57 protein-coding genes (1 of these 57 running past the window's edge) are annotated in these 55,830 nt (G+C 69.2%); 32 read left to right on the forward strand and 25 right to left on the reverse strand.

Features of this window, described 5'->3' with window-relative positions:
* Positions 1 to 1,006, forward strand: partial view of a non-ribosomal peptide synthetase gene (locus KLK06_RS47500; RefSeq protein ID WP_214642352.1) — the final stretch only. 1,970 nt of this gene lie to the left of the window's left edge; the window shows 1,006 of its 2,976 coding nt (coding positions 1,971-2,976); its start codon lies off the left edge, out of view; the stop codon is at positions 1,004 to 1,006.
* Entirely contained in the window at positions 1,003 to 2,595 is a 1,593-nt protein-coding gene (locus tag KLK06_RS47505; RefSeq protein ID WP_214642353.1) for a tetratricopeptide repeat protein, read from the forward strand. Before KLK06_RS47500 ends, KLK06_RS47505 begins: the two co-directional genes overlap by 4 nt.
* 2 nt (positions 2,596 to 2,597) lie before the next feature.
* Here the strand turns inward: KLK06_RS47505 and KLK06_RS47510 are convergent, their stop codons facing one another.
* The gene (locus KLK06_RS47510) at positions 2,598 to 3,038 is read right to left on the reverse strand and encodes a LysR substrate-binding domain-containing protein (RefSeq protein ID WP_214642354.1); all 441 of its coding nucleotides are present in this window, start codon (positions 3,036 to 3,038) and stop codon (positions 2,598 to 2,600) included.
* Between the two features lie 30 nt (positions 3,039 to 3,068).
* Between KLK06_RS47510 and KLK06_RS47515 the strand changes: the two genes are divergently transcribed.
* The 6 genes from KLK06_RS47515 to KLK06_RS47540 all read left to right on the forward strand — a co-directional run bounded on the left by KLK06_RS47515 (position 3,069) and on the right by KLK06_RS47540 (position 9,944).
* The gene (locus tag KLK06_RS47515; protein WP_214642355.1) at positions 3,069 to 3,227 is read left to right on the forward strand and encodes a hypothetical protein; all 159 of its coding nucleotides are present in this window, start codon (positions 3,069 to 3,071) and stop codon (positions 3,225 to 3,227) included.
* Positions 3,228 to 3,651: 424 nt separating this feature from the next.
* A complete protein-coding gene (gene iolC / locus KLK06_RS47520; RefSeq protein ID WP_214642356.1) occupies positions 3,652 to 4,713 on the forward strand; it encodes a 5-dehydro-2-deoxygluconokinase in 1,062 nt (353 codons plus the stop codon).
* On the forward strand, positions 4,710 to 5,612 hold the full coding sequence (locus KLK06_RS47525) for a deoxyribose-phosphate aldolase (RefSeq protein WP_214642357.1): 903 nt from the start codon (positions 4,710 to 4,712) through the stop codon (positions 5,610 to 5,612). Before iolC ends, KLK06_RS47525 begins: the two co-directional genes overlap by 4 nt.
* Positions 5,609 to 6,505 carry a 5-deoxy-glucuronate isomerase gene (iolB, locus tag KLK06_RS47530; protein WP_214642358.1) on the forward strand — a complete coding sequence of 299 codons (897 nt, stop codon included), beginning with the start codon at positions 5,609 to 5,611 and terminating at the stop codon, positions 6,503 to 6,505. Before KLK06_RS47525 ends, iolB begins: the two co-directional genes overlap by 4 nt.
* A complete protein-coding gene (gene iolD / locus KLK06_RS47535; protein ID WP_214642359.1) occupies positions 6,502 to 8,454 on the forward strand; it encodes a 3D-(3,5/4)-trihydroxycyclohexane-1,2-dione acylhydrolase (decyclizing) in 1,953 nt (650 codons plus the stop codon). The genes iolB and iolD overlap by 4 nt, the downstream gene beginning before the upstream one ends.
* Positions 8,451 to 9,944 (forward strand): CoA-acylating methylmalonate-semialdehyde dehydrogenase, encoded by a 1,494-nt coding sequence (locus KLK06_RS47540; protein WP_214642360.1) that lies wholly within the window; start codon positions 8,451 to 8,453, stop codon positions 9,942 to 9,944. Before iolD ends, KLK06_RS47540 begins: the two co-directional genes overlap by 4 nt.
* A 66-nt stretch (positions 9,945 to 10,010) precedes the next feature.
* On the opposite strand, the gene KLK06_RS47545 is transcribed toward KLK06_RS47540, so the two are convergent.
* Positions 10,011 to 11,039 carry a LacI family DNA-binding transcriptional regulator gene (locus tag KLK06_RS47545; protein WP_214642361.1) on the reverse strand — a complete coding sequence of 343 codons (1,029 nt, stop codon included), beginning with the start codon at positions 11,037 to 11,039 and terminating at the stop codon, positions 10,011 to 10,013.
* 169 nt (positions 11,040 to 11,208) lie between these two features.
* Between KLK06_RS47545 and KLK06_RS47550 the strand changes: the two genes are divergently transcribed.
* The 6 genes from KLK06_RS47550 to KLK06_RS47575 all read left to right on the forward strand — a co-directional run bounded on the left by KLK06_RS47550 (position 11,209) and on the right by KLK06_RS47575 (position 17,569).
* Positions 11,209 to 12,402 carry a Gfo/Idh/MocA family protein gene (locus KLK06_RS47550; RefSeq protein WP_214642362.1) on the forward strand — a complete coding sequence of 398 codons (1,194 nt, stop codon included), beginning with the start codon at positions 11,209 to 11,211 and terminating at the stop codon, positions 12,400 to 12,402.
* 34 nt (positions 12,403 to 12,436) lie between these two features.
* Positions 12,437 to 13,429, forward strand: coding sequence for a sugar phosphate isomerase/epimerase (locus tag KLK06_RS47555; protein WP_214642363.1), 993 nt, complete (start codon positions 12,437 to 12,439; stop codon positions 13,427 to 13,429).
* A gap of 224 nt (positions 13,430 to 13,653) precedes the next feature.
* A complete protein-coding gene (locus KLK06_RS47560; protein ID WP_214642364.1) occupies positions 13,654 to 14,742 on the forward strand; it encodes a sugar ABC transporter substrate-binding protein in 1,089 nt (362 codons plus the stop codon).
* A 67-nt stretch (positions 14,743 to 14,809) separates the two neighbouring features.
* Positions 14,810 to 15,862 carry an ABC transporter permease gene (locus tag KLK06_RS47565; RefSeq protein ID WP_214642365.1) on the forward strand — a complete coding sequence of 351 codons (1,053 nt, stop codon included), beginning with the start codon at positions 14,810 to 14,812 and terminating at the stop codon, positions 15,860 to 15,862.
* Positions 15,863 to 15,864: 2 nt separating this feature from the next.
* The gene (locus tag KLK06_RS47570) at positions 15,865 to 16,674 is read left to right on the forward strand and encodes an ATP-binding cassette domain-containing protein (RefSeq protein WP_214642366.1); all 810 of its coding nucleotides are present in this window, start codon (positions 15,865 to 15,867) and stop codon (positions 16,672 to 16,674) included.
* A gap of 1 nt (position 16,675) precedes the next feature.
* Positions 16,676 to 17,569 (forward strand): sugar phosphate isomerase/epimerase family protein, encoded by an 894-nt coding sequence (locus tag KLK06_RS47575; RefSeq protein ID WP_214642367.1) that lies wholly within the window; start codon positions 16,676 to 16,678, stop codon positions 17,567 to 17,569.
* On the opposite strand, the gene KLK06_RS47580 is transcribed toward KLK06_RS47575, so the two are convergent.
* The gene (locus tag KLK06_RS47580; RefSeq protein WP_214642368.1) at positions 17,551 to 17,691 is read right to left on the reverse strand and encodes a hypothetical protein; all 141 of its coding nucleotides are present in this window, start codon (positions 17,689 to 17,691) and stop codon (positions 17,551 to 17,553) included. The genes KLK06_RS47575 and KLK06_RS47580 overlap by 19 nt on opposite strands.
* A gap of 56 nt (positions 17,692 to 17,747) precedes the next feature.
* On the opposite strand from KLK06_RS47580, the gene KLK06_RS47585 reads away from it, so the two are divergent.
* On the forward strand, positions 17,748 to 17,924 hold the full coding sequence (locus KLK06_RS47585) for a LuxR C-terminal-related transcriptional regulator (protein WP_308168765.1): 177 nt from the start codon (positions 17,748 to 17,750) through the stop codon (positions 17,922 to 17,924).
* 13 nt (positions 17,925 to 17,937) lie between these two features.
* On the opposite strand, the gene KLK06_RS47590 is transcribed toward KLK06_RS47585, so the two are convergent.
* Positions 17,938 to 18,357 carry a hypothetical protein gene (locus KLK06_RS47590; protein WP_214642369.1) on the reverse strand — a complete coding sequence of 140 codons (420 nt, stop codon included), beginning with the start codon at positions 18,355 to 18,357 and terminating at the stop codon, positions 17,938 to 17,940.
* 256 nt (positions 18,358 to 18,613) lie between these two features.
* On the opposite strand from KLK06_RS47590, the gene KLK06_RS47595 reads away from it, so the two are divergent.
* The 3 genes from KLK06_RS47595 to KLK06_RS47605 all read left to right on the forward strand — a co-directional run bounded on the left by KLK06_RS47595 (position 18,614) and on the right by KLK06_RS47605 (position 23,104).
* Positions 18,614 to 19,510, forward strand: coding sequence for an alpha/beta hydrolase (locus tag KLK06_RS47595; RefSeq protein ID WP_214642370.1), 897 nt, complete (start codon positions 18,614 to 18,616; stop codon positions 19,508 to 19,510).
* Positions 19,511 to 19,634: 124 nt separating this feature from the next.
* Positions 19,635 to 21,395, forward strand: a complete 1,761-nt coding sequence (locus KLK06_RS47600; RefSeq protein WP_250907134.1) for an ABC transporter ATP-binding protein — start codon at positions 19,635 to 19,637, stop codon at positions 21,393 to 21,395.
* Positions 21,392 to 23,104 (forward strand): ABC transporter ATP-binding protein, encoded by a 1,713-nt coding sequence (locus KLK06_RS47605; RefSeq protein WP_214642372.1) that lies wholly within the window; start codon positions 21,392 to 21,394, stop codon positions 23,102 to 23,104. The genes KLK06_RS47600 and KLK06_RS47605 overlap by 4 nt, the downstream gene beginning before the upstream one ends.
* Before the next feature lie 14 nt (positions 23,105 to 23,118).
* Here the strand turns inward: KLK06_RS47605 and KLK06_RS47610 are convergent, their stop codons facing one another.
* Positions 23,119 to 24,048, reverse strand: a complete 930-nt coding sequence (locus KLK06_RS47610) for an RNA polymerase sigma-70 factor (protein ID WP_374197197.1) — start codon at positions 24,046 to 24,048, stop codon at positions 23,119 to 23,121.
* Between the two features lie 201 nt (positions 24,049 to 24,249).
* Here KLK06_RS47610 and KLK06_RS47615 point away from each other — a divergent pair, with 201 nt between their 5' ends.
* Together KLK06_RS47615 and KLK06_RS47620 are read left to right on the forward strand one after the other, a co-directional pair.
* A complete protein-coding gene (locus tag KLK06_RS47615) occupies positions 24,250 to 24,726 on the forward strand; it encodes a carboxymuconolactone decarboxylase family protein (RefSeq protein WP_214642373.1) in 477 nt (158 codons plus the stop codon).
* Positions 24,727 to 24,739: 13 nt separating this feature from the next.
* Positions 24,740 to 26,080 carry an FAD-binding oxidoreductase gene (locus KLK06_RS47620; RefSeq protein ID WP_214642374.1) on the forward strand — a complete coding sequence of 447 codons (1,341 nt, stop codon included), beginning with the start codon at positions 24,740 to 24,742 and terminating at the stop codon, positions 26,078 to 26,080.
* Between the two features lie 39 nt (positions 26,081 to 26,119).
* On the opposite strand, the gene KLK06_RS47625 is transcribed toward KLK06_RS47620, so the two are convergent.
* The 6 genes from KLK06_RS47625 to KLK06_RS47650 form a co-directional block, all read right to left on the reverse strand.
* Positions 26,120 to 26,605 (reverse strand): Ohr family peroxiredoxin, encoded by a 486-nt coding sequence (locus KLK06_RS47625; RefSeq protein ID WP_214642375.1) that lies wholly within the window; start codon positions 26,603 to 26,605, stop codon positions 26,120 to 26,122.
* Between the two features lie 37 nt (positions 26,606 to 26,642).
* Positions 26,643 to 27,482, reverse strand: coding sequence for a nuclear transport factor 2 family protein (locus tag KLK06_RS47630; RefSeq protein ID WP_214642376.1), 840 nt, complete (start codon positions 27,480 to 27,482; stop codon positions 26,643 to 26,645).
* Between the two features lie 137 nt (positions 27,483 to 27,619).
* Positions 27,620 to 28,666: an RNA polymerase sigma-70 factor gene (locus tag KLK06_RS47635; RefSeq protein WP_308168766.1), complete on the reverse strand. Its 1,047-nt coding sequence runs from the start codon at positions 28,664 to 28,666 to the stop codon at positions 27,620 to 27,622.
* The gene (locus KLK06_RS47640) at positions 28,663 to 28,896 is read right to left on the reverse strand and encodes a hypothetical protein (RefSeq protein WP_214642377.1); all 234 of its coding nucleotides are present in this window, start codon (positions 28,894 to 28,896) and stop codon (positions 28,663 to 28,665) included. The genes KLK06_RS47635 and KLK06_RS47640 overlap by 4 nt, the downstream gene beginning before the upstream one ends.
* An 87-nt stretch (positions 28,897 to 28,983) precedes the next feature.
* Positions 28,984 to 29,412, reverse strand: coding sequence for a cupin domain-containing protein (locus KLK06_RS47645; RefSeq protein WP_214642378.1), 429 nt, complete (start codon positions 29,410 to 29,412; stop codon positions 28,984 to 28,986).
* 24 nt (positions 29,413 to 29,436) lie between these two features.
* Positions 29,437 to 30,192 (reverse strand): SDR family oxidoreductase, encoded by a 756-nt coding sequence (locus KLK06_RS47650; protein WP_214642379.1) that lies wholly within the window; start codon positions 30,190 to 30,192, stop codon positions 29,437 to 29,439.
* A gap of 230 nt (positions 30,193 to 30,422) precedes the next feature.
* On the opposite strand from KLK06_RS47650, the gene KLK06_RS47655 reads away from it, so the two are divergent.
* From KLK06_RS47655 to KLK06_RS63355, 3 genes are read left to right on the forward strand one after another with little or no spacing between them, the layout of a single operon-like run.
* Positions 30,423 to 30,731, forward strand: a complete 309-nt coding sequence (locus KLK06_RS47655; protein ID WP_214642380.1) for a hypothetical protein — start codon at positions 30,423 to 30,425, stop codon at positions 30,729 to 30,731.
* Entirely contained in the window at positions 30,719 to 31,552 is an 834-nt protein-coding gene (locus tag KLK06_RS47660) for a histidine kinase (protein WP_214642381.1), read from the forward strand. The genes KLK06_RS47655 and KLK06_RS47660 overlap by 13 nt, the downstream gene beginning before the upstream one ends.
* Complete coding sequence (locus KLK06_RS63355) at positions 31,549 to 31,749, forward strand: ankyrin repeat domain-containing protein (protein WP_214642382.1); 201 nt, start codon at positions 31,549 to 31,551, stop codon at positions 31,747 to 31,749. The genes KLK06_RS47660 and KLK06_RS63355 overlap by 4 nt, the downstream gene beginning before the upstream one ends.
* Before the next feature lie 201 nt (positions 31,750 to 31,950).
* On the opposite strand, the gene KLK06_RS61990 is transcribed toward KLK06_RS63355, so the two are convergent.
* Positions 31,951 to 32,451, reverse strand: coding sequence for an alpha/beta hydrolase (locus KLK06_RS61990; protein ID WP_308168767.1), 501 nt, complete (start codon positions 32,449 to 32,451; stop codon positions 31,951 to 31,953).
* A complete protein-coding gene (locus KLK06_RS60795; RefSeq protein ID WP_250907135.1) occupies positions 32,439 to 32,747 on the reverse strand; it encodes an alpha/beta fold hydrolase in 309 nt (102 codons plus the stop codon). Before KLK06_RS60795 ends, KLK06_RS61990 begins: the two co-directional genes overlap by 13 nt.
* A gap of 164 nt (positions 32,748 to 32,911) precedes the next feature.
* On the opposite strand from KLK06_RS60795, the gene KLK06_RS47675 reads away from it, so the two are divergent.
* Positions 32,912 to 33,496 carry a Chromate resistance protein ChrB gene (locus KLK06_RS47675; RefSeq protein WP_214642383.1) on the forward strand — a complete coding sequence of 195 codons (585 nt, stop codon included), beginning with the start codon at positions 32,912 to 32,914 and terminating at the stop codon, positions 33,494 to 33,496.
* Complete coding sequence (locus KLK06_RS47680; RefSeq protein WP_214642384.1) at positions 33,493 to 33,660, forward strand: hypothetical protein; 168 nt, start codon at positions 33,493 to 33,495, stop codon at positions 33,658 to 33,660. The genes KLK06_RS47675 and KLK06_RS47680 overlap by 4 nt, the downstream gene beginning before the upstream one ends.
* A 143-nt stretch (positions 33,661 to 33,803) precedes the next feature.
* On the opposite strand, the gene KLK06_RS47685 is transcribed toward KLK06_RS47680, so the two are convergent.
* The gene (locus KLK06_RS47685) at positions 33,804 to 34,997 is read right to left on the reverse strand and encodes a cell wall metabolism sensor histidine kinase WalK (protein ID WP_214642385.1); all 1,194 of its coding nucleotides are present in this window, start codon (positions 34,995 to 34,997) and stop codon (positions 33,804 to 33,806) included.
* Between the two features lie 27 nt (positions 34,998 to 35,024).
* On the reverse strand, positions 35,025 to 35,681 hold the full coding sequence (locus tag KLK06_RS47690) for a response regulator transcription factor (RefSeq protein ID WP_214642386.1): 657 nt from the start codon (positions 35,679 to 35,681) through the stop codon (positions 35,025 to 35,027).
* 245 nt (positions 35,682 to 35,926) lie between these two features.
* Between KLK06_RS47690 and KLK06_RS47695 the strand changes: the two genes are divergently transcribed.
* From KLK06_RS47695 to KLK06_RS47715, 5 genes are all read left to right on the forward strand, one after another.
* Positions 35,927 to 36,817, forward strand: coding sequence for an ABC transporter ATP-binding protein (locus KLK06_RS47695; protein WP_214642387.1), 891 nt, complete (start codon positions 35,927 to 35,929; stop codon positions 36,815 to 36,817).
* The gene (locus tag KLK06_RS47700) at positions 36,814 to 37,875 is read left to right on the forward strand and encodes an ABC transporter permease (protein ID WP_214642388.1); all 1,062 of its coding nucleotides are present in this window, start codon (positions 36,814 to 36,816) and stop codon (positions 37,873 to 37,875) included. Before KLK06_RS47695 ends, KLK06_RS47700 begins: the two co-directional genes overlap by 4 nt.
* Entirely contained in the window at positions 37,872 to 39,305 is a 1,434-nt protein-coding gene (locus KLK06_RS47705) for a S41 family peptidase (protein WP_214642389.1), read from the forward strand. Before KLK06_RS47700 ends, KLK06_RS47705 begins: the two co-directional genes overlap by 4 nt.
* Positions 39,306 to 39,317: 12 nt before the next feature.
* Positions 39,318 to 40,475 carry an alpha/beta hydrolase gene (locus KLK06_RS47710; protein ID WP_214642390.1) on the forward strand — a complete coding sequence of 386 codons (1,158 nt, stop codon included), beginning with the start codon at positions 39,318 to 39,320 and terminating at the stop codon, positions 40,473 to 40,475.
* Positions 40,476 to 41,074: 599 nt separating this feature from the next.
* On the forward strand, positions 41,075 to 41,437 hold the full coding sequence (locus KLK06_RS47715; RefSeq protein ID WP_214642391.1) for a hypothetical protein: 363 nt from the start codon (positions 41,075 to 41,077) through the stop codon (positions 41,435 to 41,437).
* A 424-nt stretch (positions 41,438 to 41,861) separates the two neighbouring features.
* Here the strand turns inward: KLK06_RS47715 and KLK06_RS47720 are convergent, their stop codons facing one another.
* Genes KLK06_RS47720 through KLK06_RS47730 form a run of 3 tightly spaced genes read right to left on the reverse strand, consistent with a single transcriptional unit; the run spans position 41,862 to position 44,407 of the window.
* A complete protein-coding gene (locus KLK06_RS47720; RefSeq protein ID WP_214642392.1) occupies positions 41,862 to 43,337 on the reverse strand; it encodes a hypothetical protein in 1,476 nt (491 codons plus the stop codon).
* 3 nt (positions 43,338 to 43,340) lie between these two features.
* Entirely contained in the window at positions 43,341 to 43,670 is a 330-nt protein-coding gene (locus tag KLK06_RS47725) for a helix-turn-helix transcriptional regulator (protein WP_214642393.1), read from the reverse strand.
* The gene (locus KLK06_RS47730; RefSeq protein ID WP_214642394.1) at positions 43,667 to 44,407 is read right to left on the reverse strand and encodes a tyrosine-type recombinase/integrase; all 741 of its coding nucleotides are present in this window, start codon (positions 44,405 to 44,407) and stop codon (positions 43,667 to 43,669) included. Before KLK06_RS47730 ends, KLK06_RS47725 begins: the two co-directional genes overlap by 4 nt.
* A gap of 191 nt (positions 44,408 to 44,598) precedes the next feature.
* On the opposite strand from KLK06_RS47730, the gene KLK06_RS47735 reads away from it, so the two are divergent.
* Positions 44,599 to 44,817: a hypothetical protein gene (locus KLK06_RS47735; RefSeq protein ID WP_214642395.1), complete on the forward strand. Its 219-nt coding sequence runs from the start codon at positions 44,599 to 44,601 to the stop codon at positions 44,815 to 44,817.
* Positions 44,818 to 45,143: 326 nt separating this feature from the next.
* Here the strand turns inward: KLK06_RS47735 and KLK06_RS47740 are convergent, their stop codons facing one another.
* The 4 genes from KLK06_RS47740 to KLK06_RS47755 all read right to left on the reverse strand — a co-directional run bounded on the left by KLK06_RS47740 (position 45,144) and on the right by KLK06_RS47755 (position 48,365).
* On the reverse strand, positions 45,144 to 45,881 hold the full coding sequence (locus KLK06_RS47740; protein WP_214642396.1) for a cyclopropane-fatty-acyl-phospholipid synthase family protein: 738 nt from the start codon (positions 45,879 to 45,881) through the stop codon (positions 45,144 to 45,146).
* 498 nt (positions 45,882 to 46,379) lie between these two features.
* Positions 46,380 to 46,877 (reverse strand): nuclear transport factor 2 family protein, encoded by a 498-nt coding sequence (locus tag KLK06_RS63360; RefSeq protein ID WP_214642397.1) that lies wholly within the window; start codon positions 46,875 to 46,877, stop codon positions 46,380 to 46,382.
* Positions 46,853 to 47,143 (reverse strand): hypothetical protein, encoded by a 291-nt coding sequence (locus KLK06_RS47750; protein ID WP_214642398.1) that lies wholly within the window; start codon positions 47,141 to 47,143, stop codon positions 46,853 to 46,855. The genes KLK06_RS63360 and KLK06_RS47750 overlap by 25 nt, the downstream gene beginning before the upstream one ends.
* 220 nt (positions 47,144 to 47,363) lie before the next feature.
* Positions 47,364 to 48,365, reverse strand: coding sequence for a winged helix-turn-helix domain-containing protein (locus tag KLK06_RS47755; protein WP_214642399.1), 1,002 nt, complete (start codon positions 48,363 to 48,365; stop codon positions 47,364 to 47,366).
* A gap of 486 nt (positions 48,366 to 48,851) precedes the next feature.
* On the opposite strand from KLK06_RS47755, the gene KLK06_RS47760 reads away from it, so the two are divergent.
* Positions 48,852 to 52,460 carry a WD40 repeat domain-containing protein gene (locus KLK06_RS47760; protein WP_214642400.1) on the forward strand — a complete coding sequence of 1,203 codons (3,609 nt, stop codon included), beginning with the start codon at positions 48,852 to 48,854 and terminating at the stop codon, positions 52,458 to 52,460.
* Between the two features lie 923 nt (positions 52,461 to 53,383).
* On the opposite strand, the gene KLK06_RS63365 is transcribed toward KLK06_RS47760, so the two are convergent.
* The 3 genes from KLK06_RS63365 to KLK06_RS47775 all read right to left on the reverse strand — a co-directional run bounded on the left by KLK06_RS63365 (position 53,384) and on the right by KLK06_RS47775 (position 55,675).
* A complete protein-coding gene (locus tag KLK06_RS63365; RefSeq protein ID WP_214642414.1) occupies positions 53,384 to 53,626 on the reverse strand; it encodes a DUF4158 domain-containing protein in 243 nt (80 codons plus the stop codon).
* 293 nt (positions 53,627 to 53,919) lie between these two features.
* Positions 53,920 to 54,183, reverse strand: coding sequence for a hypothetical protein (locus KLK06_RS47770; RefSeq protein ID WP_214642401.1), 264 nt, complete (start codon positions 54,181 to 54,183; stop codon positions 53,920 to 53,922).
* A 280-nt stretch (positions 54,184 to 54,463) separates the two neighbouring features.
* The gene (locus KLK06_RS47775) at positions 54,464 to 55,675 is read right to left on the reverse strand and encodes a low temperature requirement protein A (protein WP_214642402.1); all 1,212 of its coding nucleotides are present in this window, start codon (positions 55,673 to 55,675) and stop codon (positions 54,464 to 54,466) included.
* Positions 55,676 to 55,830 lie beyond the last annotated feature (155 nt).

The following is a 55,830-nucleotide window of genomic DNA, read 5'->3' on the forward strand; positions in this document are numbered from 1 at the left end:
CTTCGAGCCGTGTGACGACCTCCTGCTGGACGACACGACCAGCCAAGCCGTTCAGGCCGGCCTGGACGTGGAAAAGGGGCCGCTGTTGCGGGCGGGAATCGTCCAGGGACGCGCGCTTCTGGCGGTGCACCGCCTCGCGGTCGACATCGCGTCCTGGCCGGTCGTCATCGACGACCTGAACTCGGCGTACGTCGGCACGGCGATCCCCCGCCACACGGGAACCACTCTCGGAGAGTGGGCGCGCGCGATCGACGGCTACTCCCACAGCGGCGTCCCCTTGCGCCAGCGCGCCTTCTGGGAGGAGATCTGCCGTACGGCAAACGGCTCGCCGGCAGCCGCCACCGGCACCTTCCGGGATGCCGACTCACTGTCGTCGGAGATTCCGCCGCACGAGACGGAGCATTTCACCAAGCTGGTCGAAGCCCACGGCACTTCTCTCCAGGCGGCGGTCCTGGCGGTCGTGGGCGGAGCGCTGTGTGACTGGTCGGCCCGTCGTGACGTGCTGATCACGGTAGAGGACCACGGCCGCACGGCCGAGCCCTTCAACGACGTCGATCTGTCGCGGACCGTCGGCTGGCTGACGCTGCGGTACCCGGTGCGCCTGCCCCTCGGCGAGCGGCACTCGTGGGACGGGAAACTCCAGATGGTCCAGGACTGCCTCGCGAAGGTGGCCGATCGGGGACTCGGCTATCAGCTGCTGGGGCTGCCCCTTCCCATCGAGGTGGGTTTTGGGTATTTCGGACGGGCTTGGGACGCCCTAGGGAGCGAGGACCGCGGCGCGTCGAATCCGTTCCGCCCTGTTCCCGGGCCTACGGGTGAGCCGGTTGATCCACGGATCAACCGGCCTTATCAGCTCTACATCACGGCTCTGCTGACCGGCGGAAGTCTGGTGTTGACCGTCGAGTACGCCCGATCCCTCCACCGACGAGACGACATCGAGGGCCTGGGGGAGGCCATGCGGCAATCGTTCGAGGCGCTCCGGTCGTCTTTGGCGGCCGGCAGGTGAGCGCGGACGTCGCGATCATCGTTCAGGGACCCGACAGCGGCCGGAACGCCCAGTCGGCCCGGCGCCTCGCCGATCAGGTGAGCGACGGGGGCGGGCTCATGGCCGTCCAAGGCCGGACCAGCCCCGACGAGCTGCTGGCGTCCATGGCAAGCGCTCCAGACCGGTCAGCTGACGTCGCCGCCTTTCTTCGCAACATGCGCCACCCCTGGCAGCCGCGCTTGGCCGTCGCCGCGGCGGCCGGGTGCCCCGTTCTGCTGCTGACCGGCTTCGAACGCAACCTCAAACCGGCCGCCGGCCGCCGCCATGTGATAGCCGATCGGGAACTGGAGCAGTTCCTCGATCGCTGGCACGGCCCTGTCGTCATCGCCAGCCGCCATGCCTTCCGGCTGGCGGGAGCGCGGCTGCCGCAGCGGCGGGTGCGAGCCGCTGCCAAGGGCGGCCTCCGCGTCGTACCACCTCCCGAAGCGCATCTGGCCGTCGCCGAACGCTGGACGCGCGCGGCGCAAGCCGCCGACACGCCCTGGCATACCGTCGCCGCCCTGCTGGAGGCCCGGTACCAGTTCGCCCGCGCGGGGGATTCCGCGCGGGCGTATCAGGTGACGATGTCAGCGGTTCGGGTGCTGAACCGCCACGGTGCGCTGTCCTGGCGCGAGCACATCCTGCGCGAGGCGTACGACGACGTCGAGTGCGACAGCCGTGAGGCCGCTGACCTGCTCTGGGAGCTGGGGTTGAGCGCACAGCAGCGACAAGATCACGAATCCGCCCGGGCCCACTACCTCCAGGCCCAAGCGCTCTTCGACGAGTGGCAGGACGAAGCAGGACGTGCCGGCAGCCTGCACCAACTCGGCATGCTCGCCGAAGCCGAAGGCCGGCTGGACCACGCGAGAGCCTTGACGTTGGAGGCCATGGCCAGCTTCGAGAGTCTGGGCGAGCGAGGCCGAGTCGCCGCCGGCCGGCGAGAGCTGAGCCGGATCGCTTCCGCGAGCGGCGAATCCGCGCAGGCGGCAGATCTGGAGCGGCAGGCGCTCACAGACTTCGAACGCCTCGGCGACACGTTGAACGTGGCCCGCTGCCGACAGCAACTCGCCCAGCTGGCACATGCCGCTGGAGACTCCGGCGAAGCCACCGCCCAGCTGCGGACGGCGCTCAAGGACTTCGAACGTCTCGGCGACACTCTGAACCTGGCACGCTGCCGACAGCAGCTCGGTCAGCTGACTGATTCGACAACCCACCTCGACCTGGCGGCCAGGGAATTCCAGCAGGTCGGTGATGCGACGGCTGCGGCGGTCTGCCGCTACGAGATAGGCATGAGCGAATGGTTGCAGGGAAATCACACTCAAGCCATTGCCAGCACCCGGGCGGCGCTGGCCGCCTTCGACCGGATCGGCGACCTCGCCGGCATGGCCAACTGTCACCAGCAACTCGGGGGGCTCCTGACCACGAGCGCCCGTCCCCGCGAGGCCGTGCCCCACACCCTTCAAGCGCTGCTCCTGCACAGGAGACTTGGACTGCCCGTCGATGTTGACGAGGAGTGGTTGAGGCAGCAACGAAGCCAACTCGGCGCGGAATCCTTCACCGCGATCACTTGAAGTCACGAGTCGTGCGGTCTTGAGGCCTCCGCCGCCGAGATGCCGAGGGCGGACAGGAACGCCGCGGCGGCGGGGGAGGGAGGGAAGCGGCTCCAGATGAGGTGCTCCATGCGGGCGGGAGCGTCGCGTAGCTGGAGGACGGGCAGATCGGGCAGCTCGGACACGAAGGCGGCGGGCAGCATCCCGATGCCCAGGCCCTGCCGGATCAGGCGGGCCATGAAGTCCACGGTCGTCACTTCGAAGGCGACCTCGCGCCGGACCGCGGCCGCCAGGGGGTGACCGGGCGCGACCACGGCGACGAGGTCGCCGCGCGCCAGTTCGTGACCGTGGACGCCCTTGGGGCGGACGCCCACGGGCAGCCCCAGGAACGCGACGTCCAGGGTGCCCTGCCGTACCCCTTCGATCAGCTCTTCGCCGGCGCCCGAGCGGAGGCTGATGCGCACCTGCCGGTGCCGCAGACCGTCGCGCTCTGGGTGTCACGCACCATACTGATCACCGGAGTCACCGGAACCGTGTCCACCGCACTGATGAAGGCGCTGGACGGAGCCGATGTGGACCTCCTCGCTCTCGTCCGCGAAGAGTCCAGGTGCGAGCGGGGCGCCGAGGTCTTCGTCGGTGACCTCGATCGCTGAATCTGGCCTCGGCGCGGATCGGCATGATCGACGTCCGCGACATCGCCGAGTGCGCCGCCCGCGTGACCTCGCCGACTTCGCCCGCGACCACGCCGCAGCCTTCACGCCGAAACCGTGACCCGGGCCGTGTGGCCCCTCTCATCACTATGACGTTACGCTAAGATGTCAGGACAAAGTATTGACGCAGGCCGCATCGGCAAGGCAGGCTGCATACCATCGCCGACCACCTTGACCTGGGGCGGACCGCGGCGCGCTCGAGGCATTAGGCGTCGCGGAGCCGGGCGATCTGTCGAGGGCCCGTACCGCGTTCCGAGATCGAAGGGATCGAGTAGCCATGACCACTCCGTCCACCCCGCCGGTGGCCGCACTCCATCCGAGCGCCGGGCACCGGCTCGCCTCGGCGCGCGCGGCGGGGGCGTAAGCGATGGCGCAGTCATACGACCTGGTGTCCATCGGCCGGTGCGGGGTGGACATCTACCCGCTCGACCACGGCGTCGGCCTGGAGGACGTGGAACGGTTCGGCAAGTTCCTGGGCGGCAGCGCGACCAACGTCGCGGTGGCCGCGGCCCGGCACGGGCGCCGCGCGACGATCATCACGCGTACCGGGCGGGACCCGTTCGGCCGCTTCGTCCGTCGAGAGCTGCGCGGCTTCGGCGTGGACGACGTCTTCGCCGGTGAGGTCGACGGGCCGCCGACTCCGGTGACGTTCTGCGAGATCTTCCCCCCGGATGATTTCCCGCTGTACTTCTACCGCTATCCGATCGCGCCCGACCTGCTGATCGAGCCGGAGGAGGTGCCGCTCGACGCCGTGCGCGAGGCCGGGGTCTTCTGGGCCACCGTCACGGGGCTGTCGCAGGAGCCGTCGCGCTCGGCGCACTTCGCCGCCTGGCGGGCCCGCGGCCGTCGCGCGCATACCGTGCTCGATCTCGACTACCGGCCGATGTTCTGGCCGGACCCGGGTGAGGCGGGCGCGCAGGTGAGCGAGGCGCTGGAGCACGTCACGGTGGCGGTCGGCAACCGGGAGGAGTGCGAGGTCGCGGTCGGGGAGGCCGACCCGCGGCGGGCGGCGGACGCCCTGCTGGAGCGGGGCGTGGAGCTGGCGATCGTGAAGCAGGGGCCCAAGGGGGTGCTCGCCGCGACCGCGGACGAGCGCGTTGAGGTGCCGCCCTTCCCGGTGACGGTCGTCAACGGCCTCGGCGCCGGCGACGCCTTCGGCGGCGCGCTCGTCCACGGCCTGCTGTCCGGCTGGGACCTGACCCGCATCCTGCGCTTCGCGAACGTGGCGGGCGCCATCGTCGCCGGCCGGCTCGAATGCGCCGACGCCATGCCGACCGAGGCCGAAGTCGAGTCGGTACTGAAGAGCGCGGTACTGAAGAGCGCGGTACTGAAGAGCGCGGGGCTGAGCAGCGTGGGGCTGAGCAGCGAGACACCGGAGAGCGTGGGGCTGAAGAGCGCCATGCCGAACAGTGAAGAGGACGGACGATGACGATCCAGACGCCGAGTCGCCCCGGCATCGCCGATCTGACCGAGATCCGGGTACGCGAACCGCGCCGGATCGCCGAAGGCTGGGCCGCCCGCCGGCGGCGCGACCTGGTGGGCGCGGACGGCAGGCTGCTCATCGTGGCCGCCGACCACCCGGCCCGCGGCGCGCTCGGCGTGCGCGCGGACGCCAGGGCGATGGCCTCACGCAGCAACCTGCTGGAGCGCCTGACGACGGCGCTGTCGCGCCCCGGAGTGGACGGCGTGCTCGGCACCCCCGACATCCTGGACGACCTGCTGCTGCTGGGAGCGTTGGAGAACAAGGTCGCGATCGGCTCGATGAACCGGGGCGGGCTGCAGGGCGCGGTCTTCGAGCTGGACGATCGCTTCACCGCCTACACCGCGGCGGAGATCGTCGCCCGCGGCCTGGAGGGCGGCAAGATGCTCACCCGGATCTGCCTCGACGATCCCGGCACGGCCGCCACGCTGGAGGCCGGCGGCCGGGCGGTCACCGAGCTGGGCGCGCACGGCGTCATGGCGATGGTGGAGCCGTTCCTGTCGGTCCGCCGCGAGGGCAGGGTGCACAATCTGCTCGACCCCGACTCGACCATCACCTCCGTCCACATCGCCGCCGGGCTCGGCGCCACCAGCCAGCACACCTGGCTGAAGCTGCCCGTGGTCGAGGAGCTGGACCGGGTCATGGACGCCACGACCCTGCCCACCCTGCTGCTGGGCGGCGACCCCGGTGGTCACCCCGACGAGACCTACGCCAGGTGGGGGAGAGCCCTGCGGCTGCCCGCCGTGCGGGGACTGGTCGTGGGAAGGGCGCTGCTGTTCCCGCCCGACGGCGACGTGGCCGCGGCGGTGGACCTCGCCGCGGGGCTCGTACACGGAGACGGCTCATGAACGACAACGAACGCTGGGTCCGGCCGTACGGCACGGCCGCCGAAGGGCCCTTCCAGGTGTCGATCACCGACGCCGTGCCCGGGTGGGCCCGTACGAGCCTGCGCGTGGCCACGCTGGCGCCGTTCGCGCAGGTGGAGCTGGACACCGGGGACAGCGAGGTCATCGTGGTGCCCCTGCGGGGCGGCGCCGACGTCACGGCCGTCGACCACGCGGGAGAGCACCACAAGGCCCGGCTGGCCGGACGCGCGAGCGTGTTCGCCGGGCCCACCGACGTCGCCTACGTTCCCAGGGGCGCCGCTCTCACGGTGACCGCCGGCGAGCGTCCGGCGACGATCGCGCTCTGCGGAGCGAAGGCCGCCGAACGCACCGAGCCGCCGCCGTTCCGGCACCTGGCCGCGGCCGACGTCCCCGTCGAGCAGCGCGGCGCCGGCGCGGCCGCGCGCCAGGTGCGTAACTTCGGGATCCCGCAGGTGCTCGACGCCGACTCGATCATCGCCTGCGAGGTGATCACGCCCGCCGGCAACTGGAGCTCCTACCCGCCGCACAAGCACGACGAGGAGCGCGACGGCCTGGAGACCGAGCTGGAGGAGATCTACTACTTCGAGGTCGAGGCCCGGCCGGGCGCCCCAGACGGCGCGGACCCCGTCGGCTACCAGCGCGTGTACGGCACCGCCGAACGCCCCATCGACGTCCTCGCCGAGGTCCGCACCGGCGACGTCGTCCTCGTCCCGCACGGGTGGCACGGCCCCGCGATGGCCCCGCCCGGCTACGACCTGTACTACCTCAACGTGATGGCCGGCCCCGGCGCCACCCGGGCCTGGCTCATCTGCGACGACCCCGCCCACGCCTGGATCCGCCAGACCTGGGCCCAGCAGCCGGGAGGAACCCGATGACCGGCACGGTACGCCTGACCGTCAGCCAGGCCGTCGTGCGCTTCCTGGCCGTCCAGTGGAGCGAGCGCGACGGGCGGCGGCAGAAGCTGTTCGCCGGGTGCTTCGGCATCTTCGGCCACGGCAACGTCGCCGGGCTCGGTCAGGCGCTGCTGCAGGACGAGCTCGCCGACGACCACCCGGACCGCCTGCCGTACGTGCTGGCCCGCAACGAGCAGGCGATGGTGCACACGGCCGTGGCCTACGCCCGCCAGAAGGATCGCCTCCAGACCTGGGTCTGCACGGCGTCCGTCGGCCCCGGCTCGACCAACATGCTCACCGGGGCGGCGCTGGCCACCATCAACCGGCTGCCGGTGCTGTTGCTGCCGTCGGGCACGTTCGCGACGCGGGTGGCGGGGCCGGTGCTGCAGGAGCTGGAGGCGCCGTACGCGGCGGACGTCACCGTCAACGACGCCTTCCGCCCGCTGTCGCGCTTCTTCGACCGGGTCAACCGGCCCGAGCAACTGCCCTCGGCGCTGCTCGGCGCCATGCGGGTGCTGACCGACCCGGTGGAGACGGGGGCGGTGACGATCGTGCTGCCGCAGGACGTGCAGGCGGAGGCGTTCGACTGGCCGGTGGAGCTCTTCGCCCCGCGGGTCTGGCGGGTGGGCCGGCCCCTGCCGGAGACCGCCGACCTCGCCGAGGCCGCGGCGCTGATCTCGGCGGCCCGGCGGCCGTTCGTCGTGGCGGGCGGCGGGGTGCACTACTCCGGCGCCGAGGACGCCTTGCGCGCGTTCTGCGAGGCGACCGGCATCCCGGTGGGGGAGAGCCAGGCCGGCAAGGGCGCGCTGCCGCACGGCCACCCGCAGGCGATGGGCGCCGTCGGCTCGACGGGCACCACCGCCGCCAACGCGCTGGCCAGGGAGGCCGACCTGGTGATCGGGATCGGCACCCGCTACAGCGACTTCACCACCGCCTCGCGCACCGCCTTCCAGGATCCGGGCGTGCGCTTCGTCAACGTCAACGTCGCGCGCTTCGACGCCGGCAAGCTGGCGGGCCTGTCGGTCGTGGCCGACGCCCGCGAGGCCCTGACCGCGCTCACCCAGGCGCTGGACGGTCACCACGTGGACCCGGCCTATCGGGAACGGCAGGCCGGGCTGTGGCGCGAGTGGGACGCCAAGGTGGAGGCGGCGTACAACCCGCCCCCGGAGGTCACCGGCGCGCTCGCCGACGGCGTGCTCACCCAGGGCACCGTGCTCGGCCGTGTCAACGAGCTGTCCGACCCCGCGGACGTGGTGGTGTGCGCGGCCGGCTCCATGCCCGGCGACCTGCACAAGCTGTGGCGGGTGCGCGAGCGCAAGGCCTACCACGTCGAGTACGGCTACTCCTGCATGGGCTACGAGATCCCGGGCGGCATCGGCGTCCGGCTGGCGGACCCGGGCCGGGACGTCTTCGTCATGGTGGGCGACGGCTCGTACCTGATGATGCCGACCGAGCTGGTCACCGCCGTCCAGGAACGCATCAAGATCATCGTCGTTCTGGTCCAGAACCACGGCTTCCACTCCATCGGCTCGCTGTCGGAGGAGCTCGGTTCGCAGCGCTTCGGCACCAGCTACCGCTTCCGCGACGAAGCCACCGGCCGGCTGGCGGGCGACCGGCTGCCGGTCGACCTGGCCGCCAGCGCCCGCAGCTTCGGTGCCACCGTCATCGAGGTACGCGACCGGCAGGAGCTCGAACAGGCGATCAAGGACGCCAAGACCGCCCCGGCGGACGGCGGCCCCGTCGTCATCCACGTCGAGACCGACCCGATGGTGCACGCCCCGGACAGCGAATCCTGGTGGGACGTCCCGGTCAGCCAGGTCAGCGAGCTCGGCACCACCCGCCGCGCCTACGAGCGGTACACGACGCACAAAGCCTCGCAACGCCCCCACGTGGCCCCGACACCCCACGACCCGGAAGGACCAGTACGTTGACCACTCACATCACCCACCTCATCGGAGGCCGTTCCTGGGAGGGCGGCTCCGAGCGAACCGGCGTCGTGCACAACCCCGCGTCCGGCGCCGTCACCGGCCGCGTCGACTTCGCCTCGGCCGGTCTCGTCGGCGAGGCCGTCGCGACCGCCAAGGCGGCCTGGACGGGCTGGGCCGGCACCTCGCTGGCCAAGCGCGCCCAGGTGCTGTTCGCCTTCCGCGAGCTGCTGAACGCGCGCAAGCACGAGATCGCCGCGCTGATCACCGCCGAGCACGGCAAGGTCCTCGACGACGCGCTCGGCGAGGTCACCCGGGGGCTGGAGGTCGCCGAGTTCGCGTGCGGCATCCCGCACCTGCTCAAGGGCGGGTTCAGTGAGAACGCTTCCACCCGGGTCGACGTGTACTCCATCCGGCAGCCGCTCGGTGTCGTGGCGGTGATCTCGCCGTTCAACTTCCCGGCGATGGTGCCGCTGTGGTTCGTCCCGATCGCCATCGCCTGCGGCAACGCGGTGATACTCAAGCCCTCCGAGAAGGACCCCTCGGCGGCCGTCGCCATGGCCCGCCTGTGGACCGAGGCCGGCCTGCCCGACGGCGTCATGAACGTCGTGCACGGCGACAAGGAGGCCGTGGACGCCCTGCTCACCCATCCCGACGTGCGGGCCGTCTCGTTCGTCGGCTCCACCCCGATCGCCCGGTACGTCTACGAGACCGGCACCGCGCACGGCAAGCGGGTGCAGGCCCTCGGCGGCGCCAAGAACCACATGCTCGTCCTGCCCGACGCCGACCTCGATCTCACCGCCGACGCCGCCGTCAACGCCGGCTTCGGCTCAGCCGGCGAACGCTGCATGGCGATCTCCGCGCTCGTCGCGGTCGACACCATCGCCGACGAACTCGTCGAGAAGATCAAGGACCGGATGCGCAAGCTACGCACCGGTGACGGCACCCGGGGCTGCGACATGGGCCCGCTGGTCACCCGCCAGCACCGCGACAAGGTGGCCGGGTACGTCGGGGAAGGAAGCGCCGCGGGCGCGACGCTCGTCGTGGACGGCCGCGCGGGGGACTTCGACGGCGGCGAGGACGGCTTCTGGCTCGGGCCCACCCTGTTCGACGACGTCACCCCCGACATGTCCATCTACCGCGACGAGATCTTCGGCCCGGTGCTGTCCGTCGTCCGCGTGAAGTCCTACGACGAGGGCCTGGCCCTCATCAACGCCAACCCGTACGGCAACGGCACGGCCATCTTCACCAACGACGGCGGGGCGGCGCGGCGCTTCCAGAACGAGGTGGAGGTCGGCATGGTGGGCATCAACGTGCCGATCCCGGTGCCGGTGGCGTACTACTCCTTCGGCGGCTGGAAGAACAGCCTGTTCGGGGACACCCACGCGCACGGCACGGAGGGCGTGCACTTCTTCACCCGTGGCAAGGTCGTCACCTCCCGCTGGCTCGACCCTTCGCACGGCGGGCTCAATCTCGGTTTCCCGCAGAACGACTGACCGCCCCTCACGAAAGAAAGGACAAGCATCTATCGTCAAATGGTAAATCCGCATTCCCGGAAACCATTAGATCCGTGGAGAAAGGCCGGTGCTGCCACGGACGATCAGACGTGTGGGAAGCAGGATCTCGCGGCGTTCCTGATGTGCGCCGTCCAGCCGGTCTATGGCCGCCTGGACGGCGAGCCGGGCCTGCTCCAGCGGTAACTGGCTCACGGTCGTCAGGGCCATGCGGGGGTGCCGCGCCATGAGGCTGTCGTCGAAGCCGGCCACCGACATGTCGGCCGGCACGCTGAGGCCCCCGCTCTCCAGCGCCTCGATCGCCCCCAGCGCCGTGCGGTCGTTGAACGCGACGACGGCGGTGACGCCCGCGCCGGAGTCGAGCTGCCGCAGCGCCGCCACCCCGTGACGCTCGGTGAGCCCTCCGGGCAGGACGACGGCCTCGATTCCGTGGCGTAGCACGGCCGCCTGATAGGCGCGCCGCCGGACGGCGGAGATGTGCCCCGGTCCGCCGTCGACGTGCGCGATGCGCCGGTGGCCGAGCGCGACCAGGTGGTCGACCACGTCGGAGATGCCCTGCTCGTCGTCGGCGCGGACCACGTCCACGTTCGGCAGGTCGAGCGGGCGCCCCACGCAGACCGTCGGGATGTCCTCGATGAGGGCGGCCAGCTCGGCCTCGGGCATCGTCGGCCCCAGCAGCAGGAGCGCCTCGCACCGGAAGTCGATGAGCGTCTCGATGGCGCGCCGCTCGTCGTGGGTGGCGGTCATGGCCCCCAGTACGGTCTCGTAGCCCGCGGCGTCGACCGTCGACTGGATCTCCTCGGCCAGCTCCCCGTGGTAGACGTTGCTGGGAAGAATGGTCACGCCGATGAGTCGCGTCCGCCTTTTGGCGAGGAGCGTGGCGTTCCTGTCCTTGCGATATCCCAGGCGCTCGGCGACGGCCAGGACGCGCTTGGTCGTGGCCGCGCTCGGTCCCGCCGAGCCGCTGAGCACCTTCGAGACCAGGCCTTTGGACACGCCGGCGGCGGTGGCGACATCGAGAATCGTGGGCCGGCGGCGCCCTGGCCGGGGCGGTGTCGGAGCGGTGTGGTCGGCCATGCGGTCACCATAATGCCGAAGGCTTTGTCAGCACAAACCCTTGACATATGCCTGTAACAAGTCGCATGCTCGGCGCATTCACTTAAACCGGTTTCCAAACCGGCTGTGCGGGCGGTTTACGCGATGCGGACGCCCCCATTCAGTTACGCCCATGATCCAAGGAGCTGGCATGCCCAACGACCACATCGGCGTCGCCGTCATCGGTGCCGGGATGGCCGGCAGATCGCACGCCGCCGGCTATCGCAGCGCCACGACGACGTACGACTCGGGTCTGCCCGACGTGCGGCTGGTGGCGATCGCCGACGTGAACGAGCACTTCGCGCGGGAGACGGCGCGCCGGTTCGGCTACACGCGGGCGGAGACGTCCTGGCAGGCCGTCGCCGAAGCCCCCGACATCGACGTCGTGAGCGTGGTGGTCGCCAATCATCTGCACCGGGAAGTCGTCGAGGGGCTCCTGGCGGCGGGCAAGCACGTCCTGTGCGAGAAGCCTTTCGCGCCGACCCTCGAGGAGGCCGAGGCCATGGTCGCCGCGGCCCAGGCCAGGCCGGAGCTGCAGACGGGAGTCGGCTTCACCTTCCGCCGTTCGCCCGCGATCGCGGCGGTCAAGCGGCTGGTCGACGACGGGTCGATGGGGCGGCCGATCCACTTCAACGGCCACTACTGGTGTGACTACGGCGCCGACGCCTCGGGGCCGATGAGCTGGCGGTACAAGGGCGGCCCTGGCTCGGGCGCGCTCGCCGACATCGGCAGCCACCTCGTGGACCTCGCCGAGTTCCTCTGCGGCCCGATGCGGTCCGTCCGGGGGACGACGCTGTCGACGTTCATCACCGAGCGCGCGCTGCCGCTGGGCGCCGCGGTCGGGCACGCCGCGGCGACGCTGAGCGACGAGCGCGAGCCGGTCGAGAACGAGGACCTGGTCACCTTCACCGCGACCTTCGAATCAGGGGCCACGGCGACCATGTCCGCCTCCCGCGTCGCGCTCGGCCTGGCGAACTCCCTCGGCTTCGAACTGTTCGCCGAGAACGCCGCGGCGACCTTCGACCTGCTGCGGGCCGGCGAGTTCGGCTACATGGACCGCGCGGTGGACGGGCCCACCAAGGGCTACCGGCAGGTAGCCGTCGGCCCGGACCACCCCTACCTCACCGGCGGCCTGCCCATGGACTTCCCCGGGGTCGGATACGGCCAGAACGACTTGTTCGTCTTCCAGGCCCGGGCGTTCCTGGAGCAGGTGGCCGGGCTCGACCGGCTGCCCAGGGTGCCCTCGTTCGAGCACGGGCTGCACAACCTCCGGCTCCTCGCCGCGATCACCGAGTCGGCCCGCAACGGCGGCGCCGAGGTCAAGATCGCCTCACCCGCTCTCTGACCCACAAGCCACCTCAGCGAAGAAACGAGGACCCATGAAGCTCGGCGCCTACACCGCCTGCCTGCACGACAAACCGCTGCCCGAGGCCCTGGCCATTCTCAAGGGGATGGGTCTGGACAGCGCGGAGATCAACTCCGGCGGGTTCATCCCGGAGCCGCACCTCCCGATCGACGACCTGTTCGCCAGCGAACAGGCCCGCCAGGACTACCTCGGGCTCTTCGCCGAGCAGGGGATCACGCTCACCGCGCTCAACTGCAACGGCAACCCCCTGCACCCCAACCCCGTGGTGCGGGAGAAGCACTCGAACGACCTCCTGCGGTCCCTGGAGCTGGCCGCCCTCCTGGGCGTCAAACGCGTGGTCGCCATGTCGGGCACGCCCGCCGCCAGCGCCACCGGGACCAACCCGGCCTGGAACGTTCTGCCCTGGGACAGCGCCTACCTCGACGTACGGGACTACCAGTGGAACGAGGTCGCGATCCCGTTCTGGAAGGCGGTCCAGTGGCGGGCGGCCCACTTCGACGTCAAGGTGGCGATCGAAATGCACCCGCACAACGTCGTCTACAACCCGGCGACGCTGGAGCGGCTCGCCGAGGAGATCAACGCGACCCACGTCGGCGCCGAGATGGACCCCAGCCACCTGTTCTGGCAGGGCATCGACCCCGTGGACGCGACCGCCCACCTCGGCTCGCTGGTGTACAACGCCGCGGCCAAGGACACCAGGATCAACCCGGCGGCGCGGGTGAACGGCGTCCTCGACGACCGATTCGGCCGGGTCCACCCGGACGAGCCGGGCGCCGTCGGCCTCGGCGGGCCGTACACCCTGTCCCGCTGGCCGGAGAACTCCTCTTGGGACTTCGTCGCCGTCGGCCGCGGCCACGACGTCACCTGGTGGACCGCCTTCCTGCGCGAACTGGAGAAGGTGGACCCGGACATGGCCGTGAACATCGAGCACGAGGACCAGGAGCTCGACCAGCTCGAGGGCCTGGCCGCCGCGGCCAAGACCCTGCTCGAGGCCGCCGGTCGCTAGACCGCACGGTCGTCGTGGGAACGCCGAGCGACCCGCACCACCACCAGGGCCACCTCCCCGACCGCTTCGCGTGAATCGGCGCGACCCGCTGTGAACGCGTGAGCGCGCACTCAGGCCCGCGATCGGCCTCGCCGGTCGGCCATCCGACATACCCCCCGATATACCGCGCGCTCCGACCGAGACATCTGTCACGCCGGCGCATCACACGAAGGAGTACCGCAAAGATGGAAGGCACACGAACCCGGCGGCGTCCGCCCGGCCGCCCCAACCGCCTCCCGTTGACGGCGATCGGCCTGTTCGCCGCCCTTGCCCTGACCGCCTGCGCCAGCGGCAAGGCCACCACCGGCACCGCGAGCCAGCCCACCGCCGGCGCTGCAGGCGCCGCCGCGAACACCGCCGGACCCGGTGGCGGGAAGGTGTCCCTCTTCGTCATCGGCGGCAAGTCCGACGACCCGTTCTGGTCGGCGGTCAAGCGGGGGGTGGACGACGCCGCCACGGTCGTCAAGGCCAACGGCGGCAAGGTGACCTGGCTCGGCCCGCAGAACTATGACAACCTCGGCCCGGACGCCGCCAAGCTCATCCTCAGCGCGAAGAGCCAGGGCGCCACCGCCATCATCGGCGCCGACTGGGTCCCCGAGGCGCAGAACGACGCCTTCAAGACCGCCTCCAGCGGCGGCGTCCCGGTCTTCCTGTTCAACGCCGGCGGCACCGAGCAGGCGAAGAACGTCGGCGCGCTGACCTACACCGGCTCCGACGAGCAGCAGGCCGGCAAGGCCGGCGGCGAGTTCTTCGCCAAGAACGGCGCCAAGAACGTCCTGTGCGTCAACACCCTTCCCGGCGCCGTGAACACCGAGGCCCGGTGCAAGGGCGTCGCCGAGGGCATGAGCAGCGGCGGCGGCAAGTCCACCCAGCTACCGCTGCCCTCGTCCAACTTCGGCAACCCGACAGCCGTGACGCAGGCCATCAAGTCGGCCCTGCTCAAGGACGACTCCATCGACGGCGTGGTCACCATCAGCACCGGAGACGCCGACAGCTCGGCCGCCGCCATCGACCAGGCGGGCGCCGGAGCCAAGATCAAGCTTGGCACGTTCGACATGAACGAGGCCCAGCTCAACCGCATCAAGGCCGGTAAGCAGCTCTTCTGCATCGACCAGCAGCCCTACCTGCAGGGCTACCTCGCCGTGTCACAGGCCTACGCCTACAACGCCTACGGGCTTCTCGTCGCGCAGAACACGTTGATGACCGGGCCCGCCATCATCAACGCCGGCAACGTCAACGCCGCGATCGCCGGTGTCCAGGCCGGCGTCCGCTGATCCGCCGAAGGTGCCTCGCTCCCACGGATGACGACTTTATGGATGACCACTTTGAGGTGAAAGAGCAATGACCGTCCAGATCTCCGACACGGCCCGCCCGGCAGCGGCCGGGACGTCGTCGGGACGTTCCCTGCGCAATCTGACGTATCGTCCGGAGGCCGGCGCCCTCATCGGAACCTTGGGCGTCTTCGTCTTCTTCGCCATCTTCGGCGGCACCCACTTCCTCGCCTCCGCCGGCACCGCGGCCTGGCTGAACGTCGCCGCCGAACTCGGCATCATCGCCCTCCCGGTCGGCCTGCTCATGATCGCCGGCGAGCTCGACCTGTCGGTCGGCTCCGTGCTCGCGGCGAGTTCGATGACCATGGCGATCGTCTCGGGCTACTGGGGCGCCCCGATGATCCTCGGCATCGTGCTCGCCCTCGGCGTCGGCGTGACGGCGGGAGCGCTCAACGGGCTCATCGTGACGCGGACCAACGTGCCGTCGTTCGTCGTCACCCTGGCCACCCTGTTCGGGATGGCCGGGCTGACCCTCGGACTGTCCCGCGTGATCACCGGTACGACCAGCGTCGCCCTCAACCCGGACCCGGGGTCGAAGGCGGTCTTCGGCACCCTCATCGCGGGCCAGTTCGAGGTGGCGATCCTCTGGTGGATCGTGGTCGCGCTCGGCGTCGGCTGGATGCTCCAGATGACCAAGTACGGCAACTGGATCCTCGCCGTGGGCGGCGACAAGGAGAGCGCCCGCGCGGCCGGAATCCCGACCAACCGGCTCAAGATCGCGCTGTACACCGGGAGCGGATTCGGCGCCGCCCTGGTCGGCGTGATCCAGACCATCCTCTACAACGGCGCCCAGGTCGCCAACGGGCAGTCGTTCGTCTTCAACTCCATCATCGCGGTGGTCGTCGGGGGCGTCCTGCTGACCGGCGGCTACGGATCCGTCGTCGGGATCGTCTTCGGCACCCTCACCTTCGCGATCGTCAATCAGGGCATCTACTACACGGGGTGGAACTCTGACTGGGCGAGCTTCATCCTCGGCGTGCTCATCCTCGCCGCCGTCCTCATGAACAACACGTTCCGCCGGCTGGCGCTGTCGCACGCGCCGCGTTCCGGAAAGAAGGCCTGATCATGACCCAGCCACTCCTTCGCCTCACAGACGTGGGCAAGTCGTTCGTCGGCACGAACGCGTTGGAGGACATCTCCCTGGAGGTGCACGCGGGACAGGTGCTGTGCCTGCTCGGCGACAACGGCGCCGGGAAATCCACGCTGATCAAGATCCTTTCCGGCTTCCACGCCCCCACGAGCGGCACCATCGAGGTGGACGGGCAGCCCGTCGTCTTCAAGAGCCCGCGCGACGTGAGCGCGTACGGGATCGCCACGGTCCACCAGTTCGGCGGCACCTTCCAGCTCATGAGCGTCGGCCGGTCGTTCTTCGTGGGCGTCGAGCCCACCAAGGGCTGGGGACCCTTCAAGCGCTTCGACAAGGGTCTCGCCGGGGAGATCGCCGTCCGGGAGATGCAGTCCCTCGGCATCACCCGGGTGACCGACGGCAAACGGCTCGTCGGAAGCCTGTCCGGCGGCGAGCGCCAGGCCTTGGCCATCGCCCGGGCCGTCTACTTCGGAGCCAACATCCTCATCCTCGACGAGCCGACCGCCGCGCTCGGGGTCAAGGAGGCCACGCACGTCCTGCGGATCATCATGCAGGCCCGTGCGAAGGGCGTCGCGGTCATCTTCGTCACCCACAACGTCCTGCACGCCATGATGGTCGGCGACCACTTCGCGGTCCTGATCCACGGCCGGAAGGCGGACGACTTCCACAAGGGCGAACGGACTCGCGAACAGATCACGGATCTGATGGCGGGCGGCGAGGCCATGGCGGACCTGGAAGCGGAACTCGCCGCGCTGGAAGCGTCGGCGGGATCGACCGGAAGGAGCTGAGATGAAACTCGCCCTCGACCCCTACATGCTGCGGGCCGTCCCGCTGCTGGAGCTGCCCGGCGTCGTGGCCGACCTCGGCTACGAGTACATCGAGTTGTCGCCGCGGGAAGACTTCATGCCGTTCTTCCTGCATCCCCGGGCGGACGACGCGAGAGTCGGCGCCTTCAAGCGGGCCCTCGACGGCGCCGGCGTGCGGATCGCCTCGGTGCTGCCGCTCTACCGGTGGTCCGGCCCCGACGAGGACGAGCGCGAGGCCGCCGTCCGCTACTGGAAACGCGCCATCCAGATCTCCGTCGACCTGGGCTGCACCGTCATGAACAGCGAGTTCAACGGCCGCCCCGAGCAGGCGAGCCTGTCGGAGGCGAAGTTCTGGAGGTCGATGGACGAACTGCTGCCGATCTTCGAGCGCGAGGGGGTGCGGCTCCGCCTCGAACCGCACCCGGACGACTTCGTCGAGGACGGCAAGGTCGCCGCCGACATGGTCCGCGGCATCAACTCCTCGCTCGTGTCGTACCTGTACTGCGCCCCGCACACCTTCCACATGGGCGGTGACATCGCCGGGATCATGCGGTACGCCGGTGACAAGCTCACCCACCTGCATGTCGCCGACTCCTACGACCACACCGGCTCCAGCGGCCTGCGCTACATCACCAACCCGCCCGGCAACCCCGCCCGGGTCCACCAGCACCTCGACATCGGCCAGGGCGAGGTCGACTGGGACGAGTTCTTCGACACCCTCGGTGCCATGGACTTCGCCCGCACCCCCGACGCGATCATGACCGTCTGCGTCTTCGCCTGGGAGGAACGCGCCCGCGAGTCGAGCGTCTTCATGCGCGAGGAGATCGCCAAACGCACGGCCAACTGGTGGCCAGCCGCTCAGCGTCCTGCTGTGTAGCGCAGCAGGACGCTGTCCGAATCGTCGAACCGGCGGGTTTGCGCCAAGGACAGCCCGTTGACCGCCGAGGTGAAGACGGGGGTGCCGTCACCGAGCGCGTTCGCGCCGACGATCAGGTGCAACTCGTCGACCAGGCCGGCCGCGAGCAGCGCGAGGCCCGGTCCACCCCGAGCTGAACGTGGTCCGGCTCGTGGTGGAGGGCCTGAACAACCCCGAGATCGGCGCCCGGCTGTTCATGAGCCGCGGCACGGTGAAGATCCACCTGTCACACGTGTACGCCAAACTCGAGGTCGGCAACCGGACGGAGCTGGCCACGCTGGCCACGCTGGCCACCCCTCGGCTGGTCAGAGACTGACTCCCGCGGGGTGTTACCCGCAGTTGCCCCACTTCTGACGGCCACCACTGGCGACGGCCGGGTCGTGACCGAGCGGCTTGATCGTGCCCCAGAACTTCACGCACCTGCCCTCGGCCCAATACTTCACCGGGCCTGCGTAGGACTTGAAGTTGCCCTTGTCCCGGCGCACGGTCGGGTCCTGCTTCGTGTCCTTGATCGGCTTGGGCATGACCGTGAGCTCGGCGCTGACGGGCGTCTTCGTGCCGACGAAGCTCGACTTGATCGTGACCACGCAGTTGTAACCGTTGCTGCGGTTGTAGAGCAGGTAGACCGTGCCGTACCGGCGGCCGCTCGAGGTCTTGACCGGCTGTGTGCCGCCGGTGATGCGCGCGAAACCGGAGCCGCAGATGCTCTCCGGGCTCGCCGCCGCAGCGGCGTTCGCGGGGCTCGCCACGACACCGCTGAGACAGAGTGCCGCTGTGAGGAGGACTGCCTTTGCCGGCATTCGCACCTGATCGTCCTTTCGTAGCTTCTTGACCAAAGATCTCGACAAGCATGCCCGAAAATTGGTTATCGGTCCAGGCGTTAGGGACAAACGGCAGGTGATACGGGGCTTTCCGCGGTGATGCGCCGATCGGCGCGCTATTTCGACAGAACACACGACGGATGGCGGATGATCGCGAGGGGTCGCGACCGTGAGGATGGGCGCCATGGACGCCGAACTGGAAGCTTTCATCCCCTTGTTCCCCCCGGCCGACCTGACCGACCCGGTCACCGCGCGCAAGGACCTCGCCGCACTGGCCGGCGCGGCACCGGCGCCGGACATGGCGGGACTGGAGGTCGAGGACCGGATGGTGCCCGCCGATCCGGATGTGGCGGTGCGGATCTATCGCCCGCGCCAGGCACTGGGCGCCATCGTCTGGCTGCGCGGCGGCGGATTCGTCATGGGTGACCTGGACACCGAGCACCCGTGGGCGTCCCGGGCCGCGATCGGCTCCGGTGCGGTGGTGATCTCGGTGGGCTACCGCCGGGCTCCCGAGCATCGGTTCCCGGCCGCCCTGGACGACGCCTACGCCGTACTGACGTGGACGGCCGAGCACGCGGCCGAGCTCGGCATCGACCCGGCCCGCATCGCGGTCGGCGGTCACAGCGCGGGCGCGGGCATCGCGGCCGCGGTGGCGCTGCGGGCGCGCGATGAGCAGGGCCCGCCGATCCGCTTCCAGCTCCTCAACCAGCCCGAGCTCGACGACCGCCAGGTGACCTGGTCGGCCCGGAACTTCACCGACACGCCCTGGATGACCCGCGACAAGCTCGCCGCGACGTGGCGGCACTATCTGGGCACCGCGCCGGCCACGCAGTACGCCGCCGCGGCGCGGGCCACCGATCTGTCCGGCCTGCCGCCCGCCTACATCGCCACGGCGGAGTTCGACCCGCTCCGCGACGAGGGCATGGGCTACGCGATGCGCCTGCTGGAGGCGGGTGTGTCGGTCGAGCTGCACCAGTGGCCCGGCACCTTCCACGGGTCGCAGGCGATCCTGTCCGCCGAGGTGTCACAGCGGCAGCTCGCCGAACTCACCGGAGCCCTGCGCCGTGCCCTGGCCGAGTGAGGCGATCGAGGTTGGCCGAGAAGAGATCCGCGACGACGGGAAAGCGATGACAACCACTGACCTTGCCGACGCGAGGGGACAGTCCACACCATCGTCGGATGCCGATTCCACGGCGGGACAGAGCATGGCAGAGCTGCTGCGCCCTCATCTCGGGAGTTTCGCCGCCGTCATGATCCTCCAGGTCATCGGCGCTGTCGCGGGTCTGGCACCGCTGCTGGCAGTCGTCGAACTGGGGCGAGCCCTGTTGTCGCCCGGCCCGATCGATCACGGCCATGTCTGGTTCGTCGTGATCGCGGGGGCGGCCGGGTTGTTCGTCCGGCTGCTGTTCACGGCCGCGTCCTCCGGAATCGGGCATCTCCTCGACGGCCAGGTGCAACTGTCGTTTCGCCGGCAACTGGCCGCGCGGCTGGGGCGCGTACCGATCGGCTGGTTCTCCCGGCGCCGGACCGGCGAGCTGGCGAAGGTGGTGGGGGACGACGTGAGTGCCGTACATCCGTTCATCGCCCACACCCCCGGCGAGCTCGCCTCCGCGTTCGTGGTGCCGCTGGTGTCGCTGGTCTACTTGTTCGCCATCGACTGGCGGCTCACGCTGATCACACTGATACCGGTGGGGCTGGCAGTGGCGCTGGTCCCCCTGATGATGTTCCCGACCCGGCTGCGTGAGCAGGAGGAGTTCGACGCGGCCATGGGACGGATTTCGAGTTCCGTCGTCGAGTTCGTGCAGGGCATCGCGGTGGTCAAGGCGTTCGGCGGATCCGGGCGCGCCCATCGTAAGTTCCGCACGGCCGCGGACGATTTCGTCGACAGCTTCTACCGGTGGGTGCGCGGCATCTCCGGGATCGCCGCCGGGATGCAGCTGGTGCTGTCGCCGCCGTTCGTGCTGCTGGTCGTGCTGATCGGCGGTGCGACACTGATCACGGCCGGCGCCATGGCCCCGGCCGACCTGCTGCCCTTCCTGCTGCTGGGACTGGGCCTGACCGCTCCGGTGGCGGCCCTCGGTCACGGCTTCGACGACATGCAGGCCGCCCGGCGCGCGGTCGGACGGATCCGGGACGTGCTCGACGTACCACCGCTACCGGAGCCCGCCCATCCGGTCGCGCCACACGGACACCGGGTGGAGCTGCGTGACGTTCGATTCGGTTACGAACCCGATCACGAGGTGCTGCGCGGGATCGACCTGGTGCTCGAACCGGGGACGGTCACCGCGATCGTCGGACCGTCGGGAAGCGGGAAGTCCACGCTGGTTCAGCTGTTGCCGCGGTTCTTCGACCCGACCCATGGTTCGGTCGTCCTGGGCGGTGTCGATCTGCGCCAGATCGGCAGCCGGGAGCTCTATCGGCTGGTCTCCTTCATGTTCCAGGACGTTCGCCTGCTGCGCGCGTCGGTCGCGGACAACATCGCGCTGGCGGTACCGCATGCCGACTTCGATGACGTGGTTCGCGCCGCCAAGCTGGCGAATATTCATGACCGAATTCTCGAGCTGCCACGCGGATACGAGTCGGTGATCGGTGAGGACGCCGGACTGTCGGGTGGGGAGGCGCAGCGGATCTCGCTGGCCCGCGCACTGCTCGCCGCCACGCCCGTCCTGGTGCTCGACGAGGCGACCTCCTTCGCCGACCCGCAGACCGAACAGGCGGTGCGCCGGGCCCTGGCGACGCTGGGGAGCGATCAGACGATTCTGGTCATCGCCCATCGCCTGGAGACGGTCGCCGACGCCGACACCGTCGTGGTGCTGGAGAACGGGTCGATCGTCGAGCGAGGCAAGCCCGCCGAGCTGCTGGCACGGGACGGGAAGTTCGCCGCGTTCTGGCGATCCCACCGATCGGCGATCGCCGACGAGATCGAAACCCCTGATGGCGTAGTGCAAGGAGACGAGCCCCGATGATTCGAATGCTGCTGCGCGTGCTGGGACACGAGTACGCCCAGCCGGTGCGTCGCACCGTGGCCCTGATGACGACGACCGCGGTGGTCGAGGGTTTGTCCTACGCACTGCTGGTTCCCGTGCTGCGCGCGCTGTTCGGGAGCAGCCCAGGAGATGCGCGGTCGTGGCTGATCGCGTTCGGGGCCGCGGTCGCGGTCTACGCGGTGCTGCGCTATGTCAGTGATCTGTCTGGTTTCCGCGTCGGGACCACGCTGTTGCGCGGTATGTATCACCGGCTCGGCGATCATCTGGCCCGATTGCCGATCGGCTGGTACAGCGCCGGCCGCGTCGGAGAGGTGTCCGTCATGGCCAGCAGCGGCCTCCTGCAGGCGATGAGCGTGATAGCACACCTGCTGGCACCGTTCATCTCCGCCTGTGTGACCCCCCTGACGATCGTTGTCGTACTGCTCGCCTTCAACTGGCAGCTGGGGCTGGCCGCGTTGGTCGCCGCACCGATCGTGGCGGCGATCCAGATCTGGACGGGACGCTCGACGGCCGCCGACGATGCGGAGAGCGCCGAACGCGGCCGTGAGGCCACCGGGCGGGTCATCGAATATCTCCAGGCCCAGCCGGTGCTGCGCGCCGGCGGCCGGACCGTTGAACGCTTCCGGTCGCTCGACGACTCGCTGCGTGAAGTCCAGCGCGCATCCCGCCGGTCCACGCTGTCGGCGCTGCCCGGCATCGTGGGCTTGACGCTCACGGTGCAGGCGATGTTCACCGTGCTGCTGGTCCTGGGCGCCTACCTCGCGCTCGGCGGGAGCATCGGCGCGGCGGAGGTCCTGTCGATCCTGGTGCTCGCCGCCCGCTGCGCCGACCCGCTGCTGTCGCTGGCGGCCATGGGTGGCAAACTGCGTGGCGCGCGTTCCGAGCTGGCCAGACTCGACACGGTGTTGCGCACCGAGCCGCTGCCGGAACCTCGCGAACCGATCCAGCCGGTACGCCATGACCTGGAGCTCGAGTCCGTCGCCTTCCGGCATGGCGACCGCATGGTGATGGACGACGTGTCGTTGTCCGTGCCGGCGGGACAGCGGCTCGCCGTGGTCGGACCGTCGGGTGCCGGCAAGACCACATTGCTGCAGTTGCTCGCGCGCTTCTACGACGTGGACGCGGGCGTGGTGCGTCTGGGGGGTGTGGACGTGCGCGCGATCAGCACCGAGGTGTTGATGGCGCAGTTCGCCATCGTCTTCCAGGACGTCTATCTCTTCGACGGCACGATCGAGGAGAACGTGCGGCTCGGCCGTCCCGACGCAGGCGTTGCCGACGTACGGGCGGCAGCGATCGCGGCGCGGTTGGACGAGGTGATCGAGCGACTGCCCGGCGGATGGGCGGCGCATGTCGGCGAGGGCGGCGCGCTGCTGTCGGGTGGTGAGCGCCAGCGTGTCTCGATCGCGCGAGCGCTGCTGAAGGACGCGCCCGTCGTCCTGCTGGACGAGGTGACCTCCGCGCTGGACCCGGTGAACGAGGCGGCGGTCCACGAAGGAATCGAGCGCCTGATGGCGGGCCGGACGGTGGTGATGGTGGCGCACCGGATGCGGACCGTCCAACGCGCCGATCGTGTCGTCTTTCTGGACGGGGGCCGGATCGTCGAGGAAGGCAGCCACGACGAGCTACTGCGCCGCGGCGGCCGCTACGCCGATTTCTGGGAGATCTCCATGACACCGGTAGCGAAGTGAATGAGCCGGTGAGTTCAGCGGCGCAGGGCGGTCTCCCTTTCGACCCGTGACAGCTTCTCGGGATTGCGTACGGCGTAGAGCCCGGTGATGAGGCCGTCGTCGACGCGCACCGCCATGACGCCCTCGATGGCGCCATTGAGCCGGAAAACCAGCGCCGGATAGCCATTGACCTGTGCCGGCTGCAGCGACACCGTGGCCGCGATCCTGCCCAGCACGTAAGCCACCTGCTCGGCCCCCACGATCGGCTCCAGCGCGGCCTGCACGACACCGCCACCGTCACCCAGGAGGACGACATCCGGCGCGAGCAGGTCGAACAGACGTTGCAGATCGCCCGTTTCGACCGCCCGCTGAAACGCCTCGAGCGCACCCCGGGTCTCGGCCGGGGACACGACCCCCCGCGGACGGCGCGCCGCCACATGCGCCCGCGCCCGATGCGCGATCTGGCGAACCGCGACCGGGCTCTTGTCAACGGCCTCGGCGATCTCGTCGTAGGCCAGATCGAACACCTCACGCAGCACGAACACCGCCCGCTCGGTCGGCGTGAGCGTCTCCAGCACCAGCAGCATCGCCATCGAGACACTGTCGGCCAGCTCGACGTCCTCGGCCACATCAGGCGCCGTCAGCAGCGGCTCAGGCAACCAAGGACCGACGTAGGACTCCTTACGCCGGCCGAGCGTACGCAGCCGGCCGAGCGCCTGCCGCGTGGTGATCCGGACCAGATAGGCACGCTGATCCCGCACCTCGTCAAGATCGACCCCCGCCCACCGCAACCAGGTCTCCTGCAGGACGTCCTCGGCGTCGGCGGCCGAGCCCAGCATCTCGTAGGCGACGGTGAACAACAGGTTGCGGTGAGCGACGAACGCCTCCGTGGCGGGATCGGGGCGATCGTCGCGGCCCATGTCCCCACCGCGATCGTCGGGCGCCGTCTGCGACGTGCCGGCCATGGATGACTCCTGTTCACTCTCGACTGTGTCACCCATCAGACACCGGACCCTGCCATTTTGTGACATCGATTCCCCGTTGTCCGCTGCCGAATGACAGGACGCCACCTGTTTGTGGCGCACGTCACATGGCCGCGCTGTCACAAGGATCGGGTCGTCGGCATCTTGTGTTCGTTCAGTACGACAACACGAGGGAGACACGTCTTGGAACCCCGCTTGAACCTCTCGGGCAGCCCGCTCGCCGCCAAGGCCATGAAGTACATCGCCTCGGCCAGCAGGGTGATCATCAAGGACTCGACGGTGCCGACCGCCACCCAGGACCTGATGCTGCTCCGCGCGAGTCAGATCAACGGCTGCGGCTTCTGCACCGACGCCCACAGCAAAGACCTCGCGCACGCGGGGGAGGCCTCGGTGCGCATCAACCTGGTCGCTGCCTGGCGAGAGTCCACGGTGTTCACCGACGCCGAGCGCGCCGCCCTGGAGCTGACCGAGCAGGGCACCCGCATCGCTGATGCGGCCGGTGGCGTCACGGATGAAGCCTGGGCGAATGCCGCCAAGCACTACGACGAGGAACAGCTGGCAGCCCTGGTGATGCTCATCGCCCTGATCAACGCCAACAACCGCCTGGGCGTCATCACCCGGCTGCCGGGCGGCGACTACCAGCCCGGCCAGTTCGCATAACGGAAGGAATGTCATGAGTTCAGCGCTTGAAACCCTTCGCCGTGACTTCGGCGGCGACATCATCGAACCGGGCGCAGCGGAGTACGAATCGGCCAGCCGCTCGATATTGGCTTCGGGTAGTCCGGCCTATGTTCTGCGGCCCAAGAGCGTCGGAGACGTGCGGGCAGGTGTCAGATTCGCGGCCGGCACAGGGCTTTCGCTGTCCGTACGAGGCGGCGGCCATAGCTTTCCGGGCTTCGGCACCAACGACGGCGGCGTCGTGATCGACCTCAGCAGGCTCGCGAACGTGGAGATCATCAACAAGGACCGTCACCTCGTGCGGATCGGCGGCGGCGCCACCTGGGGTCAGGTCGCGGACGCCCTGGCCCCGCATGGCCTGGCGATCTCCTCGGGCGACACCAAGAGCGTCGGTGTCGGTGGGCTGACGTTGACCGGTGGCATCGGCTGGAAGGTCAGGAAGTACGGCCTGGCCCTGGACAGCCTGGTCGCCGCAGAGGTGGTCACGGCCGACGGGGAGGTCGTGTACGCGAGCGCGGAGGAGAACCCGGAGCTGTTCTGGGCGATTCGCGGTGGCGGCGGCAATTTCGGGATCGTGACCGCTTTCGAGTTCGCGGCACACCCGACGACAGACGTCTTCTACGGCAAGATCGCTTTTCCGGCGGCGGAGGCGGCCACCGTGCTCCAGGGTTGGGCGGACTACCTCCGCACCGCCCCCGAAGAGCTCACCTCCATCGCGAGCTTCGCCAATCCCTTCGCCGGCGGACCCGCGGCGCCGGTCGAGATCCAGGTCACCTTCGACGGCGATGATCCGGAGCTCGCGGCCGAGGCGATCGACCCGATCCGCCGGCTCGGCACGGCGATCGACGACGATGTCGCGCTCAAGCCCTATGTGGACACGCTCGTGGACGGCGCGACCCCGCCGCCGGGCATTCAGCTGGTCACCCGAAGCGCATTCGCCGACAAGGAGTCGGTGTCCGAGGTCCTTCAGATCCTTGTCGAGATCGGGGCATCGGCGGGGTCGCCGTTCATCGCCGTTCGCAGCGTCGGCGGTGCGGTGTCCCGAGTCCCCGACGACGCCACCGCCTACGCGCATCGCCAGGCGGAGCTGATGTTCGTGACCACCATCGCGGGTCCGAAGCCGGTCGTCGAGGCCGCTCGTCCTGCTCTGGAAGCGATCTGGGGGAGACTCGCACCGCACGTCAACGGCGCCTACGCGAACTTCCTCGCTTCTGCCACCGAGCAGGACGTCGCCGCGATCTATCCCACGGAGACCTATGAGCGGCTCGCGGCGGTCAAGCGTCAGTACGATCCCGGAAACCTGTTCGCCGGCAACCATAACGTCCGTCCCCAGTAGGTGATCTACAATGTAAAGGCGGTCGGCCAGGATGCGAGCTCAGCGGGCGAGGCTGATGGTGGCGGGGATACCTTGGCGGGTCATCTTGGCGTAGGGGCACAGCGCGGTCGCCTGGGCGAGCAGCGAGGTGGCCGTGTCACGTTCGACTCCGGGCCAGGTCACGACAAGGTCGGCGCGTAGCTGGTAGCCGCCGTCGGCGGGGTCACGGCCGAAGGCGACGGTTGCCTCCACCGTGATCGGTTCGGGATCGAGGAGGTGCCGGCGGGCCAGCAGGCTGAGGGCGCCGTGGAAGCAGGCGGCGTATCCGGCGGCGAAGAGCTGTTCGGGGTTCGGGCCGGTGGTGTCGCCGCCCAGTTCCTCGGGCATCCGCAGCTCCAGGTCGAGGGCCCCGTCGGCGGAGCGGGCCCGGCCGGTGGCCCGGCCGTGGGCGGAGCTGCCGCCGGTCACGGCGACCCGCGTGATGTAGAGCGGTTTGAACGCGGAGCCGCTGTAGTCGTGCTCCGTGGACAATCTCGGATCGTTCACCGGTACGCCTTTCAGCGGCACGCCAGGGGGACGCCGGTCATGAGCGGTGCCAGCGCCGCAACTTGTCGGGGTTCAGCACGATCCACACCGCGGTGACCTCCGCACCGGCGACGCTCACGCCGACCACCGCCACGGCCTGGCCCGATCGGCGCAGCACCAGACCCGTCCGGCCGTTCACGGACGCGACGGACACCTCGGTGCCGGGCCGGCCGGCCAGCAGGGCCGTGACGAACCGGGCGACCGCGTCCGCGCCGTGGGTCGGGTGGATGGCGGCGCGCAGCTTGCCGCCACCATCGCTCACGACCATCGCGTCCGTGGCCAGGACCGCCCGCAGCGCCGCCGTGTCCCCCGTGTCGCAGGCCGCCGCGAACCGGCGCGCGACCCGGTCGTGTCTGGCCAGCATCGCTTGGTGTGACCCGGCCTGGTGATGTGCCGCCCCGGGCCCGTCACCGGCCCTGCACCTCACCCGGCCGGTGACGGGCCCGGGCCGGCGTGCTGAAGTGCCGGTGACGGGTGCCGCAACCGGTTGCGGTACGTTGACAGGTGCGGGAATCGGGGTGTCAGCGGCGAGCAACTCCAGGCAGATGCCGCCGGCGACCCGCGTCAGCCAGGCGCGCGGCACCGCGATCCCGGCGCGCTCCTCATCGCCGAGGGCGTACCAGCGGCGGTAGGTCTCTTGCACGATCCGGTCAGCCGTGATGTCCGAGCCGAACATCCACAGGGCCACCTCGAGCAGGTGCTGCCGTTCATCGAGCATCTCCGCCAGCGTTCCGGCGCTCACCTCGGTCATCTCCTGCCGCCCTGGTAACTGGGGGAGTACGCCCGCGAGCGACGCGGCTTCTCCTGTCTCCAAGCTGCGGTCAACGGGATCGTCCACACGATGTCCTCTGTTCTGTCGGTGTCAGCAGCTAAGACCAGATAGCCGGTCCCGTTGTGACGCCCCTCACGGCGCTCACGAGACGCGGGCTACGTCGGTCATCGCCTGGCTTGATGCGGTGGACGCCTCCAGCCCGGCTAGCCCCTGTCAGGTGTGTGGCGTCCCCGTGAGCGTGATCGTGTGAACGCGTCGAGTTTGGCCGGATTGACGAGCCACATGAGGTGATGGATGCCCTGCGGCGAAGCCTCGATCGTGAGAAGCGTGACACCGGTGCGGCCCCGGGGGACGAGCACGCCGGCCTGCCCGTTCGCTTCGACCCACGTGAAGTCGGCGCCCGGCCAGAACCGTGGCGCGAACGCGGCGATGAATTTCACCACGCGGGCGCTGCCCACCAGGGGAAACCGCGCTGCCCCCCTGACGCCGCCGCCGTCGGAGGAGCTGACGACGTCCGCGGCGAACAGGCTTTCGAGGGCGGCGACGTTTCCGGTCTGGGCGGCGGTGACGAAGGCCGTCAGGAGGCGTCGGTGTTCGATCTTGTCGATGGGCTCGCGTCGCGCGGCGGACACGTGTTTGCGGGCCCGGCTGACGAGCTGGCGGACGTTGACCGGGCTGAGCTGGAGGATGTCCGCGATCTGCGCGTACGGGTAGACGAAGGCCTCGCGCAGGACATACGCCGCCCTTTCGGTCGGGGTGAGTCTTTCGAGCAGCAGCAGGAAGGCGAGTTCGAGTGCTTCGCCGCGTTCGGCGCCGACCGTGGGGTCGGAGCTGGTATCGACGGGTTCGGGGAGCCAGGGCCCGATGTAGGCTTCGCGGCGCGCTCGGGCGGATTGCGCGACGTTGATGGCCAGGCGGGTGGTGATCTGCGCCAGGAAGGCCGAGGGGTTTTCGACGGTTGAGCGGTCGGTGTTCTGCCAGCGCAACCAGGCTTCTTGCACGATGTCCTCGGCTTCCGCCGCGCTGCCGAGCATCCGATAGGCGATGCCGAACAGGCGCGGGCGCAGCGCGACGAAGGCGGAAGCAGCCTCCTCGAGGGTGTCGACCTGTTCCAGGGATTCTGCACGCATGTTTACCCCCCGCCTGCGCTGTGTTGTTGTCAACTTTTCCACATCGATTCGGCCGGGCGACGCGGGGGCCTGCCGGTCCGTACCCGCACGTCGCCGTTCCAGGCGCTTCGTTCGTGTCACGTCTCGGCTCTCGGCCCGGGCTGGGGGCCGTCCTCCAGCACCTCGACCGCGTCGAGCAGACCCCGCTCGCCGATCTCCTCACGCTCGACGTCCGTCGGGTCGAACAGCCAGTCGGTGATCGGCAGTGCCATCTCCTCCTCCGGATGGCTCGCCACGGCCTGGGTCAGCTCCATCTCGACCTCGGCCTTGAGCTCGTACAGAACGTCGTTCTCGCGGTTCGGAGCGCTCATCTTTCCTCCATGGGTGGCTTGAGCGGATGTCCGGCAGACCGGCCGGACCGCCTTGGGGCGGTCCGGTGACTGGTACGGCCGCCGCGCTCAGGACGGGCGCGGGGCGCGGCGGTCCTGGCGCCGGGCGAGCTCTTCCTCGTCGACCAGGGTGAGCATCGGCTTGCCCGGTTCGCACAGCATCGTGACGAGGAACCGGACCGGGACGTCGTCGCGGTTGTTGCCGTCCTGGTAGTGGATGACGTCGCCGCCCGCCTCCCAGAACGTCTCCCCGGCGCGTACGACGCGCTCCGGCTCGCCTTCCAGTTCGAAGAGCATCTCGCCGTCCAGCACGTAGCCGAACGCCGGGCCGGAGTGGCGGTGCGGCGGGGCACCGGGGTCGCCGGCCGGGTACTCGACCATCACGGTCATCGCGTGCGCGCCCTGCGGGATGAACGGCGGTTCGACCTCCTGCAGCATGGTCAGCGCGGTCTGCCACGTCGGCTTGGGTTCAGTGGCTGTCGGGTGGCTGTCGGACATGGGAATCACCTCCGTGCGGACGGGCTACTTCTTGGTGGCGTTCCGGCCGGGCCAGTCGCGATAGCGGATCTGGCCGAGGGTGGCGCCGTCATCCGGCACCAGCGACCGCTCGAGCAGTTCGGCTCCGAAGTAGTGCGCGTGCGGGTCGGTGACCACCTCGCGCGGATCGCCCCAGGAGGCCAGCACCTCACGGAAGAACTCGTCCATCCGGAACTGCTCGGGCCCGCCGACCTCGACCCTGCCGTTCAGCGGCGTCCCCACCGCGACCCTGCCGACCGCCTGCGCGACATCGTCGCCCGCCATGGGCTGGAAGAGGACGGGCGGCATCCGCACCTGGTCGCCGTCCGTGGCCTCGTCGGCGATGCTCCGGACGAACTCGAAGAACTGGGTGGCGTGCACGAGCGAGAACGGGATCGACGATTTCTCGATCAGCTGCTCCTGGGCGATCTTCGCCCGGAAGTAGGCGTTCCCGGGCGGACGTTCCGTTCCCACCACCGACAGGGCGACGTGGTGTCCGACGCCGGCCTTGGCCTCCGCGTCGAGCAGGTTGCGAGTGGAAGTCTCGAAGAACTCCAGGACGGCGGCCTCCTCGAACGACGGGGAGTTCGACACGTCGATCACCACCTGCGCGCCAGCCAGCACCTCGGCCAGCCCTTCGCCGGTGAGCGTGTTGACGCCGGTATTCGGCGACGCCGCCACCGCCTCGTGACCGTGCTCGCCCAGCTTCTTCACGAGCTTGGACCCGATCAGGCCAGTTCCGCCGATTACCACGATCTTCATGGGAGATCCTTTCCGTCCGCCGGGGCAGTTGCTGCCAACCGGTCGCCAGCTAAGACCGGGCAGCCTCCGGGCTTGTGACAGCCGGCCGCTAAATTTTTTCCAGGAGCAGGACCTACCGGAGCACGCTTCGAGCGCAGGCCCGCCGAGCGGTTCATCGCCACGGTGACAAATCTCGCCCGGGGGGCGGAGGGGGTCTCGCGACGCACCTGCACACGTAACCAGGCGCTCTCGTGCTCGCGAAGGACCGTGGTTGTCGGGCTTCAGGTCGTGGTCGCGACGGGCGGACTCGACGTTGTTCTGGCAAGATTGCGGGGACGGCCTGCAATGCGGCCGGATCACCTGCCTGCCGATTGGGCCGCCCCGAAGGGAAACAGATCACGCTGGGGCTCGCCAAACTGTCAGCTCAGGATGCGGCCACCAGGAAGGGCACGCTGGTGTTCAATCTGGGCAGCCCCGCCCAGCAGATCTTGGTGCTGCGCCAGGCCAAGATCACCTTCGCCGACCTGCGGTCCGGCATCAACGTGATATGCGCTCCCTGAGGGAGGCCCTGCTCACTGTCGCCACCGCGACCGTCGTGGCGCTCCTGACCGCGCTGGGGCGGCGCGTCCCGGTCGACGTGCCTCTCCTGGCCGTCTTCAGCGTCGGTGTCAGCCTTTCTCTGCTGGTACGACGCGCGCTGCCCTTGACCGCCGCGGCCACCTCTGCGGTGGTGGGGCTGGCCGGGCTGGCGCAGCTGGACCGTTGGGAGGGGATGTTGGTCGCGATGGCGCTGTTCTGCACGGCGGTCTATCATCGGCCGCGGCACCCTGGCCTGGTGCTGGCGCTCTCCACCTGCTGGGCGGTGGGCACGTGGCTGGTGATCGGAGCCGCGTCGGCGCTCACCAGCATGTTGATCATGGGGCTGGCCCCGGTGGCCACCGGATACGCGCTGCGGCTGCACCGCGACCGGGCCGGCCAGACGCTCCGGTTGCAGCGGGCAGAGGCGGAGCGCGTGCTGGCCGAGGAGCGCACCTGGCTGGCCGGGAACGTGCACGACAGCGTCGGCCACCACCTGACCGCGATCCGGCTGCGGGCCGCGGCGGCCCGGCGAACACGCGGCGCTGGAGCTGGCGCTGCTCGGCGGGCATACAGACATTGCGCGGCTCCTGACCGACGCGGGCGCCTCCAGCACGCTATCCGTGCTGGACGCCGCGGAAGCGGCGATCATGCGAGGAGATCGCAAGCAGCTCGAACGCCTGATGAGCGGCGACCGCGCACTGGTTCGGCGCCTGCTGACAAAACGGCGGGACCTGCTCATCAAGGCCGCGGAGTACGGCCAAGTGCCGGCCGTACCTGGCCTGCGCGCTGGGCTTCGACGTGAACGCACGCCTCCCTTCGACGGCGTTGCACAAGGCGGCGCGGGCAGGCAACCTGCCGATGGTGCGAGCGCTTTCGCAACTGGGAGCTGACCGGTCACTACGGGAGTCCGATTACCGCGCCACCCCGCTGGAGTGGGCACAGTTCGCCGGCCAGGCCGAGGTGGCGGAGCTCTTGACCCAATACCGGCCGGCTCACTAACGAGCCAACGACGGTGAGCGCAGGGCTCCTTGTCTGCGGAGGCTCACGGCACCTCATAACCAACACCAGCAACGCTTCCACGCATCCGCTACTGGCAGAGACCGTTAATTGAGTGGTCTGTGTTCGCTTGTGCGGGCAGATCGGTGGTCACTTTGTGTGGTCACCGGCGGCGTAGCGGCACTTGTATGACGAGGTCAGCGGCTAGGTGTCGGCCGTGTCGGCTAGCGCGCGGATGGCGCCGGTGACGGAAGGCCAGAGGGGCCGGGGCAGGTCGTTACCCATGCCAGGGAGAGTGATCAGCTTGGCGCCGGGGATGGTCGCGGCGGTGGCGCGGCCGCCGGCGAGAGTGACGAGGGGGTCTGCCTGGCCGTGTAGGACGAGCGTGGGCAGGCCCACGGTGGCCAGAGCGGTGCGGCGGTCGCCGGAGGCGAGGATGGCCGCGTTGTGGCGGCGTGCTCCGGCCGGATCCAGGCCGCCGCGCTGGTGGATGAGGCGGGCGAGCTCGCCGTACCACGCCTCGTCCAGGGAGTGGCCGGGCGAGGCGTAGACGCGGGCGGCGCCGGTCAGCCGGGCCGCCAGAGCTTTGACCGGGTCCAAGCTGGGCGCCGTACGGCGGGTGCGGATCAGCCGCAGGGTCGTGCCCAGGCTTGCGCGCCCGATGCGCGGGCTGGGCGTGCCGCTGATGCTGGTCAGCGTTCGCACGCGAGCCGGGTGCCTGAGGCTATCGTCTGGGCGATCATCGCGCCGAGCGAATGGCCGACCACGTGCGCGGCCGGCCAGCCGAGGGCGTCCAGCACCGACACCGCGTCGTCGGTCATGTCCTCCAGCCGGTACGGGGCAGCCGCGGCGGGCCGCAGCAGCATCGCGGCCAGGCCGGGAGCGCCGGCCGCTTCCAGGTGGGTGGAGGTGCCGGTGTCGCGGTTGTCAAAGCGGGCCACCGTGAAGTGGTGCGTGACCAGTGCGGCGCAGAAGTCGTCAGGCCAGTAGACGAGCGGCATGCCGGTGCCGGCGATGAGCAGCAGCGGGTCGGCGTCCGGCGGCCGCTCACCTGATAGGCGAGTTCCACCGCGCCGTTATGGGCGACGCCTGGGCGCACCCCGATCACCTCCCACTGAGACGAGACTCCCGTTGCGTTGCTATGTTACGGATGTAACATAGGTGCGTGACGGTCAATACGGAAGAGCGGGGCTGGCTGCTGATCAGCGTGTCCACCGCCGGCGCGGCGCCGACCCTGCGCGTGCAGGTGTGGCGCAAGCTGCGCTCGCTGGGTGCGCTGTATCTGCAGCAGTCGGTGTGCCTGCTGCCCGAGCGCGAGCAGACCGTGCGGCAGATGCGCCGGCTGCTGGATCGGGTGCACCAGCAGGGCGGCACCGGCCGGATGCTCCACCTGACACTCACCGATGAGTCCGAGCAGCGGCAGATCATCGGCGAGTTCAACGCCGCCCGCGACGCTGAATACGCCGAGGTGCTGGAACGGCTGCCCGCTTTCCGGCAGGAGTTGGCGGCCGAGCGGGCTCGCGGTCGTGCCACCTATGCCGAGGTCGAGGAGTCCGAGGCCGACCTGGAACGGTTCCGTTCCTGGATGGCCAAGATCGCCGCCCGGGACTACTTCACCGCCCCGGGCGGAGCCGCTGCGCGGGCCGCGGTCGAGGACGCGACTGCCGATTTGGCTGCTTTCGAGCAGGCCGCGCTGGCTACCGAAGGTCCCGTGGAGGTTTCGGGGGAACGGGAAGGCGGCCGACGGTGACCGGGGTGTGGGGATGGGATCTGCTGATCGGGTTCGCCGTCGCGCTGCTGGTCGCCTGGCTGGCGCTGATCGCGATCGGGGAAAGACGGCGCCGCACCGCGCACAACTGTCTCGCGGTCGCCAACGCCCCGGGGGACGTCCACAACCCTAGGAATCGCCGATAGAGAGCCCGCCCAGCAAACAGATAGAAGCCGGCCAGAAGCCCACCAAAGTTTCCCGCCCCAAGGGCCACTGACCGCCCTGGCGCCGATGAACGCTACTTCCTACGCTTCCAGCCTCCGTGAGGAAGCGTGGCCGCCATTTCTCTTCAGGAAATGGCCCTTTCCTGAAGAGAATCGGTGTCCTGCGATCTCGCGTCCTTCGTCACCGGGTTCTGCGGGAAGTCGACGGTGATGTCGAGGCCGCCGCCGGTCCGGGCGGCGACCGCGATCCGTCCCCGGTGAGCGAGGGCGACCGCGCGCACGATCGACAGCCCCAGCCCCAGCCCGTCGGTACGGACGCGGGTGCCCTGCCCGTGCACGAACGGTTCCAGCAGCGTCTCCGCCTCGCCGGGCAGGACCGGGCGGCCGGTGTTGGAGATCCGCAGGATGGCGCGCCCGCCCGCCGTACCCGTGCCGACGACCAGCCGCCCGCCCGCCACGTTGTAGCGGACCGCGTTGTCGACCAGGTTGCCGATCATCCGTTCCAGCAGGACCGGTTCGCCGCTGACGGGTGCGGGCCGGAGCTCGCATCGTACGGCGACGTCGGCGGCTGCCGCCCGCGCCCCGGCGGCGTCGAGGGCGGCGGCCGCGACGGCGGCCAGGTCGACTGGCTCCCGCGCCGCGAGCCCGGCCTGACTGCGCGCCAGCAGCAGCAGCCCGTCCAGGACGCGCTGCATGTGCTCGACGGCGCCGCGCACGTCGCCGGCCATCGCGAGCAGCTCGGCAGGGCTGGGCTTTCCGTCCAGGGTGACGTCGATCGCCGTGCGTGCGGTGGTCAGCGGCGTACGCAGCTCGTGGGCGGCGTTGGCGGTGAACAGCCGCTGGCTGTCCAGGATCCGGTCCCGCTCGGCGACGCCGCGCTGGATGCGGTCCAGCATCCCGTTCACTGTGCCTGCCAAAGCGGACAGTTCGTCGGCGGGAGCGGTGACCGGCACCCGCTCGGTGAGGTTCTCGGCCGACAGGCGCCGGGCGGTGGACGAGATGACGCGGATCGGCCGCAGCACCCGGCCAGCCACCAACCAGCCCAGTACGGCGGCCAGGGCGGTCACCACGATGAGCGCCAGAACGGCCTGGGGCAGCAGCGCGGACAGAGTGGCGGTCTGCACCCGATCGGCGAAAACTTGCAGGTCCACGGCTGTCGGCATCGGCGGGGGAGTGCCCGATGGGTCAGTGTCGCTCCGGTCCAGGTGGGTGAAGAAGGTGCTGCGGCGCATCAGCAGGTAGGTTAGCCCGGTCAGCGCGGCGCCGGCGGCCAGCACCAGGGCGGTCTGCAGCAGAGTGAGCCGGGCCCGGGCAGTCAACCCGGCCCTCCTGAGTCGGGCCACGCCTCACCCTCCAATTCGGTAGCCGGCGCCGGTGACGGTCTCGATCAGCGGCGGGTCGCCGAGCTTGCGGCGCAGCGTGCCGACGGTGATCCGGACCGCGTTGGTAAACGGGTCCACGTACTCGTCCCACACCTTGTCCAGCAGGGTTTCCGCGCTGACCACATCACCGTCGGCGGCGACCAGCTGCTCAAGCACGCCGAACTCCTTGGGTGTCAGACGCAGCAATCGCCCGTCCCGCTCGGCGCTCCGCCGGGCCGGATCCAGGGACACGCCGGCGGCGCGCAGCACCGGCGGGCGGGCCGGTGCGCTGCGCCGCACCAGGGCGTGCACCCTGGCGACCAGCTCGGAGAACGCGAACGGCTTGCCCAGGTAGTCGTCCGCGCCCAGCATCAGCCCGCCCACCCGGTCCTCCACGGCGTTGGACGCGGTCAGCATCAGCACCCGCGACACCCCCCGCTGGACGAGCCTGCGGCACACCGCGTCGCCGTGCACGATGGGCAGGTCCCGGTCCAGGACCACCACCTCGTACGGCGTGAGCTCGCACTTGTCCAGCGCGGTCTGTCCGTCGAGGGCGACGTCGACGGTGAAGCCGTGCTTGCGCAGCCCGGCCTCGATGTACCCGGCCAGAGGCTGCTCGTCTTCGACCAAGAGCACACGCATCCGAGCAGTATCGCAACACCCACCTATGGAACACATATGGTCCGCCGATCGCCTGCCGATATGCGCCGGCCGGTAAATGTGATCCCTGGCAAGGCCCGCCGGGCCGGCCTCGACGACGAAAGCATCGAGGCCCTGTTCATGACCACCTTTTCGAACCACCACTCAGGAGGACATAGCGTGACCGAGCGAAGCGAGGGCACCAATAAGCACAGCACTCAAGTCATGAAAGCTCCGAAGGAGCTCTCATGACTTCTGCCCTGCAGGCCCAGGCACTGGGCAAGAAATACGGCAAGCGCTGGGCGCTGCGCGAGTGCACCATCGACATCCCGGCGGGCCACGTCGTCGGACTGGTGGGACCCAACGGAGCCGGCAAGACCACGCTGCTGAAGCTGGCCGGCGGCCAGCTCCAACCGACGGCGGGTGATATCACCGTGCTCGGCGGCCGGCCAGGAAGCACGCCCGCGCAGCTGGCCAAGGTCGGGTTCGTCGCCCAGGACACCCCCGTCTACGCGGGACTGACCGTCGCCGAACACCTGCGGCTGGGGGCACGGCTCAACCCCCGCTGGGACGCCACCATGGCGCGGGAGCGCATCGCGCAACTCGGCCTCGATTCCACCCGCCGGGCGGGCAAGCTGTCGGGCGGCCAGCGCGCCCAGCTCGCCCTCACCCTGGGCCTGGCCAAACGGCCCGAGCTGCTGATCCTGGACGAGCCGGTCGCCTCGCTCGACCCGCTGGCCCGCCACGAGTTCATGCAGGGGCTGATAGAGGCCACCGTCGAGCACCAGTTCAGCGTGGTGCTCTCCTCCCACCTGGTCTCCGACCTGGAAAGGACGTGCGATTACCTGATCGTGCTCGTCGAATCGCGCGTGCAGGTGGCCGGGGAGGTCGACGAGCTGCTGGCCACCCATCACCGGCTCACCGGCCCGCGCCGCGATCTCGACCGGCTCCCCGCCGACCAGCAGGTGATCTCCGCGCGCCACACCGAGCAGCAGAGCACATTCGTGGTCCGTACCGACGCCCCGATCCACGACCCCGCCTGGACGGTCACCGAGCTCAGCCTGGAGGACCTCGTCCTGGCCTACATGGACAAGCAGACCGCCGACAACCGGCGAGCCGCGCTGGAGGTGCAGCGATGATCTGGCTGACCTGGCGCCAGTTCCGCGGCTCGGCCGCGATGATGGCCGCCGTACTGATCGTTCTCGCCGTCGCTCTGGCCGCGACCGGCCCGGGACTGGTCTCCGCCTACTCCGCGGGAATCGCCGATTGCACCAAGGACAACACCTGCGATCACTTCTACAACGTCTTCTTCAACGAGTACAACCTCCCGTTCATGGCCCTGACCCTCGCCGTGCTGATCCTGCCCGCTGTCGTCGGGATCTTCTGGGGCGCACCGTTGATCACCCGCGAGCTGGAGGCGGGCACGTACCTGCTGGTGTGGAACCAGAGCATCACCCGCGGCCGCTGGCTGACGGTCAAGCTCGGGCTCACCGGCCTGGTTGCCATGGCCGTTGCCGGCCTGTGCGGCCTCATGGTGACCTGGTGGTCCGACCCCCTGGACGAGTCGGCCACCGAGAGCATGGCCCTGATGGCTCCCCTGGTGTTCAGCGCCCGCGGCATCGCCCCGATGGGGTACGCGGCCTTCGCCTTCGTTCTCGGCGTGACCGTGGGTATGGTGGTGCGCCGCACGCTGCCCGCCATGGCCCTCACGCTGGCCGCGTTCGCCGCGATCCAGCTCGCCTTGCCGGCGACGGCCCGTCCCCATCTGATGGCCCCGGTGACCGCGACCTTCCAGCTCGGCAGGGCGAACATAGACAGCCTCAACATCGACCGGGAGGGAGGCGGGGCCCCACGGCTGTTCCTGAGGGAGGCCGTTCCCGGCCACCCGGGTTCCTGGGTCCTGACCAACGAACTGCTCGACCCATCCGGACGCGTGATCTCCGGCGGCAGCAGCGGCACCGGAGCCCTCATCAATAATGTCTCCTCGACATCGGGACCCTGCAAACCGTCGAGTGCGGCGGGCGGCGAGGACGGCTGCCTGGGCGAGATCAACCGCCTCGGCTACCGGCAGCAGGTGACCTACCAGCCCCTTGAGCGCTTCTGGCTGTTCCAGTGGATCGAAACTGGGATCTACGCCCTGCTCACCGTCGGCATGACGTGGTTGTCGTTCTGGTGGATCCGGAGGCGCCTGTCATGACCGCCATCAGGACCGCCATCAGGACCGCGACCGCCGGCCTCGCCCTCCTGCTGGCCGCGGCCTGTACGGCGCCGACGGCGCCGCGCAGCCAGGCGAGTTCAGCAGCCAGTACGGTCTGCGCAAAGCCTTATGGCCGCCTCCCGGCGCAGACGCCCACCACGATCGACGTCATCGAGCAGGCGTACTTCTGCATCCTCGGCAACTACTACAGCGGCGCCACCATGGACGCCCGCTCGCTGCTGACCGCCGGGTTCATCGCGTTGACGCGGGAACTCAACCTCAGCGGGCGTGATGTCGCCGAGGCGACCATGTCGGCGTTGACCGGTGACCGGGAAGACGACTGGACCGCTTTCGAGGCCGTCTATCGGAAGGTCACCGCTCAGGTCCCCGACCTGAGCGACAAGCTGGCCGTCGTCACCCTGGAGGCCATCGTGGCCAGCCTCGGTGACAATCACGCCAGCTGGGCGCACGGCGGCGCAGGGGCGCCCCCCGGCTACTATGACGGCGACGGTTACGGCCTGGGTCTTCAGGCGAGCGTCTACGGAGCTCAGGTGAACGGCAACCCCGGCGCCGCGCTTCCCCCGTTGTTCGTCACCACCGTGGAGGGCGGCGCGGCGCAGGCCGCCGGAGTGCGTCCGGGCGACATCATCGAATCGATCGACGGATCGGCGCCCTTCATCGACGGGAAGCCCACCCCCGCGATCGCCGCCCTCTACCCGCAGTACCCGCAGGTCGGCCCGGTCAAGCTGCGGCTTTTGCGGCAGAGCACCGGCCGCCGCTGGAGCGTGACGCTCAAGCCCGGCGTTTACGAGCGGGATCTGGCCGCCCTGCAAGGGGTGACGTCGAAGCTGCTGGACGGCGGCATCGCCTATGTGCGGGTGCGCGGGTTCGCTCCCGACGCCGCGGACAGGGTGTTCAAGGCGATCTCCCGGCTGCGCGTCGGCCGGACGCTCACCGGCATCGTGCTGGACCTGCGGGGCAACGGCGGCGGCAGCCCCAAAGAGGCGATCCGGCTGCTGAGCGCTTTCGTCCATGGCAAGAACACCGCCTACCTGTGCACTGTGGACGCCAAGTGCGAAGCCTTGCGGACCGACGACACCGTCGAACTGCTCGACCTGCCGCTTGCAGTGCTCACCGACCGCAGTTGCGCCTCGGCGTGTGAGCACTTCAGCTCCGCGGTCAAGGACCTGGGCGTCGGCAAGCTGGTCGGCGCCAGGACCGCCGGTGCCATCTCCGGCCCCTCGGAGCCGTTCAAGCTCACCAACAACACCATGCTGGCCTTCCCCACCAGGCACCACCTGGGGCCGAACCGCGAGACGCTCGACCGGATCGGCGTGCCGCCCGACCACTACGTGCCCCTGACCCCGAAGGACGCGGCCGCCGGGCGCGACCCCGCCCTGGCCAAGGCGCTGACCCTGCTGCACAAGTGAATGGACCGCTTGATGAGACACCTCCTGGCAGTCGCCGCGGGACTGGTCGTCCTGGCCGCGTCCGCCTGCTCCGCGCCCACGCCGCCCCGGTCGGCTACCAGCCCGTCGCCCACGCCCACCGGTCCGGCCGTCCTGCCCGCGCCTACCGGCGATCATCCGGTCGGCACCACCATCCTGCATGTGAACGACACTTCCCGCCCCGATCCCTGGAACCTCGACGTCCAAACCAGGGAGCTCAAGGTCACCCTGTGGTATCCGACCGAGCAGAAGGACGGGCAGAAGGCGCCGTACATGACGCCGAAGGAGTCGGAGCTCTTCCTGAAGGGCTCCAAGGTCGCGGGTGTGCCGTCTGACACGCTGAGCAAGACGCGGACGAACGCCATCAAGGACGCCGAACCCGCGGGGGAGAAGCTTCCGCTGGTGGTGCTCTCTCCCGGCTTCACCAAGCCGTTGAGCTCACTCACGTCCCTGGCCGAGGACCTGGCCAGCCGGGGGTACGTGGTGGCCGGGATCGACCACACCTACGAGAGCTACGTCACGACCTTGTCCGATGGGCGGGTCGCCGAGTGCATCGCGTGCGACAGCGACACCGACCCTGGCTTCGGCCCGAGGGTGGTCCAGGGCCGGGCGGCCGACGTCTCCTTCGTGCTCGACCAGCTGCCGGCGAAGTGGGATGCTTCCGGCCTGATCGACAGGTCCAGGATCGCGATGGTCGGCCAGTCGATCGGCGGGGCCGGCGCCATGGCGGCCATGGTGAAGGACTCCCGCGTACGCGCCGGGATCGACATCGACGGCAGCACCTACACCCGGATCCCCAAAAGCGGATTCTCCCGGCCGTTCATGTTCATCGGTTCGGAGCAGCACGTCCCCGGCGGCAACGACTCTTCGTGGGACCGTGACTGGAAGCTACTGACCGGATGGAAGCGCTGGATCGCGGTGACGCACACAGACCACCAGGCGTTCACCGACATTCCGCTGTTCGGACCCTCCCTCGGCATCAAGCCCGTCTACGGCTTCCTGCCCGCGAAGCGCAGCGCCGAGATCGCCCGCACCTACGTGGCAGCCTTCCTCGACCAGCACCTGAAGGCGCAGCGGCAGCCACTCCTGGACAAGCCGTCAACGCAGTACCCGGAGGTCAAGCTCTGCCCGGAAAATTGCGGCAAATCATGATGCCCGACACGCTCCCCGAAGCCACCGGGCGATGTTGACCACAGCTTGCCCAGGCTCAGAAGACGCGAAAAGACAGCGACACCGCGCGCCGACCGCCCTGAAAGGAACTGCTCGGGCAGGAAGCTCCAAGGCCCACCGGCCGACACCCCGGAGCGGTTCAACACGACCACGGGCCAGACTGTCTTCTCCAACGAGGACCGCAGCCGGCTCGGCTCGGCGCATGACCCACCTCAACCAGCAGCACCTCGAGCGCAACCCGATCATGGGCGGACCGGCGGCTTTTCCGCCCTGTGCACCCAACTGGCTGCTGCCGGTGTAAAGACCGAGGTCCGCCGTACCGGCGGATCGCTGGTGCCGGCCGGACATCGCTACGCAGCGGTCTGGCGCTGGACCAAGCAGGTGCACGCCGCGACCGGCGGCACGGTCTTCGCCACCGGCTACGTGCGCGGATCCGTCCCGTGCGTGCCCAACTGGGCCACCGAACCCGTGTCGTACCGCAACACGGGCCTCATCGGCAGCAACTGCGACAGCACTCCCGTACCCGAAAAGCGAACAACCCTACCCGGTAGCCACAGCGACCGGACGACAACGCACACACGATGGAGATCAACATGGAAAACGCCCCCAGTCAGAAGCGCTCGCACAGGAGCCTCGCGCTGGCCGTCGCGCTGGCCGCCATCGCATTGGCCGGCGCGGCCTGCGGAAGCAGCCAGGAATCCGGCAAGTCCGAGGTGTCCTTGGTGCCAAAGGGCAATGCGACGGCGGACTGGCCCCAGGCGGACAAACTCAAGTACGCCGCGTGCATGCGCAGCAACGGCGTGCCGTCGTTCCCCGACCCCGACGCAAGCGGCGCTTTCACACTCGACGGCAAAGACGCCAACGAACCGCAGTTCAAGAAGGCCGAGGAGGCCTGCAAGCAGCACCGGCCGCAGGGCACCCCGAGCAAGACCGACGGCAGTTGAGCGTGATCCGCCGGACGGACACACTGGCGGCCGAAGGCGTCTGGGAACCGATGTCTCGCGATTGACCGACCGGTCGCGTTCTCCATGCCTGGATGGGCTGGCGAACAGCACCCGCGACTGGAACGGACCGTCGTCGCGTCCGGGGTGCCGTGGACCTTGTACGGCCCGGCACCTCGGTAAGTGCCACAGCAGCGGACCTCCCCTTCTCAGCCCCGGGGGGTCATGCTCTCGCGGCTCAACGCCATGACCCGCCGACAACGGTGGTTGTTGAGCTTCTTGGCCCGGGTGTGTCGGGGCCCGGCGATGGCACGCGGCGGGACGACCGAAAGCCCAGCCGGGCTGGCCCCGCCTTCAGCTCAATGCCCTTACTGGCAGAGACCGTTGATCGAGTGATCTGTATCCGTCTGTGCGGGAAGATCCGTGGTCACTTTGTGTGGTCGCCGGCGGCGTAACGGCTCCAAGGGCTTCCGGCAGCCGCGGCGTGGCGCGTGGTGGCTTGGGGGGTGTAGCCGAGCATCTCGGCAACGACTGGAGCTGGGGCTTGGAGCACGAGTTGGCGCAGGGCGGCTTCCCGGGCGGCGCCGCTGGAGAAGCCGAGCAACCGGAGTTGCTCTCGAATGGTGGCTGCGTTAAGGGGTTCTCGGGCGTTCTGACCGGGGAAGAGCCAGCGGGCGTCGGGGTTGGCTGCGGTGTTCATGTTCGTCCGGGCCTCGGCGAGCTGGAGGAGCAGGGTGGCGAAGGGCTCGGGAACTGGGCTGGGCGGGTTGTCGAGTCGGAGCCGCACTTCGGTGTCGGTGATGCTGATGTCGTCGAGGGTCAGGCGCATGATGCGGGTGATGGGCTGGGCATAGAGGAGTACCAGGCATGCGGTGACCCGGACACGTGGCGGAATCTGATCATCGGTGGCGGCCCGGCGGATCAGCTCCAGGCGGCGGCGCTGGCTCAACGGCGCAGAGTTGCCGTGCGGCGGGACGGGCAGGTCGAGACGGCGCATGTGGCGGTTGGCCATGGCCCAGGTCAGGAAGGCTTTCAGAGCGGCGCGGTGGGATTTGGGATGGGTGGCGTGCCAGGAGTCCAGGTCAGCCTGCCCGCACTGTCGTAGATCAAGGTCATGCTCGTCGAGCCAGGTCAGGAAGGCTTGGGCGTGGGTGAACTGTTCGCCGGCGGACTGGCGGGCGCTGGCGGTGAGGGGCTGGCGGGCGGCGCGAGCGCGCAGGGTGGGCAGGAGGTGCCAGGTGGCGAAGCGGCGCAGGAGCGGCTCGTGTGCGTGGCCGTCGAGCTCTGCGAGGCGGTGGGTGAGCCAGGTCTCGGTGTGCAGGAGCTGCTTGTCGGTGGCCGGGAGCACGCCGCAGGCCATCAGCAGATCGCGCAGATAGGCGACGGTTCGCCAGCCGGGAAGCTGGTGAAGCGCCTGGTGAGTCAGGGGGATGCGACCGCGGGCCAGGCCAGTGAGAAGGTCCTGGACGTGGGCGGTGCGCAGCCACATCCATCCCTTCCAGGGGTCGGGCATCGCGATGAGCGCCTCGGCCAGCGGGGCGAGCGCGGGATTGATCCGGCCGGTGCCGTCGTCGAGCGTGGCCGTGACCTTGTCGGCCAGGGTGCAGCGCTCGCAGAGTCGGCCGGTGTGCAGGCGGCCCTCGAACCCGCAGCGGTCGCAGAAGAAGTTGCGAGTGATGCCCGCGCAGTCGCGGCAGATCGGAGTGCCGTCTGGGCGGCGGCCGGGCAGGAGCCGGTCGGTGCCGCAGCCGGGGCAACGGCCTCGGGTGCGGGTGGCCTTGTCCAGGCAGGTGCGGCACATCGGCCCGTCGGACCAGTTCGCGGCCTTGCCGGCGTGGCGGCCGCAGCGGGCGCAGTCCCGCAGGTACCAGCGCTCGTACTGCTCGGCGCTGGGAGAGCGCACGCGTTACTTCTCGGGCTGGATCCGGGCCCGCTTGGGCCGGATCGGCGCCAGCTCGGTGACCTCGCCAGAGTTGGTGGCGGTGCGGCGTGCGGGGGCGTTCTCGGCCTTGGTCGCGATGAGCCGGTCCGGGGTGCAGCCGAAGATGTCGCAGAGAGCGGCCAGCACGGGCAGGGACAGCCGTTCGGGAGTCTGTGTGACCAGCCGCCAGACCTGCACCGAGGACAGGGTGATGCCGCGCTCGGCCAGCAACGGGGCCAGGTCGGTGGCGGCGAACATGCCGTGGGCGGCCATCGTCTCACGCAGCCGCCATTGGTAGCTGACCTGGCGTTTCATCGCTTCCTCCGAGAGGGTTTGAGTGCGGCGTCCATGGTGGCGTCCAGCGCCCGGCGCAGCGTGCGGGTGCGGAAGTCGGAGCTGACGCAGGTGTAGATGGAGGTGGTGGAGGCGTGCTCGTGGCCGACCTGTTCCTGGACGAAGCGGGCGTCCCAGCCGTCCTCGATCAGATGAGTGACGTAGGAGCGGCGGAAGGAGTGGAAGTCCAGCGCCCGGTCCAGGCCGAGCGCGTCACGGTAGGCGGCGAAGCGGGTGTTGATCTGGGAGAAGCCGATGCGCGAGCCGCGTTCGGAGGGCCAGAGCGCGCCCGCCTCGCAGGTGGTGAACAAGGGCCGGACCTCGGTGTCCCACTGTTCTAAGATCTCTGCCGCCCATGGCCAGACGGTCAGCACACTGCGCCGTTTGGGCGGCGAGCCCTTCTGGGCCTTGCCGTGGCGGACGTAGAGCACGCCGTACTCGCCGAACTCCGGCCCGTCGGGGTTGTGGCCGAAGTCCACGACGTCCAGCATGCGGGCCTCGTTGCGGCGCAGGCCGAAGGCGTAGGCGGTCTTGAACAGCACCCCGTCACGGAAGATCGGCAGCCAGCCCTTGCGGCCGGCCTCGCGTACCCGGTCGACCTGCTCATCAGCGTGATCGAAGAAGGCCTGCAGCTCCTGGCGGGTGAAGGCGCGCTTGCCAGCGTCGGCTTCGGCCTCGGCCACGTGCACCGCGGTGTTCCACTCGTGGCAGACCTGCACGGGATGGGTGCCGAAGCGCTGCTCACACTCGGCCGGCAGCCGTAGGCCGGGTCGGTGACGTAGGAGCAGAAGCCGCGTACCGCCTCTTGGTAGTTGCGCAGCGTCGACCGCTTGAGGTTGTGAACAGAGCGCAGGTCACCGCACCACTCATCCAGCATCAGCGGCGTCCACCGCCAGGGGAAGGCGTCGGTGTGCTGGGCGAAGGCCCGCACCGTGTTCTCCCGGCCGTCGATCGTGCCGAACGCCAGGTTCCGGGCCAGCTGCTGATTGCGCCAGCCGTCCAGCATCGCGGTGAAGACCTGTTCGTCGGGGCGCAGCAGCGGCAGGCCGTCCACCAGATGCAGGCCTGCGGCGCCCGGCATGAGACCGTCGTCAGTCATCAATCCAGCACCCTCCGTCACTTACATTGAACGAAGGGATTCTTCATCAGATGTAATCACCTGGCAAGCGTCGCAGGTCACCCCCACCTCTAGCGGGTCTCGCACCGAGACCACTACTCTCGTCCAGAGACCACAGCGCTCGGTTCGACCAGCGCGGTCACCTGGGGCGCCGCCCATCGGCCAACCGCGCATGTCAACTAGTCGGAGATTTCATCAGCTGAAATTGCGGCCGGTATGCGATGGAACGGAATCCGGCGCTTACCCACGTTAGGACGGGCGAGCGAGACAGACTTACTGACTAGCGAGAATCGCGCTAACGTCGGATTCCGTTCCAAATCTCTCTGACCCCCGGGAAATCAGCGTTCTGCGATCACGATCATCCGTCGGCTGTCGATGGTGAGTGCCGTGCCGTCCGCGCCCAGGGCATGGACGGTCGTGAAGCCGGCGGAGAACATCTGGTCGCGCAGTTCGGTGAAGGTGAACATGCGCACGAAGTACGGGATGTTCCGGGTCCGGCCGTCGCGGATGATGGTTCGGTTGACCACGTTTCTACTGGTCAGCAGGTCGAGGTGGTGCTGATCGATCACAAGGTCGCCGTCTCGTTCGACCACGGTGGACCTCTGATAGGTGCGGACGATGGCGGAGTAGTTGTTCAGTTCGAGCGCGATCTTGCCGCCTGGTTTAAGCGTGGCGGCAGCCTGGACGAGGACCCGCTGGTTTTCGGAGTCGCTGAAGAAGCCGAAGGCGGTGAACCAGCTGACGATGCGATCGAAACGAGCTGTCCACGGCAGCTGGCGCATATCGCCGTGGACGTAATCGATGGTGACGCCGAGGGCGTCGGCATCCTGGCGGGCGCGGTCCAGAAACAGCCGCGAGGAGTCCAGACCGGTGACACGGCAGCCTCGCTGGGCGAGCCGGTTGGAGATCCGCCCGTGGCCGCAGGCCAGGTCCAGGACCTCCATGTGGGGCTGAAGGTCGAGCAGTTCCCAGATCAGTTCGGCCTCGGCGTCGCTGCGGGCATCAAGATGCCCGGCGAAGAAGTAGAGGTAGTCGTCGTCGAAGAGGCCTTCGGCGTCGAACTTCGGCTCGGACATGGCACTCCATTGGGCTTGGGTTCTGACCTGGCTGCATCGTCGCGATCTTTGAGCGGTTGCGCCAGCGCTTTCAGCGGTCGGGAGCTCGTGGTGAGTACCGCGACGAAGATTCGGCTATCTGCACCTGCCCACCGACGCCGAGGGACGGCCTATCTCTCCGGCCGCCGACTGGGTTGAGGATGGCCGCGACCGGTTTCGCGATCCCGCCGCCCGCGACATCCTTGATCTGGACGGCCTTCACCCCCGGTTCAGGAGGCGGTTCTTAACACCCCGGTGCCCAGGAGCTCATCGACAACCTCGTCGACTACGCGATGCTCCTGCTGGCCCGAAGCAATCGCTATCGGTAGCGCCGGCGGACGTCATAGAGGACATGCGGTTTGTTGAAAATGGTTGCCCAACGCGTTCGTGACCGTGGCCGCGACGTGGAGATCGAATACCTCCACGTCCACCTGCCCCGCATGCTGAGGACGCCCTCGTGATGGGCTTGGCCGATCAGGCTCAGGTTTCGCCGCTGTCAACGTCTCGGGGCGGACTAATCCGTTCTGTTGGTCCGCCGAAAGGCAGGACCAGGGTTCTCCTGGCCAGTAGCCAGGAGCCCTTCATCCTGTGGAACGTGTCCTCGTAGTGCCCGATATTCGCCGGGAGCCGAGGCGGCAGGAGCGCGCCCTCGGCATACCCGTCAACCCGATAGGTGGCGAGGTATGTGGTGGCAGTGGCGGTGGAAGGTGAGTCCACGGTCACCAGGATATTGGTGCACATACGCCGCGACAGACGGTCCGCAGGGCGTGACCCGAAGTAGTCGCGCAGAGCCTCACGGCCTTGAACGCGACGACCGTCATAAGGCCATTCCCAGACCCCATCGGGGGTGAACAGGTCTGCGACCGAACTCGGTCGCCCCAGGTCGAGTCTGTGGATGAACGTCAAGATCAGACGCTCGCAGGCTCGCTCTGCGAGCAGGCGGTCTATCGGTGTCAGAGCTTCAGCATCCATTGCCATGTCCCATCAGGATCACGCCGATCCTCACGATCGGCTATCACGAGGCGAAAGGCCGTCGACCGCCGCAGCGCCGAGTTCGCCACGCGAGCAGCCGTCCGCTCGGGCAGATAGATCGACCACACGATGTCGATCAGCCGGGTGACCGGCATCACACGATCGTGTTCCAACAGCAGGGCGGCCAGCAGGTTCTGCGGCTTGAGGCCGCCCAACGAGATGGACCGGCCCTCAGCCCTCACCTCGACCGGTCCCAACAGCCGAAACTCCACCTCAACTCCCATCTCAGCTCTCGACGGCGACTGGCCCGGTCAAGTCCAGGCGACGATTGGTACGCAGTTGCACAGTTCCGTTCCGTACGGGTCTGTCGGTGTGGAACAGCCAGGTCAGGCCACGCCGGTCGGCGTCGGTCAGAGGCTGCCTTTGACTCGGATACCGGTCCTGAGACCGCTCACACATCACTGATCTGCAGCCGTCGGCTGCAGGTCGCCTTTACGCCGCTGGGTCGGTGATCCTTCCTTGTAGGAGGGTGGTTCCCAGGGGGGTGAGGGTGTGCAGGACGGCGCTGCCGTCGCGATGGGTGGCGATCAGTCCGGCGTCTCGCAGCACGGTGGTGTGACGGCTGATGGAGGCCGGTGAGGCCTGCAGGTGCCGGGCGAGTTGGGTGGTGGTCGCGGCCAGGTCGAGGGCGGACAGCACGGCGGTGCGGGTCTTGCCGATCAGCGCCTCCAGGTCCCGGCGGTCGGTCGCTGCTGGTGTCCAGCGGCAGTCTTGATCGATGGGGTAGATCAGCACGGGTGGCAGGTGCGGGTCGGCCAAGGAGACCGGGGCGTTCTGGCAGAAGTAGGAGGGCACCAGGTGCAGGCCGCGGCCGCCCAGATGCAGTACTTGGTCGACGCTGTAGGTGACCTGCAGTTCCGGCGGCTGCCAGCGCACCAGCGGCCGCAGGCCGGCCAGGAGGCCCTCCACCCCGCCGTCGAGCAGGTCGCGGGCCCGGCGGGCGCGTTCGGCGTTGCATGCGGTGTGGATGAGGTCGTGGTGCGGGGCGATAGCCGCCCGGTGATAGGCGCGCAGGGCATGGCCGAGTCCCGACAGCGCGGTGGGGTCTCCGTCAGCCAGCGGCTGAACCCACCCGGGCAGGCGATGATGATCGGCCAGCAGGTGCAGTTCGTGGCGCAGCCGGTGGCGGGGGGTGGACAGCATCGCCTCCAGGCCGACCTCCAGGCCCAGACGCGCTTGAGCGGGGGTGAGGAAGTCGGGGAAGTAGGGACCCGGCGGCACCAGCACATCCAGCAGTCGGGCGCCGGGTCTCATCCGTGCGAGCCGTGCCGGGTCGGCTCGCAGCCGCTCGGCCCACGGCCGGAACGCCAGCGGCAGGCATCGCTCACGTAGCCGGAAGCGGCTGAGCAGCACCTCCCACAGCGGATCCGGCGCGGCGGCGACGGTGGTCCGCGCCAAATCGTCGGCGGTGAAGTGAATCCGCAGTGTCCCCATAGATCCCCCCGTGGAAATGTCTCTGCGGTGCGGGCCCCATGACACCCAGTCATCGGACAAACGGCGGCATGTCGTACATATCGCATTTCTGGCGGATTGTGATGAGTAGCGTGAAGAATCATCCTGGCGCAGGGCGAGAACGCGACATCAATTCACCGCTCCAGCACCACATGCACCGCGCGTGCGCCCCCGTCCCATCCCCCCGGCCGACCGACGGCTCCCACCAGCATGTTTCCGCCTGCGTGCAAAGGCTCTTACTACCTGTCAAACATGTCACCCATAATCGCTGTCATGTTCCGGAATGCGCAGGTGCGGGATCTGCGTATCAGGATACTCATTTTATTGACCGCTTGTGATGATGCTGCGTAGGGTTGGCGCAGATCCGGGATGGCGGATACGGGGTTCGGGGGAGCCATGGGGCGGCCGGAGCGTTTACTTGATCCTGCGGATGGGCCGATTCAGCGTTTGGCGCATGAGCTGCGGAAATTGCGGGAATCGGCGGGGCGGCTGAGTTATCGGGAGCTGTCCAGGCGGGCGCATTATTCGGCGACCGCGTTGTCGGAGGCGGCCGGCGGCTGCGTGTTTCCGTCGCTGGCGGTGACCCTGGCGTACGTGCGGGCCTGCGGCGCAGATCCGGCTACTTGGGAGAAGAGGTGGCAGGAGGCGGCCGATGAGCTGGCGGCGCCCGAGTCGGCAGAGGGGCGATACAGGGCACCGTACCTGGGGCTGATGACTTTCGAGCCGGACGACGCCGAGCTGTTCTTCGGCCGTGACGAGCTGCTGCGAGATCTGGTGTACCGGGTTTCCTGTACACCGTTCATCGGGGTTTTCGGCGCATCCGGAAGCGGGAAATCATCTTTATTGCGTGCCGGTCTCGTCCCGGCGCTGCGGCATTGGCCGATCGTTGTTCTCACGCCCGGCGAGCATCCTGTGCTGGAGCTGGCGATCGGACTTTCCAGTCATGCTGGAATTAGCCCGGAGGCGTTACGCAACGACATTTCGTCCGCGCCGGAAAACATCGATGTGATCGTGCGAGGGATTCTCCACGGCAGGCCGGACGGTGACCGAGTGGTGTTCTTGGTCGACCAGTTCGAGGAGGTGTTCACCCTCTGCCACGACGAACGGGAGCGGGAAGCCTTCATCGCCTGTCTGCTGGCGGCGGGGGACCAGGCGCGGGTGGTGCTGGGGATGCGGGCCGACTTCTACAGCCACTGCGCCGGGCACGGTGGGCTGGTGGCCGCGCTGCGCGATCGCCAGATACTCGTCGGGCCGATGGAGGAGGAAGGCTTGCGCGCGGTCGTCGTCGAGCCTGCGGCGCGGGCGGGGCTCAAGGTCGAGGCCTCGCTGGTGGTGGCCGTGCTCGCCGATGCCCGCGGGCAGGCGGGGGCGTTGCCGCTGCTCGCGCACGCCCTGCTGGAGACCTGGAAGCGGCGTACGGGACAGACACTCACGTTGGCGGGCTACCGGGAGACGGGCGGTATCCAGGGCGCGATCGCACAGACCGCCGAACGGGTCTACGCCGAATTCGATGCGGCGGGGCAGCGCCTGGTCAAGGACATCTTCCTGCGCCTGACCGCGCTCGGTGAGGGCACCGAAGACACCCGCAGGCGTCTTGCGCCGGCGGAGTTGCTGACCGCGCCGGACCCGGCGGCCTCTGCCGCGGTCTTGTCCCGGCTGACGCATGCTCGGTTGGTGACTGCGGACGCGAGCAGCGTGCAGATGGCGCACGAGGCCGTGCTGCGGTCCTGGCCCCGGCTGCGGGGCTGGCTGGCCGAGGACCGGGAGTTCGTGCTCCGGCGCAGGCGGTTGACGGAGGCGGCCGCCGAGTGGGACGGGCACGGCCGCGAGGAGGGGGCCCTGTATCGGGGAGCGCGACTGGCCGCCTGGCAAGGGCGCGAGATGGACCGGCTGAATGAGCAAGAACTGGCGTTCCTGACCGCCAGCTGGGCCCATCGGGACAAGGAACGCCGCAGCGCTCAACGGCGGATGCGGCGCGTGGTGGCGGGGCTGGTCGCGGCGTTCACGGCGATCAGCGTCGCGGCCGGCGCGGCGATCTTCCAGGCCAGGCAGGCCCAAGACAAGCACGATCTGGCCGCGTCCCGTCGCCTGGCCGCCGATGCCCGCGCCCAGTTGGAGCTCGACCCCGAGCTCGCGTTGCTGCTGGCCCGCCAAGCCCTGCGCACCGCAGCCACGCGGGAGGCCGAGGCCGTGCTGCGCCAGGCCATGGTCGAGCACCGTCAGCGCCTGGTCGTATCGCTCAGCCCGACCAACGTGCGCGGGGTCGCCTACAGCCCCGATGGCACCCGGTTGGCCACTACCGGCTCCGACGGTGTGGTCCGCGTTTGGGATACCCGGACCATGCGTGATCCGCTCGTGTTGGCCGCTTCGTCGGGGGATGCGCAAAGTCCGGTCTTCAGCCCCGATGGCACCCGGCTGGCCACCACCGACGCCCTCTTTGACGTGGTGCGCGTCTGGGATCTGACCCGCCCCGGACAGGCAAGGGTCCTGCACCCGCATCTGGGCCGGACGTGGGGCATGGCCTTCGCCGCGGACGGGCGACTCGCCACGGCGGGCGAGGATGGCGCCGTCTCGGTCTGGACGGCCGACGGCCGCCTGACGCGCATACTGTCACACGGCCGTGCGCGCAAGCTGGCGGTCGCCGTCAACGCCGACGGCACGCTGCTGGCGGCCGTCGGCGACGACGACGTGATACGCGTGTGGGGCTCCTCGGCCAAGCCCCGCTTGCTGCGCGCTCGCGACTACCGCCTGGCGCACCTGGCCTTAAGCGCCGACGGCACACGCCTGGCTTTAAGCGCCGACGGCACACGCCTGGCCAGCGGCGACGTGGACGGCACCGTATGGGTGTGGGATCCACGCGGGCCAGGTGAGCCGATCGCTCTGCGCGGCCACGACAGGACCGTGAGGAGCGTGGCCTTCAGCGCCGACGGGCGGCTGGCCAGCGCGAGCAGCGATGGCACCGTACGCGTGTGGGATCCGCACGGCCGGCGCGACCCGCTGGTGTTGCGCGGGCATCACGGCACGGTCTGGAGCGTCGCGCTCAGCCCCGACGGCAGCACGCTGGCCAGCGCGGGCGAGGACAACACCCTCCGGTTATGGGACGCCCGACCACCCGGCGCCCCACTTCTTCTGCGCGGCCACACCGGCACCGTCGGGCAGGCCGCCTTTACTCCGGACGGGCAGGGCGTGGTCAGCGGCGGGCACGACGGCACCGTACGCCTGTGGAAGGCCGACGGCTCTGGCCGCTCGGTGCTCCTGCGCAACCGTGGCGGCGAGGTGCTCGCTGTGGCCGTCAGCCCCGACGGCCGCCACGTGGCCGACGCCGGTGCCGACGGACGAATACGCATCTTCCCCATAGCCGGGGGCCCCGAGCGGCTGCTGCGCGGCCACGAGGGCCCGGTGTCGAACGTCGCCTTCAGCCCGGACGGGCGACGGCTCGCCAGCGGTGGCAGCGATGGGACCGTCCGTTCCTGGAACACCGACGGCTCCGGCCAACCCCTCATCCGACATTCGATGCCGGGAACCATCCGGTATGCCGCCTACAGCCCCGACGGCCGCCACGTCGCCGGAACCGACTACGACGGAAGCGTCACGATCTGGCCCCTCGAGCAACCGGAGCAGCCGGTCGTCCTGCGCGGGCACCACGACACGGTGTCCGCCGTGGCCTTCAGCCCCGACGGACACCTCGTGGCCAGCGCGAGCACCGACGGCGCCATCCACATCCAGCGCGCCGACGGCACAGGCCCCAGACGGGTGCTGCACGGCCACCAAGGACTGGTGTGGAGCCTGGCCTTCAGTCCCGATGGACAGTGGCTGGCCAGCGGCGGTAGCGACGACACCGCCCGCTTCTGGCAGGTCAGCGGCGGCGACGAGTCAGTGGTCTACCACGGGTTCGGCACCACCGTCGAAGGCATCACGTTCGGCCCTGGCGGACGCCTGGTGACCGGGCACGGCGACGGCATCGTACGGATCTGGCAGTGCCAGGTCTGCCGCCCCATAGGGCAACTACTCGCTCTGGCCGACCACCGCATCACCCGCGCGCTGACCGCCGAAGAAAAGGCGAAATATCTGCCCTGACACGGCACCCCAGGTCACCACAACGCTCATCATCGGGCCGTGCAGCGAAATCTCACACCAGGGCCGACCCGCCATTGACCAGACATCGCCTCCATTGATTGACCAGTACACAACCTTAGTGCTGGCCAATCCGGCTCGGCCTATGTTCTGCATGTCAGCCCATATCGACCCATTGTGCGGGCCAGTTGTGGGCGGCGACAGAAGTAACGAAGCCAGACGCATCCAGGAGAAGAGAAGAAGGGTACGCATGATGAAACGGACGAGACGTGTCATGCGTCGCCCCGCATCTGACTGACGGATCAGAGGGTGCTACCACAAGTCCGCACAGACCCCGGCCCATGCTCACCAGCCACTGCTGCTTTCGCGCGTACAGAGCCGCGAATACGTCGCCGTGCACACGTACGGCTTCCCGTTCCGACCGTGACGACCATCCAGGAGATCACGATGCTGCATCCAGACTTATACCTACTCGTTGAAGGCGTACGAGCCCGTGAGCTGTGGGAGGAGGCTGACCGGCAGCGCAAAGCTCGCCTGGTCGCCCCCGCGTCGGTAATCAGTGCTTTCGAGGAGCGGCTCGGCTGGATGCTGGTGAGGACGGGCCTTCGGCTCGTGGACCGCCACGCCTGCAGGCCGCACTGGTCGCCATCCGTGCCGCCCCGGTGATTGACGACCTCAGGGGCGATGTGCCGCAGAACCATGGCTGATCATCACGGACAATGTCGACGGTTCAGGAACAGATACTCACCCAGACCGGCCGTAAGCACGGCCCACGAGCCACGTGGAAGGCTTCGACCTGACCTCTCGCGGGGGCCGACGACCGCTGCACTGAGATCAATGCAAGGTTAGACGCCGGGTCCTTGTCCACGGCGGCGGAAGATGCGTCCTGGGGCAGCGCCCCCGCTCCGAGCGACCGCAGGACCTTGTCAGGGGCCGAGGAGGCGATCGCGTAGCGCGCGCCGCCGCCGGTCCGCCGCGTCCAGGCGGGTAGCGACCAGCGCGAACAACTCGGTGTTCGTCTCGGTGCGGATCGCGGAGACCGTCTTGTCCAGCGTGGTGAAACCGGGCAGCTCGCGCCGAGCCCGGACCAGCTCCTCCAGCGCGACGTTGATCAGGTCGGCCGGGTTGTCCTTCGTGGTGACCGCTTTGCGGATCGCTTTCTCGGCGATCGCGCGCCTCGGCGGGCTTGTAGACCACGTTCAGTCGGGCCCGGACGTAGTCGCGGTGGCGCCACAACGTCCGATCCGACTCGTGCACCGCCGCGACCTCGTCGGCGACCGGCGTGAACGCCTCCGCCAGCTCACGGGCCGACACCACCCGCTTGAACCGCGGATAGGCGGTCCGATCGATCGAAGCCACCCAGCAGCACCCCAGGCCCAGCCAACGGACGTAACCCAGCGCACCCTAACCAACACCCGCCGCACCCACGCCACACGGGCTCTCTAACGATCTCTAGCGCCCTCTACCAGGCACTACCCGAGCACTTGGCAGGTTTCTCCCGTATCCCGGCGGTCCCCCGGCAGGAGATGCCGCTGCTGAGCCCGAACCCGCGCGGGTCGAAGACGACCATGTCGAACCGCTGGGCCAGATCGGCGAAGGTTGCCCGGCCGGCGCGGAAGGCGTTGATCTGCGGGGCGGGACCGCCGAGGTTGACCAGCAGGGTTCCCTCCTTGTGCGCCTGGTCCAGGGCGCAGCATGGCCAGGCCGAGCGTGATCCGCTCGCCACCGCGGGGGCGGGCCCAGTCAGCAGGCACGTCCACCTGGCCGCAGCGCAGACCGTTGCCGCAGTCCTGCCAGGTCAAGGCCGAGTCGGCGCTCGCTGCCGCGGGTACGCAAACCGCCGCCAAAACCGTCATCAGAGCGGTGGCGACCTTTCTGAACTTGTGCATGATCACAGACCGGTCAGGGCCCGGGCCGGGCCGGGTCTATCTTTCGGTCTATCTTGAGTCGGCACGGCCACGTCCCCCAGACCCCAGACGCCTGGGCAGAACCCTCGACAAAACGGACTATGTCGTAAGACTCCTTGCGGCTGCGCTCGTGATCGTGACGGCGACCAGCAGTACGCAGCCGGCCGTGATGGCCGCGACCACGGCGGCCACGCCGATCCGGGGCGCCGCGAGTGGCAGCAGCAAGATGACGGTGACGCAGCCCAGGACCGCGGCGGAATGGATGACGGGCTCTGTGACGACAAGCGCGTGTATCGCCCACAGCAGGGCGAGATACAAACCGACCGGGAGGGCGACGGCGTAGCCGAGTGCCAGCGGTGATGCCGCGACGTCGTGCCCGCTCTGCTCCACCGCCACTTCGAGCGCGGCGCCGAGGGCCGCCAGCGCCGCGAAGACGCCATAGTGGCCGTATCCCCACAGGTACGACCGATCACGGCGGTCGCTGAGACCTTCCCCCGCCTGCACGAGGAAGTACAACCACCAAAGAGCGCACAGCAGAACCAGACCGGAGCCGGCGATGACGACGAGGGGAACGCTTGTCTGGTCCGCTTCGAGCGCTCCTTCGACTCCTCTGCTCGCGGCCAGGACGCTCTCACCGAGCAGAATGATGGTGAACAGGCCGTAGCGCTCGGCGATGTGGTGCGGGTGCCAGTTGGTGGCTCTGGCCCGCTCCGCCCACCGTGGCACCGCGAGTTCCAGGACCACCAGGCAGACGAAGGACAGCAGCCCGGCGGATGAGGGCAGGGCGCCCGTCTCGGCGAAGAGGAAGCGAAGCAGCCAGCCCATCGTGACGATGATGATGCCGACGGCGTAGCGGAGCGCGGTACGGCGCCTGGCCGGGTCTTCGAGACCGGCCCGCAGCCATTGGGCGACGAGCCCGATCCTCATGATGAGGTAACCCAGCGTGACGATGCCGTAATCGGAGTGACCGGCCGCGGCCGGTACACCGGCGGCGAGCACCAGCACGCCGGCCATCTGCACCATGGTCAGCACCCGGTAGGCGACATCGTCGGTGTCGTAGGACGAGGCGAACCACGTGAAGTTCATCCACGCCCACCAGATCGAGAAGAACACCTGCAGGAACGGGACCAGCGCGGCCAGGCCATGACCATCGGCGATGCCGTGCGCGAACTGGGCGGTCGCGGCCGCGACCGCGACCACGAAGGTGAGATCGAACAGCAGCTCGAGCTGACTCGAAGCGCGGTGCGGCTCATCGATGGCACGACTGCTCATCCGGACCCGGATCCGGATGGTGGTGCTGGCTGGTGGCACGGTCTCGCTCCTGTCGTCGCGCAACGTCCGGTCAGTCTGCAAGACAGGGCAGCACTCCGACCTGTGACAATGCGGCACCGAGCTCACGAGGCGCCGGCGCCCTGTCACATTTCCCGGTCCTCGACTGTCCATTGCTCATACACGTTGAGCAGAGG

The organism is Nonomuraea sp. NEAU-A123 (genome assembly GCF_018603905.1).
GTDB lineage: Bacteria > Actinomycetota > Actinomycetes > Streptosporangiales > Streptosporangiaceae > Nonomuraea.

Coding starts and splice junctions, on each gene's coding strand:
- KLK06_RS47755 (WP_214642399.1), bottom strand. CDS start 48,365: ATGGGGACACTGCGGATTCACTTCACCGCCGACGATTTGGCGCGGACC.
- KLK06_RS47525 (WP_214642357.1), top strand. CDS start 4,710: ATGACGATCCAGACGCCGAGTCGCCCCGGCATCGCCGATCTGACCGAG.
- KLK06_RS47570 (WP_214642366.1), top strand. CDS start 15,865: ATGACCCAGCCACTCCTTCGCCTCACAGACGTGGGCAAGTCGTTCGTC.
- KLK06_RS47575 (WP_214642367.1), top strand. CDS start 16,676: ATGAAACTCGCCCTCGACCCCTACATGCTGCGGGCCGTCCCGCTGCTG.
- KLK06_RS47620 (WP_214642374.1), top strand. CDS start 24,740: ATGAGTTCAGCGCTTGAAACCCTTCGCCGTGACTTCGGCGGCGACATC.
- KLK06_RS47565 (WP_214642365.1), top strand. CDS start 14,810: ATGACCGTCCAGATCTCCGACACGGCCCGCCCGGCAGCGGCCGGGACG.
- KLK06_RS47550 (WP_214642362.1), top strand. CDS start 11,209: ATGCCCAACGACCACATCGGCGTCGCCGTCATCGGTGCCGGGATGGCC.
- KLK06_RS47545 (WP_214642361.1), bottom strand. CDS start 11,039: ATGGCCGACCACACCGCTCCGACACCGCCCCGGCCAGGGCGCCGCCGG.
- iolB (WP_214642358.1), top strand. CDS start 5,609: ATGAACGACAACGAACGCTGGGTCCGGCCGTACGGCACGGCCGCCGAA.
- KLK06_RS47645 (WP_214642378.1), bottom strand. CDS start 29,412: ATGTCCGACAGCCACCCGACAGCCACTGAACCCAAGCCGACGTGGCAG.
- KLK06_RS47690 (WP_214642386.1), bottom strand. CDS start 35,681: ATGCGTGTGCTCTTGGTCGAAGACGAGCAGCCTCTGGCCGGGTACATC.
- iolC (WP_214642356.1), top strand. CDS start 3,652: ATGGCGCAGTCATACGACCTGGTGTCCATCGGCCGGTGCGGGGTGGAC.
- KLK06_RS47740 (WP_214642396.1), bottom strand. CDS start 45,881: ATGTCCGAGCCGAAGTTCGACGCCGAAGGCCTCTTCGACGACGACTAC.
- KLK06_RS47555 (WP_214642363.1), top strand. CDS start 12,437: ATGAAGCTCGGCGCCTACACCGCCTGCCTGCACGACAAACCGCTGCCC.
- KLK06_RS47725 (WP_214642393.1), bottom strand. CDS start 43,670: ATGAAACGCCAGGTCAGCTACCAATGGCGGCTGCGTGAGACGATGGCC.
- KLK06_RS47700 (WP_214642388.1), top strand. CDS start 36,814: ATGATCTGGCTGACCTGGCGCCAGTTCCGCGGCTCGGCCGCGATGATG.
- KLK06_RS47610 (WP_374197197.1), bottom strand. CDS start 24,048: ATGGCCGGCACGTCGCAGACGGCGCCCGACGATCGCGGTGGGGACATG.
- KLK06_RS47705 (WP_214642389.1), top strand. CDS start 37,872: ATGACCGCCATCAGGACCGCCATCAGGACCGCGACCGCCGGCCTCGCC.
- iolD (WP_214642359.1), top strand. CDS start 6,502: ATGACCGGCACGGTACGCCTGACCGTCAGCCAGGCCGTCGTGCGCTTC.
- KLK06_RS47640 (WP_214642377.1), bottom strand. CDS start 28,896: ATGAGCGCTCCGAACCGCGAGAACGACGTTCTGTACGAGCTCAAGGCC.
- KLK06_RS47560 (WP_214642364.1), top strand. CDS start 13,654: ATGGAAGGCACACGAACCCGGCGGCGTCCGCCCGGCCGCCCCAACCGC.
- KLK06_RS60795 (WP_250907135.1), bottom strand. CDS start 32,747: ATGCCGCTCGTCTACTGGCCTGACGACTTCTGCGCCGCACTGGTCACG.
- KLK06_RS47710 (WP_214642390.1), top strand. CDS start 39,318: ATGAGACACCTCCTGGCAGTCGCCGCGGGACTGGTCGTCCTGGCCGCG.
- KLK06_RS63360 (WP_214642397.1), bottom strand. CDS start 46,877: ATGGCAATGGATGCTGAAGCTCTGACACCGATAGACCGCCTGCTCGCA.
- KLK06_RS47650 (WP_214642379.1), bottom strand. CDS start 30,192: ATGAAGATCGTGGTAATCGGCGGAACTGGCCTGATCGGGTCCAAGCTC.
- KLK06_RS47600 (WP_250907134.1), top strand. CDS start 19,635: ATGGCAGAGCTGCTGCGCCCTCATCTCGGGAGTTTCGCCGCCGTCATG.
- KLK06_RS47695 (WP_214642387.1), top strand. CDS start 35,927: ATGACTTCTGCCCTGCAGGCCCAGGCACTGGGCAAGAAATACGGCAAG.
- KLK06_RS47595 (WP_214642370.1), top strand. CDS start 18,614: ATGGACGCCGAACTGGAAGCTTTCATCCCCTTGTTCCCCCCGGCCGAC.
- KLK06_RS47715 (WP_214642391.1), top strand. CDS start 41,075: ATGGAGATCAACATGGAAAACGCCCCCAGTCAGAAGCGCTCGCACAGG.
- KLK06_RS47660 (WP_214642381.1), top strand. CDS start 30,719: ATGCGCTCCCTGAGGGAGGCCCTGCTCACTGTCGCCACCGCGACCGTC.
- KLK06_RS47605 (WP_214642372.1), top strand. CDS start 21,392: ATGATTCGAATGCTGCTGCGCGTGCTGGGACACGAGTACGCCCAGCCG.